The sequence below is a fragment of the Fibrobacter sp. UWB4 genome, assembly GCF_002210345.1.
In the GTDB taxonomy this organism is placed as follows: domain Bacteria; phylum Fibrobacterota; class Fibrobacteria; order Fibrobacterales; family Fibrobacteraceae; genus Fibrobacter.
Genome location: NZ_MWQI01000005.1, coordinates 1 through 57,671, shown reverse-complemented (window position 1 = coordinate 57,671; position 57,671 = coordinate 1). Strand labels below are relative to the sequence as shown.

At 47.7% G+C, this 57,671-nt stretch carries 42 protein-coding genes, 1 tRNA gene and 1 pseudogene (1 of these 44 running past the window's edge); 14 read left to right on the top strand and 30 right to left on the bottom strand.

Going from position 1 to position 57,671, the window contains the following annotated elements:
- The 7 genes and pseudogenes from B7990_RS09265 to B7990_RS09235 all read right to left on the bottom strand — a co-directional run.
- On the bottom strand, positions 1-1,260 hold the 5' portion of the coding sequence (locus B7990_RS09265; protein ID WP_088640695.1) for a DUF3732 domain-containing protein. It extends 657 nt beyond the left edge of the window; only the first 1,260 of its 1,917 coding nucleotides appear in the window; the start codon lies at positions 1,258-1,260; its stop codon lies off the left edge, out of view.
- On the bottom strand, positions 1,257-1,721 hold the full coding sequence (locus B7990_RS09260; RefSeq protein ID WP_088640694.1) for a three component ABC system middle component: 465 nt from the start codon (positions 1,719-1,721) through the stop codon (positions 1,257-1,259). The genes B7990_RS09265 and B7990_RS09260 overlap by 4 nt, the downstream gene beginning before the upstream one ends.
- A gap of 1 nt (position 1,722) precedes the next feature.
- Entirely contained in the window at positions 1,723-2,913 is a 1,191-nt protein-coding gene (locus tag B7990_RS09255) for an ABC-three component system protein (RefSeq protein WP_088640693.1), read from the bottom strand.
- Positions 2,906-4,258: a restriction endonuclease subunit S gene (locus B7990_RS09250; RefSeq protein WP_088640692.1), complete on the bottom strand. Its 1,353-nt coding sequence runs from the start codon at positions 4,256-4,258 to the stop codon at positions 2,906-2,908. The genes B7990_RS09255 and B7990_RS09250 overlap by 8 nt, the downstream gene beginning before the upstream one ends.
- 1 nt (position 4,259) lies before the next feature.
- Positions 4,260-5,213, bottom strand: a complete 954-nt coding sequence (locus B7990_RS09245; RefSeq protein WP_088640691.1) for a hypothetical protein — start codon at positions 5,211-5,213, stop codon at positions 4,260-4,262.
- Positions 5,214-5,228: 15 nt separating this feature from the next.
- Complete coding sequence (locus B7990_RS09240; protein WP_088640690.1) at positions 5,229-6,335, bottom strand: YhcG family protein; 1,107 nt, start codon at positions 6,333-6,335, stop codon at positions 5,229-5,231.
- Positions 6,325-6,921, bottom strand: a pseudogene (locus B7990_RS09235) (N-6 DNA methylase); the annotation flags it as partial. The pseudogene B7990_RS09235 and the gene B7990_RS09240, both read right to left, overlap by 11 nt.
- An 828-nt stretch (positions 6,922-7,749) precedes the next feature.
- Here B7990_RS09235 and B7990_RS09225 point away from each other — a divergent pair.
- The 5 genes from B7990_RS09225 (at position 7,750) to B7990_RS09205 (ending at position 14,270) form a co-directional block, all read left to right on the top strand.
- Positions 7,750-8,052 (top strand): type II toxin-antitoxin system RelE/ParE family toxin, encoded by a 303-nt coding sequence (locus B7990_RS09225; RefSeq protein ID WP_088640687.1) that lies wholly within the window; start codon positions 7,750-7,752, stop codon positions 8,050-8,052.
- Positions 8,039-8,395 (top strand): addiction module antidote protein, encoded by a 357-nt coding sequence (locus tag B7990_RS09220; RefSeq protein ID WP_088640686.1) that lies wholly within the window; start codon positions 8,039-8,041, stop codon positions 8,393-8,395. The genes B7990_RS09225 and B7990_RS09220 overlap by 14 nt, the downstream gene beginning before the upstream one ends.
- A gap of 92 nt (positions 8,396-8,487) precedes the next feature.
- A complete protein-coding gene (locus B7990_RS09215; RefSeq protein WP_088640685.1) occupies positions 8,488-9,018 on the top strand; it encodes a nitroreductase in 531 nt (176 codons plus the stop codon).
- Between the two features lie 508 nt (positions 9,019-9,526).
- Positions 9,527-12,283: a valine--tRNA ligase gene (locus tag B7990_RS09210; RefSeq protein ID WP_254917433.1), complete on the top strand. Its 2,757-nt coding sequence runs from the start codon at positions 9,527-9,529 to the stop codon at positions 12,281-12,283.
- A gap of 403 nt (positions 12,284-12,686) precedes the next feature.
- Positions 12,687-14,270 carry a hypothetical protein gene (locus B7990_RS09205; RefSeq protein ID WP_088640683.1) on the top strand — a complete coding sequence of 528 codons (1,584 nt, stop codon included), beginning with the start codon at positions 12,687-12,689 and terminating at the stop codon, positions 14,268-14,270.
- Positions 14,271-14,468: 198 nt separating this feature from the next.
- On the opposite strand, the gene B7990_RS09200 is transcribed toward B7990_RS09205, so the two are convergent.
- A complete protein-coding gene (locus B7990_RS09200; protein ID WP_088640682.1) occupies positions 14,469-15,944 on the bottom strand; it encodes an amidophosphoribosyltransferase in 1,476 nt (491 codons plus the stop codon).
- Between the two features lie 223 nt (positions 15,945-16,167).
- Between B7990_RS09200 and B7990_RS09195 the strand changes: the two genes are divergently transcribed.
- Positions 16,168-16,917, top strand: a complete 750-nt coding sequence (locus B7990_RS09195; protein ID WP_088640681.1) for an MBL fold metallo-hydrolase — start codon at positions 16,168-16,170, stop codon at positions 16,915-16,917.
- Positions 16,918-17,028: 111 nt separating this feature from the next.
- On the opposite strand, the gene B7990_RS09190 is transcribed toward B7990_RS09195, so the two are convergent.
- From B7990_RS09190 to B7990_RS09170, 5 genes are all read right to left on the bottom strand, one after another.
- Positions 17,029-17,952 (bottom strand): hypothetical protein, encoded by a 924-nt coding sequence (locus B7990_RS09190; RefSeq protein ID WP_141099251.1) that lies wholly within the window; start codon positions 17,950-17,952, stop codon positions 17,029-17,031.
- A gap of 99 nt (positions 17,953-18,051) precedes the next feature.
- Positions 18,052-19,215: a glycosyltransferase gene (locus B7990_RS09185; protein WP_088640679.1), complete on the bottom strand. Its 1,164-nt coding sequence runs from the start codon at positions 19,213-19,215 to the stop codon at positions 18,052-18,054.
- Between the two features lie 10 nt (positions 19,216-19,225).
- On the bottom strand, positions 19,226-20,242 hold the full coding sequence (locus tag B7990_RS09180; protein ID WP_088640678.1) for a hypothetical protein: 1,017 nt from the start codon (positions 20,240-20,242) through the stop codon (positions 19,226-19,228).
- A 12-nt stretch (positions 20,243-20,254) separates the two neighbouring features.
- A complete protein-coding gene (locus B7990_RS09175) occupies positions 20,255-21,064 on the bottom strand; it encodes a phosphorylcholine transferase LicD (protein ID WP_088640677.1) in 810 nt (269 codons plus the stop codon).
- Positions 21,061-22,506, bottom strand: coding sequence for an oligosaccharide flippase family protein (locus B7990_RS09170; RefSeq protein ID WP_088640676.1), 1,446 nt, complete (start codon positions 22,504-22,506; stop codon positions 21,061-21,063). The genes B7990_RS09175 and B7990_RS09170 overlap by 4 nt, the downstream gene beginning before the upstream one ends.
- 200 nt (positions 22,507-22,706) lie before the next feature.
- Between B7990_RS09170 and B7990_RS09165 the strand changes: the two genes are divergently transcribed.
- Genes B7990_RS09165 through B7990_RS09155 form a run of 3 tightly spaced genes read left to right on the top strand, consistent with a single transcriptional unit; the run spans position 22,707 to position 26,762 of the window.
- Positions 22,707-23,219, top strand: a complete 513-nt coding sequence (locus tag B7990_RS09165) for a hypothetical protein (protein ID WP_141099250.1) — start codon at positions 22,707-22,709, stop codon at positions 23,217-23,219.
- 4 nt (positions 23,220-23,223) lie between these two features.
- On the top strand, positions 23,224-25,128 hold the full coding sequence (locus tag B7990_RS09160) for a UbiD family decarboxylase (RefSeq protein WP_088640674.1): 1,905 nt from the start codon (positions 23,224-23,226) through the stop codon (positions 25,126-25,128).
- A 2-nt stretch (positions 25,129-25,130) separates the two neighbouring features.
- Complete coding sequence (locus tag B7990_RS09155) at positions 25,131-26,762, top strand: hypothetical protein (protein WP_088640673.1); 1,632 nt, start codon at positions 25,131-25,133, stop codon at positions 26,760-26,762.
- Positions 26,763-26,980: 218 nt separating this feature from the next.
- Here B7990_RS09155 and B7990_RS09150 read toward each other — a convergent pair whose 3' ends face one another.
- From B7990_RS09150 to B7990_RS09135, 4 genes are read right to left on the bottom strand one after another with little or no spacing between them, the layout of a single operon-like run.
- The gene (locus B7990_RS09150) at positions 26,981-28,585 is read right to left on the bottom strand and encodes a glycoside hydrolase family 57 protein (protein WP_088640672.1); all 1,605 of its coding nucleotides are present in this window, start codon (positions 28,583-28,585) and stop codon (positions 26,981-26,983) included.
- Positions 28,585-29,835: a DUF4912 domain-containing protein gene (locus tag B7990_RS09145; RefSeq protein WP_088640810.1), complete on the bottom strand. Its 1,251-nt coding sequence runs from the start codon at positions 29,833-29,835 to the stop codon at positions 28,585-28,587. Before B7990_RS09145 ends, B7990_RS09150 begins: the two co-directional genes overlap by 1 nt.
- A 22-nt stretch (positions 29,836-29,857) precedes the next feature.
- The gene (locus tag B7990_RS09140; RefSeq protein WP_088640671.1) at positions 29,858-31,102 is read right to left on the bottom strand and encodes a hypothetical protein; all 1,245 of its coding nucleotides are present in this window, start codon (positions 31,100-31,102) and stop codon (positions 29,858-29,860) included.
- The gene (locus tag B7990_RS09135) at positions 31,102-32,541 is read right to left on the bottom strand and encodes a hypothetical protein (RefSeq protein WP_088640670.1); all 1,440 of its coding nucleotides are present in this window, start codon (positions 32,539-32,541) and stop codon (positions 31,102-31,104) included. Before B7990_RS09135 ends, B7990_RS09140 begins: the two co-directional genes overlap by 1 nt.
- Positions 32,542-32,952: 411 nt before the next feature.
- On the opposite strand from B7990_RS09135, the gene thrC reads away from it, so the two are divergent.
- On the top strand, positions 32,953-34,293 hold the full coding sequence (gene thrC / locus B7990_RS09130; protein WP_073423410.1) for a threonine synthase: 1,341 nt from the start codon (positions 32,953-32,955) through the stop codon (positions 34,291-34,293).
- A 530-nt stretch (positions 34,294-34,823) separates the two neighbouring features.
- On the opposite strand, the gene B7990_RS09125 is transcribed toward thrC, so the two are convergent.
- Complete coding sequence (locus B7990_RS09125) at positions 34,824-36,122, bottom strand: hypothetical protein (RefSeq protein ID WP_088640669.1); 1,299 nt, start codon at positions 36,120-36,122, stop codon at positions 34,824-34,826.
- Positions 36,123-36,222: 100 nt separating this feature from the next.
- Here B7990_RS09125 and mutL point away from each other — a divergent pair, with 100 nt between their 5' ends.
- Positions 36,223-38,160 carry a DNA mismatch repair endonuclease MutL gene (gene mutL / locus B7990_RS09120; RefSeq protein WP_088640668.1) on the top strand — a complete coding sequence of 646 codons (1,938 nt, stop codon included), beginning with the start codon at positions 36,223-36,225 and terminating at the stop codon, positions 38,158-38,160.
- Here mutL and B7990_RS09115 read toward each other — a convergent pair.
- From B7990_RS09115 to B7990_RS09105, 3 genes are all read right to left on the bottom strand, one after another.
- Positions 38,122-39,288: a lipid-A-disaccharide synthase gene (locus B7990_RS09115; protein WP_088640667.1), complete on the bottom strand. Its 1,167-nt coding sequence runs from the start codon at positions 39,286-39,288 to the stop codon at positions 38,122-38,124. The two genes, mutL and B7990_RS09115, sit on opposite strands and share 39 nt — an antisense overlap.
- Entirely contained in the window at positions 39,275-43,132 is a 3,858-nt protein-coding gene (locus B7990_RS09110) for a DNA polymerase III subunit alpha (RefSeq protein WP_088640666.1), read from the bottom strand. Before B7990_RS09110 ends, B7990_RS09115 begins: the two co-directional genes overlap by 14 nt.
- Before the next feature lie 142 nt (positions 43,133-43,274).
- The gene (locus tag B7990_RS09105; protein WP_088640665.1) at positions 43,275-44,894 is read right to left on the bottom strand and encodes a LamG-like jellyroll fold domain-containing protein; all 1,620 of its coding nucleotides are present in this window, start codon (positions 44,892-44,894) and stop codon (positions 43,275-43,277) included.
- 213 nt (positions 44,895-45,107) lie between these two features.
- Here B7990_RS09105 and B7990_RS09100 point away from each other — a divergent pair, with 213 nt between their 5' ends.
- Positions 45,108-46,217: a glycosyltransferase family 1 protein gene (locus tag B7990_RS09100; RefSeq protein WP_176407269.1), complete on the top strand. Its 1,110-nt coding sequence runs from the start codon at positions 45,108-45,110 to the stop codon at positions 46,215-46,217.
- Positions 46,218-46,219: 2 nt separating this feature from the next.
- On the opposite strand, the gene B7990_RS09095 is transcribed toward B7990_RS09100, so the two are convergent.
- The gene (locus tag B7990_RS09095; RefSeq protein ID WP_073423417.1) at positions 46,220-46,843 is read right to left on the bottom strand and encodes a bifunctional 2-polyprenyl-6-hydroxyphenol methylase/3-demethylubiquinol 3-O-methyltransferase UbiG; all 624 of its coding nucleotides are present in this window, start codon (positions 46,841-46,843) and stop codon (positions 46,220-46,222) included.
- Positions 46,844-46,902: 59 nt separating this feature from the next.
- Here B7990_RS09095 and B7990_RS09090 point away from each other — a divergent pair, with 59 nt between their 5' ends.
- A complete protein-coding gene (locus tag B7990_RS09090) occupies positions 46,903-47,844 on the top strand; it encodes a lysylphosphatidylglycerol synthase transmembrane domain-containing protein (protein WP_088640663.1) in 942 nt (313 codons plus the stop codon).
- A 123-nt stretch (positions 47,845-47,967) separates the two neighbouring features.
- On the opposite strand, the gene B7990_RS09085 is transcribed toward B7990_RS09090, so the two are convergent.
- From B7990_RS09085 to B7990_RS09060, 6 genes are all read right to left on the bottom strand, one after another.
- Entirely contained in the window at positions 47,968-48,606 is a 639-nt protein-coding gene (locus tag B7990_RS09085; RefSeq protein WP_073423419.1) for a hypothetical protein, read from the bottom strand.
- 102 nt (positions 48,607-48,708) lie between these two features.
- Positions 48,709-49,518, bottom strand: a complete 810-nt coding sequence (gene murI, locus B7990_RS09080) for a glutamate racemase (RefSeq protein WP_088640662.1) — start codon at positions 49,516-49,518, stop codon at positions 48,709-48,711.
- Positions 49,502-51,703 carry a UvrD-helicase domain-containing protein gene (locus B7990_RS09075; protein ID WP_088640661.1) on the bottom strand — a complete coding sequence of 734 codons (2,202 nt, stop codon included), beginning with the start codon at positions 51,701-51,703 and terminating at the stop codon, positions 49,502-49,504. Before B7990_RS09075 ends, murI begins: the two co-directional genes overlap by 17 nt.
- Positions 51,704-51,818: 115 nt before the next feature.
- Complete coding sequence (locus B7990_RS09070) at positions 51,819-52,829, bottom strand: lysylphosphatidylglycerol synthase transmembrane domain-containing protein (RefSeq protein WP_088640660.1); 1,011 nt, start codon at positions 52,827-52,829, stop codon at positions 51,819-51,821.
- Positions 52,826-53,938 carry a glycosyltransferase family 4 protein gene (locus B7990_RS09065; RefSeq protein WP_254917428.1) on the bottom strand — a complete coding sequence of 371 codons (1,113 nt, stop codon included), beginning with the start codon at positions 53,936-53,938 and terminating at the stop codon, positions 52,826-52,828. The genes B7990_RS09070 and B7990_RS09065 overlap by 4 nt, the downstream gene beginning before the upstream one ends.
- A 53-nt stretch (positions 53,939-53,991) precedes the next feature.
- Complete coding sequence (locus B7990_RS09060) at positions 53,992-54,768, bottom strand: class I SAM-dependent methyltransferase (protein ID WP_088640658.1); 777 nt, start codon at positions 54,766-54,768, stop codon at positions 53,992-53,994.
- Between the two features lie 351 nt (positions 54,769-55,119).
- Between B7990_RS09060 and B7990_RS09055 the strand changes: the two genes are divergently transcribed.
- Positions 55,120-55,932: an RNA polymerase sigma factor RpoD/SigA gene (locus B7990_RS09055; protein ID WP_014545470.1), complete on the top strand. Its 813-nt coding sequence runs from the start codon at positions 55,120-55,122 to the stop codon at positions 55,930-55,932.
- A 67-nt stretch (positions 55,933-55,999) separates the two neighbouring features.
- On the opposite strand, the gene B7990_RS09050 is transcribed toward B7990_RS09055, so the two are convergent.
- Both B7990_RS09050 and B7990_RS09045 read right to left on the bottom strand, forming a co-directional pair.
- A complete protein-coding gene (locus tag B7990_RS09050) occupies positions 56,000-57,160 on the bottom strand; it encodes a coproporphyrinogen-III oxidase family protein (protein ID WP_088640657.1) in 1,161 nt (386 codons plus the stop codon).
- Positions 57,161-57,264: 104 nt separating this feature from the next.
- A tRNA-Gly gene (locus B7990_RS09045) sits at positions 57,265-57,337 on the bottom strand.
- Between the last annotated feature and the right edge of the window lie 334 nt (positions 57,338-57,671).

Below are 57,671 nucleotides of genomic sequence, written 5' to 3'. Positions count from 1 at the left end.
TTTTTCAGCATCAGCTATTGAATTTTGTATTGCTTCTATTTCATTTTTCTTTTTGGCAATCTCTTCCTTTAAATTTCTTTTTTCTTCATTTAGTTGAACCAAATATGCTCTTAACGAAGATGTATTAGTATTTAGATTATCTAAATTTCTAGACAATTCTTCCAAAGATTTTTTTAGTTTTTCAAAAGCGGGGAAAGGTTCTGGAGTCTTTTGAGAACAGAACGGGCATGTATTTTCTGCAAAAGTTAGTTTTTGGAACAACCCAATTGATTCTAGCCTTTCTTTTTGTTCCGTCCGAGCATCTTTATAATCGTCTGAAACTTTCAACACACGCTTTACATCATCAATTTTATGTTTCAGTTCATTTAACCTATCTCGTTGTTGTTCTAAGGTAACTTGAAGATGCGTCAAGTTGTCTTCTCCAGACAAAAAAGTCTCTAGAGGAGTGATGTCAGAACTTTCTATTTTTCTTAATACATTGATTAAATGAGCGATATCAGCATCAGAATCATACGCAGAGGAATCGATAAGACCAACTTGTATGGCTTCTTCTAACAGTTGCAGAGCTCTTTTCTTCCCGCCTTGTATGGTTATTTTTTCTCTTTCTTTACGTTCTAGTAAAAGAAGCTTTCTCTTTAATTCTTGCAGTTCTTGCTTTATATCTATTTGTTTTTTGTCAACAGCACCAAAGAAATAAGGTATCGTATCTTTGATGGCTTGTTTTACAAATTCTTCTGATTCTTTATGAAATAAATTTATTGGACTAGCTATTTCATATTGACATTGAAAGCAATAAAACAAGGAATGCTTTATATTTGCAACAAGATCATTACGAGTTTGATTAGACGGAGTAAAATGGATGTTTTCTTCTATACCCAATCTTGTTGTTATTAGTTTGGCAAAAATTTCATTATCAATATTTGAAACCCAATCTACTTTAAGTGGAATTTCAGCATTTTTTGAAAATTCACAATACATTGTATTGCAATATTTTTTATCTAAATCGGGATTTTTTCGTGCGACAAAGCATTTTTCCTCATCGAGCTTTAACAGCATTCCAAACCAATCAGAATATTTTCTTACAACTCCAGCGGAGATTTCACATTGTCGGCTTCCGAAGCAATACTCAATTATCTGACCAACAGTTGATTTCCCTGTTTTGGAGACTCCTGATATAATATTATTTTTACCTGGATTAAAAGGAAGAATTCGTCTCTCCCCATTCTTACCATAAATGACAATAGCTTCTATCTGCATCATGGTTTTACTCCTAGCATCAAATAAATAACATTAGTTGATCCTGCCGTTGCAAGCATTTTTCCTAAAGCACTCGACTTTTTTATCAAATCATCGTTTGGTATTTTTAAAGATTCAAAACAACTCAATGTTGCATCATCATTAAAAACAATCAATTTCCCAGACATTAAAAATTCTATAGCTTCATTTGTTATTGTTGTAAGACTGCTCGCCCTTTTCCCAAAATTGATAAAAAGTTCAGGATTGTCTGTCACGAATTTAGAAAAACGTGACTTTGCATTAATTTTTTCAGGCACTTGTGGATAAAGCATCAAAGGCAAAATTAAATAGATTAACGCAAATGGGAAATTGCCTCTTTGAGAAGTCTCATTGTATTTTTTTATGGAAGAATACAAAATTTTTCCGCAATATGCAGGATTTAATAGATAAGCAATTTCTTTTGAACGATTTTCCCAAGACCGCATGTTACTCCTCGATACCCGATATTCTTTTTTTATAATCAGGATGCCAACCAATTTTTAATTCATTTGATAAGCCATTAAGACTGCCACGACTTATTGTGTTGTCATTCAGATTAGAACGTATAGGAATATCTTTGTCCATTAACTTTTTATACAATTCTTTTCCCGCTTCTACTTTTTGTTCTTCTGGACTATCATCCTCTAAGTCATCTGTAATTTCATTAAATTGAAATTCCCATTCTCTATTTAACCGTTCATCATATTCATCTAACTCGTCTGAATACAATAATGCATCCTTTAACCATTTAGACCGCTGTGCATATGCCCTGTAATAACTTTGAACGGCATTATTAATTTTTGATTTTTTTGCATTTATCAGCTGCATTTGTTTTAGGATGTTTTGAACATTACTTTCTGATGCCAAGGCGGTAATCTCCTTTTCTGTTACGTCGATTGGCAATGTATTTTCGCTCAAATCAGAAAGAATAGTACTTATTTTCAATCGTAAATCGTTAAAAGAAATAAATGTGGGCTGTGGATTCTGCAAGCATAAAATCATTTTGCCGTACCACCATCCTGTAAGGGTTTCAAAGACATGGTGTTCCGTTTTTGACAATGTAAAAGGTTTAATCCTTCTTAAAATACATGCATTTATTTCAGAAGGCTGGTAAAAATCTGGAATTATAACGATAGATTTAATTAATGATTTTGCTCGATTTTCTTGGAAATTGATAAAAGCAGAATAAAACTTATGATTTTGAGATTTTTGATCGCAATTTTTTAACCCATCATTTGCAATTTGCCTCAGTTCATTATATATTTCATCAACTTTATCTTCGCCATTCTTGTTGACTTTTTTGATTTTCTCAATCACAGAATCAGTTGCGATACTATTTGTTGTTATTATATAAAATCTTGTTGAATCTAATAAAGTCACGTCAGCATTAATCGCATCTATCCAAACTTTTAAAGTTCGCCAAAAATCAACACTTGAATTTGTAATATTCCCGTCTTTTGAATGATATTTTAATTGAAGTTGTTCAATGACATTTTGGTCTTTATGAAAACTGATGTCGTCAAATTTTTCAATACAAACCTTGATGTCTTCATCTTCAGAATTTAAAAGGAACAATAAAGCACATTGTACCTGATAAAGATATCCTAAAGCTTGAGGTGATGCATTATGGTTATCCATCTATGCCCTCCCCGAAGGCGTCTTTCAAGATGCTTTGCATGAGTTGTTTGGTGGTGGTTTCGCGGGTGGCGATTTGGGTTTCGAGTTGGGTGATGGTTTGTAGGTGTTGTTCTACTCGGGCGACGATTTCTTTTTGTTCTGCAGTTGGTGGAAGAGGAATTCTAAAATTTAGAATTTGCTCTCTTGTTAAATTGTTCATTGAAGTACTTTTATTCGTGCCTAAAGAAAGTCTGTAATTTTCTCCATATTGAGAATTATTGAGCATGTTTACTAGTGATTTGCTAATTCCTTGAGCTAATTCTATTCGTATACTTTTGTCACTCAATAATAAATTTGAAGAAATCTTTTCTACAACACAAGAACGACCTGCCAACCCTTTTGATCCACTTGCTCGACAAAACAAGAAATCTCCCATTTGAATTTTTGTTTGAACATCATTATTGCACTTTTTAGAATAGAACTTATTTTCACTTTCAACAAAGACTCCGGAAGTGATTGCGCTGGTTTTAATAATGCCCCATTCATCACCGATTGCTTCTCGACTTTCGCAATTAAAACTTTTTCCTGCGGAACTAAATAGCGATATATCTCCGAGTCTGACCCATTTCCAGCCGGCTGGGATTTCAAAGGGGATTTCGTCTTTTGTGATGGGAGCAACAGTCTTTTTGGAACTTTTGGTTTCCGATTTTTCCGCTTGGATTTTCTCAAATAATGCTTCGGCGTCGTAGTCGGGGTTGCCTTTTTGGACGGGGTGTTGTTTACGCCAATCTGCGGTGAGTTTTCCTTCTATTGCCTCTTGGAGGATGTTCTGGCGGAGTTGTTTTGCGTAGGATTTTTGTTTAGCGATTTCAATCGAGAGCTGTTCCGTTTTATCTAGTTGAGATGAAATTTCTTTGACAATTTTTTTCTGCGTTTGTAAATCAGGAATTGATATTTCAAGGGCGAGCAAATGTTTAGACTTTATTTCTGTCTTGATGCTTCCCTTAACTTGTTTTTGCATTGCAGCGATAAAAGCGGCACTTTTTACGAAAAACTTGAAATAACCTAAATCGACTTTAGAACTATCAAAGGTATAGGACGAATAATGAATCGTTGCACAAACGGGTTCTTCACCTTGATAAACCGTAATCGCGCCCTTGGCAACATTAATTCCTGAAATAACCAAATCGCCCGGCTGAACAAGAATCATATCTGTTTTTGTGGGTTTGTTTGATAAATGAATATTTCCAGAAAAGTCGATTTTATCCAATCGCTGATATTTGGAAATCCTTTTATCGTCAGGCTTAAAGCGACCTTCTCGTTCCGTAAGAAACTCACCAATCTTTACTTTCTTCCATTCGCTCATATCAATCCACACTCACATCAAAAGCCAAAGTCTGTTCGTTAAATTCCGATTTTAAATTAATCTTTAATTCGGGCATTTTGTATAATACATGGTCACAAATCTTATTATGGAAAGAGACCAACCACAAATATTTCTTCAGAATTTTCAGCCTTTTCGCTTCTTCGGTTCCATCATTTGATGATTGACTAAATTCAATTACCTTCTCTTCTACAAAATCTTTGTGTTTTTTCAAAATAACGAAAACTTCTCTAAGACATTCGGGGTTGTATATCGGTTTGAGTTGGCACCCTTCTCTGACATTTTGTTCTAGTTCTTCAAAACTCCCTACAGGCTCTAATTGCGAACTGTTTTTGGGGAATATTATCCAAGCGTCATAAGACATGATATAATTCAAAAAATATTTGCCATCAGTATCCTTCACAAGCAAATCTAAACACGATGCTTCCATAACGCTTTTAGAAAGCTCGTCTTTCATTTTAAATAAATTCAATTCATTAAGAATACAATCATCAACAACTATCCTTGGATAAACAGCATTATTTTCAAGTTCTACAGCTTCAATCAATGCTTTGCCGCCTACAAAATCCTTTGTCAAATATAGAGGTCCCTTTGTTATTCCTCCACGAACAATCAAATGAGGACGCTCAAAAAACACACGTTGTATGGTAGCCACCAATCGCAAAAAAGACACCAAAGACAATGCTGATAAATCGTCTTTCGTTTCCTTATAACAAATCAGAACATTATCTGAAAAAACTTTGTATTCTATTTCAGGTATTTTTTCGGTTGATTCGCCTAATATGGTGGTATTATGAATTGATACAATTTTTTTCATTATTTTAATTGAAAATTCAATTGCATCAATAAGCTTTGCAGAAAAATCCTTTGATTTTTTAAAGGCTTCTTTATACCCTAAAACATCAAAATAGGCCACATAATATTCAGAGAATTCCATCCAGTACCCACAACCCTATTTTCTTTTATTCCGTCTATTTCTGTGCAAAATGGGGCCAAGTTTATTTTCAATCTCGCTTGTTTCCGGGAAAATATTTTTTACTGCCGGAATAATATTTGTCAGTTCGTAAGTTGAAATACCAACAGGCTCACGGCTGTTTTCTACGGTCCACTGAGCGACTAAATCGTTTTTTTCGCTACAAATCAAAAGGCCTATAGTATCCTTGTCAACATCATCTTTTATAAGATGATTTACTGCATTACAGTAAAAATTGAGTTTACTTACAAGCTCCGGTTCAAACTTGACAACTTTCAGTTCAACAACAATATAACGACGTAATTTAAGATTATAGAACAGCATGTCGCATTCAAATTCGTCGCCATTGACAACAAATGGAACATGACTACCCACAAAAGCAAAACCAGTACCCAGTTCCAACAAAAATTTTATGAGGTTTTCTTCTAAAGCCTTGTGCAAGTCGTTTTCTTCATAATCCTCATACAAGGTCAGAAAATCAAGCTTGTATGTATCTTTTAGGATTTGCCTTGCACATTCACTATCATTTTTCGGCATCGTTAGCGAGAAATTATTTACCGTATTTCCTTGAGTCTCGAAAAACTTTGTTTTCATCATGTTTACGAGCATAGCCCGGCTCCATCCATTTTCTTTGGTTTTCTCTATAAAGAACAGAGCTTCTTCTATGCTTTTGGACCGCGTAAAGATTTCCACATGATGACGCCAAGGAATGACAAATAGCGTTTTTTCCAATTCGTCACCAAGCTGGTGACGAATTATAGAATCTGGAGCAAGCAACAACATCTTTTCAGTATAAAACTGATAAAAACGCTTCATATATTTTAAATTCGTTTCTGAAAATCCCTGAGCATCTGGAAAATCAGAGCGCAAATCTCGACTCAATTTTTCAAAAAAGCGGCTTCCATATTGCGCATCCATTTTTTTATTGGAGATATCTTTGCCAATATTCCAATACAATATGAGCATTTCTTCATTTACAGCAATGGAAGCTTTTATCTGAGCAGACCGAATATTCGCCTTTAATTGACGAAGCCAATCACGATATTCATCGTTCAAAACTTCAATAGGATTTCTTTTATTTGCCATAAGAAAGTCCCTTTCTTAAATCGTTCAGCAAATCTTCGCTAGCCTTGAAGGATTCGTGGAGTTTCTGCATAAGTTCGGCGGTGGTATATACGGTTTCTTCTTCGGGGACGGTGGGGTTCTTGATGTCGAGATTGTAGCCGTTCTCTTCGAGTTCCTTTATCGAGACTTTCCAGGCGACATCGGATTTTTTGCGTTTATTCCACCATTTTTTGAGCGGTTCGAATTCCGATTTCTGAATGGGCTTGGTCTTGGAATACGCCTTCATTCCTTCGGGCACCTTGTGCTCGTAATACCAGACATCCTTGGTCTTTTCGCCCTTGGTAAAGAAGAGCAGGTTGGTCGCGACGCTTGCGTAGGGCTGGAAAACGGAATTGGGCAGTCGCACGATGGTGTGTACATTGCACTGCGTCAAAAATTCTTTGCGGATGCGTTCCTTCACGCCGTCACCGGTAAGCGAGCCATCGGGCAATACGATTGCTGCGCGGCCACCGTCCTTGAGGTAACGCATCATCAGGAGTAAGAAAAGGTCTGCACTTTCTGTGGTGCGGAAAGAGGCGGGATAGTTCGTCTCTACGCCATCGCTAACGTAATGCTTGTTGTCCTTCGCCTCTACCACGGCAATCGGCATGTTCGGCTTGTAATAGAGAATGATATCCGCACGCTTCTTTTGCCCGCGCACGACGGTCTTGCCCTTCACAAAAATTCGACTGTCTGTGAACGAGACCTCTTCGCGAATTTGCGTATCAAGACTCCACCCAGCATTGATAATGCTGGGCGAAATGAACTTGCTGACAATGTCGCGTTCGGAGAGGTCTTTCTTATTCACTTCCATGGGAAACCTTGTTTGCAAATATATATCAAAAATGGAGCGGGAATATGCCGATTTAAGGTGAAAAAAGGCATATTTCAGAAAATTCTCTCCGGTCTATTGACAGCCGTAGTTTTTGAAATTACATTTAGTGCACAAACGTTCATACAAACAAAACGTAACTTATTATCTGTCTTTTTTGCATGTAGGCAGATGGAGGTAAAGATGACATCAAAGACAATCGTTGTTAAAGATAAGGATGTTCGCATCATAACGGGAGCTACGGGAGCAACTATACAATCCCGATTTTAAACCCATCGAATTCGAGGGGTTTAGGAAACAGATTGTTGAAATAATCGCAAATCAGAAGAAAAGATCCGCAATTTCAAGCGTGTTTGAGGGCCGGAGAGAAAGATGAAAAAGAAAAGGACCTAGATGTAATATGCAAATTTTGCATATTTCTCATACATTCTGGTTTCTATTATAAAAAATCCACGCATTTCAAAGACATGGCAGAATAACCTCACGTTCCCTTTTGGAACTTATGAGTTTTCTTATTCGCCTCTTGACATTTTGTATCCGATTAGATACATTTGGAGGAACAGAATGGTCGTAAATCAAACATCCGATTTTAGAAAATGGATGCTGAAATTACGAGATATTCGAGCAAAGGCGCATATTCTTTTGCGATTGACCCAAGTTGAAGGAGGAAATCTCGGCGACTTTAAATCAGTCGGGAACGGCGTTCTAGAAATACGCATCAATTATGGACCAGGTTACAGACTTTATTTTGCAAAAGATGGCAAAACAATCGTAATTCTTTTAATTGGCGGCGATAAATCCACACAAGATCAAGACATCGCAAGGGCAAAGAATATTTGGCAAGGAATCAAAAATGAAAGAAAATAAAATCAATCAATTGGATATTGCAGAATATCTTGACAGCGAAGAAATTGTCGCTGAGTATCTCAATCTCATTTGCCAAGAAAACGACCCAGCCCTGTTACTGAGGTCTATCGGTCATATAGCTCGTAGCAAGGGTATGGCGAAAATTGCGGAAACGTCCGGTCTCGGACGAGAGAGTCTCTATAAGGCACTTGATGAAAAAGCTCATCCGCGATTTGAAACGGTATTCAAAGTCCTTGCCGCCATGGGCATTCAAATGCGCCTAGTTCCCAAAGCCAAATTCAGGCGTAAGCGAGGTCCCATGCCATGCGCCGTAGCCGAAAAACAAAGAACATACAAGGCTTAAGAAGGAAATCCCCGGTCAAGTCACGGATTACAACGCCACTTCCCTACGTTTTTTATAGATTTAAATTTATCATCCCATTTCCCGGAGACTTTATGAATGAAACAATCAAGACTTTGCTCAACCGCAGGAGCATCCGCAAATTCAAATCTGACGCCGTGAGCAAGGAGCTCATCGCACAAGTCGCCGAAGCGGGCATCTACGCTGCAAGCGGCATGGGCAAGCAGGCCGCCACCGTGGTCGCCATTACGAACAAAGGGCTGCGCGATCGCATCTCCGAAATGAACCGCAAGATTGGCGGTTGGGACGAGGGTTTCGACCCGTTCTACGGAGCACCCGTGATTTTGCTAGTCCTTGCGAAAAAGGAAATCCCGACCCACCTGTACGATGGTTCGCTCGCCATGGGGAACCTCATGAACGCCGCTTACAGCCTCGGGCTCGGCAGCATCTGGATTCACCGCGCCAAGGAAGAAGTCGAAAGCGACGAGGGCAAGGAAATTCTCAAGTCACTGGGCCTGAACGCAGACGAATGGGTTGGTATCGCTCACTGCGCTTTGGGTTATGCCGACTGCGAACAGCCCGCAGCACACCCCCGCAAGGAAGGCCGCATCGTCTGGGCGGAGTAATTATCTGGCGGAGTAATTCAAGCAAATTAACTTTTAGAGCTGTTGCATTTTTGCGGCAGCTTTTTTAGCCGGGGCGTTGCGGGCCGGCGAATGAGGGCCCGCTCGAAGGGGTAGCGGAAGCCGAAAGGAGATTCCCGGTCATCCCCGTCAAGCGAGGACAGGCGCCGGGAATGACATTCGGCTGAAGCGAGGGGAAGGCTTTCCCCTCCCATCCTATTTTTCAAGACTTCACTGGATCCTTCGACTCCGTTACACTTCGCTCAGGATGACGCGATTAGCGCATTTCCCACTACATTTCACTTCCTACTTCCTACCTGCTACTTTTACTAAATTGACGCCCTTCGGGCGATTTAGTACGGCTCGGTCATGACAATTCGTGCAAGCACGATTGTCGCGACGCTCGCCTTTGACGCCTTCGGCGTCCGTGGCTACGGCTCAAAAATGCGAAATTGAATTTCGCGCTTTACTCGCCTTGCACACTATTTACTAAATTTGGCGCATTATGGAAATGGAAACTCGTTATAATCCGAAAATTGTAGAAGACCGTTGGCACGACCAATGGAACAAGAATAATGATTTTGCCCCGAGCGGAAAGGGCGAACCGTTCTCCGTCGTCATTCCGCCTCCGAACGTTACGGGTGCTTTGCATCTCGGCCACGCTCTGAACGACACACTGCAGGACATTCTCGTTCGCTATCGCCGTAAGACTGGCCGTGACACGCTCTGGATTCCGGGCACGGACCACGCCGGCATTGCCACGCAGGCAGTCGTCGAAAAGAGACTTTTCCAGGACGAACACAAGACACGCCACGACATTGGCCGCGACGCCCTCGTGGAGCGCATTTGGAAGTGGAAGGACGAATACGAAGCCCGCATCACGAAGCAGCTCAAGAGCCTCGGTGTCAGCTGCGACTGGAGCCGTCAGCGCTTCACGCTCGACCCGGTTTGCGCAAAGGCTGTCCGCCACGCATTCTTCAACCTTTTCAAGAAGGGTCTTATCTACCGCGGCAAGCGTCTCGTGAACTGGGACACCAAGCTCCAGACGGCTGTGGCAGACGATGAAATTTATTACGAAACTGTGAAGGGTCACTTCTGGACGTTCAAGTATCCTCTCGCCGACGGTTCGGGATTCATCCCGGTTTCGACGACTCGTCCGGAAACGATCATGGGCGATACGGCTCTCGCTGTGCACCCGAACGACGAACGCTACAAGCAGTTCATCGGCAAGATGCTCAAGGTTCCGTTCGTGAACCGCGAAATTCCGGTGATTGCAGACGCTATCCTCGTCGATATGGAATTCGGTACGGGTTCCGTGAAGGTGACTCCGGCACATGACCCGAACGACTACGCTACGGGCCTCCGCCACAAGCTCCCGATGATCAACATCATGAACGACGACGGCAGCTTGAACGAAAACGCCGGTCCGTTCCAGGGCATGAAGGGTCAGGCCGCACGCGACGCCGTGGTGAAGGGTCTCGAAGATCTCGGCCTCCTCATCAAGGTCGAAGACCACGAAATGCAGGTGGGCCATTCCGACCGTTCCAAGACTGTGATTGAACCGTACTTGAGCGACCAGTGGTTCGTGAAGATGGACGTCCTCGCCGACAACGCCATGAAGGCTGTCACGAGCGGCGAAATCAAGATCATTCCGGAACGCTATGCAAACAAGTACCTCGACTGGCTCAAGGAAAAGCGCGACTGGTGCATCAGCCGTCAGCTCTGGTGGGGCCACCGCATTCCTATTTGGCACGCCGACGAAACGACGACCGAAGAGGACTTGAACAAGGCATTCGCAGGCCGTAACGACATTTACTATTACAAGGCACAGAACGGCATCTGGCTCATCTGCTCCGAAGAAGAAAACCTCTCCGAAGACGCTGTTGCCGGTCACAAGATTGTGCAGGAAGAAGACGTGCTCGACACGTGGTTCTCCAGTGGTCTCTGGCCGCACTCCACGATGGGCTGGCCGGAACAGACGGACACGCTTAAGAAGTACTACCCGACTTCTGTGCTTGTGACGAGCCGCGACATCATTACGCTCTGGGTCGCCCGCATGGTGCTCTTCAGCCAAGAAAACATGGGCACGGTCCCGTTCCACACGGTGTACATCCACCCGAAGATTTTGGACGGCAATGGCATGACCATGAGCAAGTCCAAGGGCAATGGCGTGGACCCGATGGATATCGAAAAGAAGTACGGCACGGACGCTCTCCGTTTCGTGATGGCAAGCCTCTGCACCGACAACCAGGACGTTCGTCTCCCGGTGAAGAAGGAAAAGCAGGAAGATGGTTCTGTCATCAACACGAGCGAAAAGTTCGAAATTGGTCGTAATTTCTCGAACAAGCTCTGGAACGCTTGCCGCTTCTTGTTCCCGCACTTGGAACAGGCTGGCGCACTTTCCAAGGACATGCTCCCGATGGATTCTTCGATCTTCGCACTCGAAGACCGCTGGATTCTCTCTCGCTTGAACTCCACCATCCAGAACGCAACGAAGATGCTGGAAGAGTTCCACTTTGCTGAACTCGCCGGCTTCCTCTACCGCTTTGTCTGGGACGATGTCTGCTCCAGCTACTTGGAAATCAAGAAGGCCGTGATCAACAGCGAAACGCTCACCGCCGAAAAGAAGAACGCTATGGCAATCCTCAGCCACGTGCTCCGCGGCGTGATTGACCTGTTGCATCCGGTGATGCCGTTCATCACGGAAGAACTCAACGCAACGCTCTTCCCGGGTTCTGAACGCGTGATCAACAGCGCATGGCCGAAGGCTGACACGAGCCTCATCGACGATAAGATCGAAGCTGCATTCAACCAGGCATTCGCCGTGGTGGAAAGTGTGCGTGGCGTGCGCGGTCGCTACAACGTAAGCCCGGCTACCAAGCTCAAGGCTGTCGTGAGCGTCGATACCGCCGAAACCGAAGCAAGCGTGAAGGACTGCCAGGCCATCATCACCGAACTCGGTGGACTTGAATCGTTCTCTGTAGCCGTGAAGGCCGCAAAGCCGAAGTTCAGCGCAAGCTCCGTGGTGCCGGGTGGCGAACTCTACATCCCGCTGGAAGGCATCCTTGACCCGGCTACAGAAATCGCACGCCTCGAAAAGGAAATCGAAAAGGCAAAGGCTTTCGCTGCTTCTATCGAACGCAAGTTGTCGAATGAAAAGTTCGTCAATGGCGCACCTGAGGCTGTCGTGAACGCCGAACGCACCAAGCTCGCAACGCAGATGGATATCATTGCCAAGAGCACAAAGGCGCTCGAAGAACTCAAGTAAAATTCACGGTTGTCATTCCCGCCTTGAGTGGGAATCTCCCAAAAGTTTAAGAGGCACTCCCAACGGAGCGCCTCTTTTTGCGTTTAGAAGGCCGCATTCCGCAATGTTTTTCCACAAAAAATCAATTTTCTCCGACCTTTATGTAAAAAGATTTTTAACATATAAAAATAATTTTCGTACTTATCCGAAATCCAAGGTGTATCACAAATATAGCTCAAATAAACTTGCTGTATTATATAACGTAAAAAACACGTATCATAAAAACGAACGCTGTACTATCATAGTACGCATATTTACATACAAATTAATATTACAACTTTTATGTCCTAAAATGGCCTATTGTTTTGTTTTTTAATTTACATATATTTAAAACGTCAACCAGAACAAACAGGAGGACATTCTGATGAACAAAAGACAAAGAAAATATTTCGGGAAAGCCGCGATCCTCGCAATGGTCGCCGCATCAATCCCATTTACAGCTTGCAGCTACCTCGATTCTTTATTGCCGCATGACCCCTCGGATGACGATCCAATACAAATAAGCTCTTCCAGCAAGGCTAAATCGTCTTCTTCCGTTGCAACCCCTTCCGGAGAATTCCAGACATGGTACGGCTACAATGGAGAACCTCAAATTCAGACCGGCTTGGCGAACGACACTGAAACTGCTGGTTATTGGTATTCCTTCAGCGACGAGATGGACGGCGGTCTCTCAAAAATCCTTTGGCCTGTAGAACCCGGAAACGAATACAGCAACGAAGCAATGGATCCGATTATCAATCATTGCAGCGGTCTTTGCGGAACGTATGTTCTAGACAAGGGTTCTTTAATGTACAAACCATATGTCGGCGTAGGTTTCAATCTGGTCGGAGAAAAGAGTTTCGATGACTCGTCTGCAGAAGTCGGTGACGCATCAAGCATGGGCGGCGTTTGCGTGACTTACGCATCCGACATACCAATATCTGCAGAAATGCGCCTCGGTGAAGAAATGGATGCATCCATCGACTACGCAGTACCAGCCGTATTACTCCCCAAGAGTTCCGGCACGACAAAACGTATCGCATGGCAGGATTTCAAGCAGCCGGCCTGGTACAAAGGCCAACCGATATCTGGAGAAGAAGCTGCAGCACACCTCGCCGCTATCATCTTCAAGTTCCAAGGAGAAAGCGGCTCTACGGGCACATTCAACATCGCAGCAGTTGGCCCATACGATGGTTGCGAAGCTTCTCAATTCCCGATCTTCAGGCCGACAACCCAAGTAAATCCGCCAGACCCGATTGATCCGCCAAATCCGATCGATCCACCACCGACCACAAACGACTTTACAACCTGGTTTGGACTTGATGGCATCGAACAAATTCATACTGGATATGACGTCGGTACAGAAACATCCGGCTACTGGTTCTATTACGGCGACGATATCGACGGTGGAAAATCCAGAATCATTTGGCCAGAACTCCTCGGCAACGAATACAATCCAGAATCCCTGCTACCTGTCATTGAACATTGTGGCGGCGTTTGCGGTACGGCAATCCTTGACGAGGGAGATTTGTATTACCAACCGTTTGTCGGCATAGGCTTCAACTTGGCAGGCAATAACGACGACGGCAATGTTGCTACAGCTGACGCTGCCGGCATGGGTGGAATCTGCATTACTTACTCCTCGGATGCAGCACCAACACTTGAAATGAGCCTCGGTGATCATTTGGACGCAACCTTGGAATACGCATTACCGGCAGTAGCACTCCCGAAGAGTCCTTCCGGTACAACAAGGTTTATCCCATGGTCCTCTTTCAAGCAGCCGTCCTGGTACAAGGGCAAAACGTCATACACCGGTGAACAGGCTTCCAGAACACTCGCGGCCCTCAGATTCAAAATTCAAGCCTCTGCGGGCAAATACAATTTCAACATCCAGGAAATTGGTCCGTATAACGGCGGCGTTTGCGGTGTCACAGCTGCGGCCATCACCAACAAGGTGAAGAATCGTTAAAACAAAGTCCCATACATCTCCTTATGTAGAAAGTCCCGCCAAATGTGCGGGACTTTTCCTATGAAAAAATCCGGCCTCGCATGAGGTCGGATTTTTAATTTCTAGCGTCATTCTGAAAGGCGAAGCCTTGAAGAATCCAGTTAAGTTCTGATGTAATAATGTCACTGGATGGGGCAAGCCCCATGACGAAACGAAGGTTTATTCCTTGTCTTCCTTTTCCTTATCGTGGCAATGGCACGGGCAATGATAGCAGTCACCCGTTTCGGCGTAGTCCTTGCCAGTCCAGCAGTAAGTACAAAGGTCTTCTTCCGGGAGGCCGATAGCCTGGATCAAGTCGTCAATGCGCTGGAACGCAAGCGACGTGAGGTTCAGCTTCTTGCGGATGTATTCGACCATGTCCTTGTACGGCTGGCCATTCGGATCGGTGTACTTGTCCAAATCAGCATTTTCGCCTTCCTGGTCGCGAATGTAACGGCGCGTGATGAGGTCGTATTCATTCTTGGAGCGAGAGAAGTTGATGAACTTGCACGGATAAACGAGCGGCGGGCAAGCGATACGCATGTGCGTTTCCTTGCAGCCCATCGAATAAAGCTTTGCAGCCTGCTTACCAAGCTGTGTTCCGCGAACGATGGAGTCATCGCAGAAAACGAGGCGACGGTCCTTGATGAGTCCCGGAATCGGGATGAGCTTCATCGAGGCGACGTGTTCGCGCTGGCGCTGGTCCTGCGGCATAAACGAACGTGCCCAAGTCGGCGTGTACTTCACGAACGGGCGTGCAAACTTGATGCCAGCTTCGTGAGCATAGCCCAATGCATGAGACGTACCGGAGTCCGGAATACCGCAAGCGGCATCGGCTTCGGTCGGGGTGCGCTTCGCAAGAGCGGAACCGCAACGATAACGGGTCATTTCCACATTACGACCTTCGTAACTGGAGGCCGGGTAACCGTAATACACCCAGAGGAACGAACAAATTGCCATTTTTTTGCGCGGCGGAACAAGCACCGTTTCGCCATCCGGCGTGAGCTCGACCACTTCACCTGGGCCAAGATCACGGACGTATTCGTAACCGAGGTTCGGAAGAGCGCAGCTTTCTTGCAGAGCGATCATGGCGCCATCCTTCTTACCAAGGATTACAGCCGTACGGCCCCACTTGTCACGGCACGCATAAAAACGCCCCGCGCTATCCATAATCAGCACGGAGCAACTTCCCTTCACCTTGTCCTGAACGTACTTGAGACCATCAATAATTGAATCCTGCGTAGCGATAAGCGCTGAAACAACTTCGGTCGGACCGACCATGCCACTCGTTGTCGAGAACTGGAGTTGCATGCAATTGTTGCGGAAAAGTTCGTTCTTAATATCTTCGATGTTCGTAATGAGACCAACCGTCACAATCGCGAACGTTCCCAGCTTGGAGGTCATGACGAGCGGCTGCGGGTCTGTGTCAGAAATGACGCCTAAGCCAACCTTGCCAGAAAAATGTGAAAGATCGTGCTCGAACTTGCTGCGGAACGGAGTGTTCTGGATGTTGTGAATCGAGCGATGGAAAACTCCATCTGATTTCAAAACAGCCATGCCGCCGCGATGAGTGCCGAGGTGAGAATGGTAGTCGGTTCCATAAAAGAGATCGCAAACGCAATCTTCTTTGGAAATAACACCACAAAAGCCGCCCATATAAGACTCCTGGATAGAAAAAGATTTTCCACGCACAAAAATAGAAATCTTGAGCCATATGCAAAGACTAAACCTGAAAAATTTTTATTTCAACCGCCGGGCAGCCCCCGCAAATAGCCATATTTTTTGCTTACGCCCCAAATTGGAATAACGCCTTATTTTGATTTGAGACCTTTTGAGTATATATTGGTATAAAAGCATACATTTTCAGAAGGGAAAGCATATGGAAATTAAAGCCGTACGCATGTTTGACCATGGTTTCATGAACCAGGCGTTTGCCTTTGGCGGTGAAGAAGGCAAAGACAAGTTCGACGAGCAGATTATCTACCGCAGCAGCCTGCAAAACTTTCTCATCGACACCGGGAGCGAAGTCATCCTCGTCGATACGGGATTCGTCAATGACTTTGCAGCACCCGAAAAAAAGCTCGGCGCACCGCTTTACATGGGCGAAAAGCTAAAAGACTACATGGAAGCGTTTGCAGAGTTTGGCTACAAGCCCGAGCAGGTCACTAAAATTCTCATCACGCACAAGCATCCGGACCATTCTGCGGCCATCCAGTACTTCCCGAATGCGAAGGTATTCGTTTCGCCCGAAGATGCCGACGCCATGAAGCTCGAAGGTCCAAACATCGTGCGCTGCACTTACAAGGACGGGCCTTACCACAACTTCCCGAAATGCGAAAAAAACGCAAACGGAATCTATTTCATTGAAGCGAAGGGACACACCAAAGGCAACAGCATCATCGTCGCCGAAAACGACGGACTCTTCTACATGATGCATGGCGATGTGACCTACTGCGATGCCGCCCTCAAGGCAAACAAATTAAGCATCGTTTTTGAAGACATTGCAGCCGCCCGCGAAACGCTCGACCGCGTCCGCGAATTTATCGCCAACAACCCGACCGTCTACCTCTCGACGCATTGTCCAGAAGGCTACGAGAATCTCGAGATGAAGCGCGTGATGAAACTATAGAAAGTTCCGCAGTTCATTAGCAACTCAAAAGCGACACGCTCGCAACATATAAAGCGTCATGCCCGCCACTCTACACTTGTCATCCCGGCCTCCGAGCCGGGATCTCTTTTTTTACATATCCCCTGATTTCGGGCCGTATTCGATTGTTCCGTCGTGATGGATGATAAGGTAGTCGCAATATTCAGTCTTATAGTATTTTGAACGCCATTCCGTGCAACGTTTTTCTGAGACTAGAGAATGATTGCACAAAAAATCTTCAACATATGATAAAATTCCTTTAGAAGATTTTTGAACCTTGCATTGTTTCAATCTAGTATCAGGAATAGCGTCTATTTCATTCTGAGAAACATCTAATATCTTTTCTTTTTTAGAATTCCACAACCATATTTCTGGAACGAAAACGTCCCCATTATCACCCAACAAAAAATCTGGAGTTCCACAGCTTTCAACAACTTCGCAAAAATCTGGAGCTTCACAAAAAGATAACGTACCAACATATTTACCAGACATTCCTATTTTATTCCAAACATTTTCTATAGGCTCGTTCCACCAAGATTTACCCTTAACATATATCTCTTTTTGATTGTATATCTTTGCAATATTTTCATAAACTAATAATTGATGGGGCATTTTTTTCTCTACTCGTTCCCTAGCATTTCTTTCCAACCATTTTTCGAAAGATGGATTTTTATGGATAGCAGCCGCCATTGTCTTAAAAGACTCTACAACATCTAATGGAGATTTTTTAAACGAACTATCTGCAAACGCCATATTGAATTTAAAAATTATATTTTCAAACGGTATTTTAACTTTAGGCGTTACATAAAAAGTAAAATTTTCTCCGCATAAATGGCGAACTTTTTTAACATCAAAAAAATTTTCAAAATCCTTAAATTTCGGATCGAGTCGTGCACAACCCATATCGCCAAAGCCCGGACATCTAATGAGCAAACAAGGAGGACTAGGCATGGATTTACATGCAAAAGCATCCCCAAAAAGTAACAAGCAAACAACAAAACTAATTTTCTTAATCATATGAATAAATTACAAAAAAAGGAGATGCTCGCATCCTTCGACTTCGCTCAGGACAGGCTCTAGCGGGCATGACAGAATCGGAGCTATCGCTCCTAATAATTATTCGCCGAGAACAAACTCGACTGCTTTTTCGAGGTCTTCTTTTTGGCGTTTATGCACTTCGCCGTAACGTACAACACCACGAGAAGCGTACATCGCATAAATGTTCGAATCTAGCAATTGAATCATGCGGTTCTTGATTTCGCTCACGGAATATGGGTCAAAGTAGAGCACAGCATTTTCGCAGACTTCTGGCACAGACGTCGTGCCGCTCGCGGCCACGGGCACGCCATAACGCATCGACTGCACCGGCGGATAGCCAAAGCCTTCGTTCAAGCTCGGGAAAATAAACGCATACGCGTTCTTGTGCAAGAATTCAAGTTCCTTCGATTCCACGTAGCCGAGGAATACAAACGCATCCTTGTTGCGGACATGTTTGCGGTAAACTTTCACGTTTGTAGCCCCCGTAATCACGAGCTTCATGTCGAACTCATGATTTGTCGAACGCATCATTGTTACAAGTTCATCGAACGCCTTGACCGCACGCAAATTGTTCTTTTCCCAGCGGGCTCCGCTCGTGAGCAAAAAGAATTTTTTTGACTTTACGCCCGGCGGCAAGAATCCTTCGGGTTCGTAATCCAGCATCGGGCTATAGAAAACGGGGATTTCTTTGTCCAGAAGTTCCGGGAAGAAGGACTTGATAGAAGCACGGCTATGTTCGCTCACCGTAATGCATTCGGCACGGCCGTCGGCAATGCGGGCCGCCAAATCGCGGTACTTAGGCGCATAATAAAGTTTTTTCCAGCTTTCGCGGTAACGCACAAGCGCTTCGAGCTTCTGCGAAAGCTTTTTCGCAAAGCCAACGCCTTGCCAGCTGTACTGCATTTCAAGAGCGCGTACGCCATGCCACGTGAACACAAAACGTTTCACCTGAATTTGCCATTTCTTTTCGAGCGAATAAAGCGGCGTGTAGAACGCATCAATCGCATTTTCGTCGATAATCTGCTGCGGCATCTTTTCGGCAATGTCAAAGAGCGGAATGCTGCACTTTTCGCATGCTTCGAGAATATCCGGCGACAAGTATTTGCGGCTATCGTAAACGCAACTGAACTTTGCGCCACGTTTCACAAGCGCCCAGAAAATCACTTCGCCATAGCTGCCGCCACCGTGAAACTTTGCACTGTGAATCGGCTGCACCGCAACAAGATTAAAAAGCAAATTCATAAAACGCCCCCTAGAAAAGCTTGCCCAGGATTTCCAAAGGCTTCACGAGGAACGGCATTTTCTTGTACAGCCAGGCGAGCGACTTTGCAAACGCGTAAGAGCGGATGATGTAGGCACCCGCAGCGCCGACCTTGTTCGTCTGGTACATGAACGCATCCTTCGCATGCGCAATCACGTCATCGTAATATTCGTTGATGTGAATGGACTTGTCCGCATTCACCGTCACGGGGATGTTCTTCAAATTCGTATAAAAGTCCTTGCGCAAAATCTTCGGCAAAAAGATGTTCATCGATTCCGGCACCTTGCGGCCACGCGTATCGATAATGCGCGAACCAAAGAAGTGCAACACCTTCGCCGTCGGCAAGAAACGGTTGCCATAAGCAAGCTGGCAGTTCCAGCCGCCATCCATCTTTTTCGTGATATAACCGAACTTGTAATTGGTTTCAGCAAGGCTTGCCATGTCATACGGGAAGTTCTTGGAAACGCAGTAAAGCCAAAGTTCATGCCAAGTCTTGAAGAACTCGCGGGCTTCCGGCGTATCGGCGGCAAACATCACGCCCCCGTTGAAAATCTCGTCGTTGAGAATTGGCGAAAAGCCCATCATCTTCGCGTTGTTCAAGACCTTCTTGCGGTTAATCGCCTTCGACAGATTCGTGTGGAAGTCGAGTACGGCATAAATGCCACCGCGCCATTCGTCCGGAATCGAGAGGTCATCGACAATTGCGATATCCGAATCCATGTACAAGAAGTCGCCATCGACCACATTGCGCATCACCGTCTTGAGGTAACGAGAACGAAGCATCGGCGTGAACTTTTCATCAAGCGTCAACACCTTGAGTTCATCGACTGCGTCCTTCAAGACCGCACGTGGACCCGTCAGAGTTTCAGCCGTCTTGTCGTCCGTCAAAAGCGTCACGAACGCATTCGGGTTATGGACGCGCAGCGAAGCAATCGCCACAAGCGTCTGCTCGCAAAAGAAGTCCTTCGGGGAACTCGTCAACACAAAAAGATATTTCACAGAAGGCATGCAAGAACCTCGCTATTCTTTCCACCAAACATCGAAATCATGCGTAATACGCTTTTCTTCAGGTGGCAACTGCATATAGTTACCATAAGCACGGGACAAAACATAATCATAATTTGCAAATCCCGTGTACTTACGATTTTCAAACTGGAACTCCGCCTGCGGCAAAAGCATTTCCTTATCAAGAATCGTATCAACGCGCGTGTCAAAGAAAAGGCTTGTCACATATTTCGACTTTTTAATATCAAAACGACGATGGAACCATTCAACAAAACGGCAGAACCGCTTGCGGCCAATAACACAAGTAAAGGCGTTGAAGAAACGCTTATACAGCAAATTCCAAAAACTTAATGTTTTCGATGAAAAATCGGTATCCATCGCAAGGCAGATAACACGAATCAGAGCTGCAATACTGGTATAAATCTTAGCGAAGAACATCGAAGACGGAAGGCCATCATAAGGGAACACATCAACCCAGAGGCCCCCATTTTCCTTATGCCGATCCATCTTCACACGAGTACGGTTATCCGTCACTTTTGCAAACGGGCAGAAATAGTCCTCATTCGTATCATCAACAACGTCAAGCCACTCTGGTTTCTTTACGGATTTGTCTTTCAGCAAAGAAATCAACTTGTCGTAATCATCGCGCATGACAATGATATCCATGTCATCGTCCCAGGGAATATAACCCTTATGGCGGACAGCCCCCAGAAGCGTACCACAAGCGATGTAGTAATGCAATCCGTTTTCCTTACAGATTCTAGCAATCTCATCCAGAATGCACATCTGTATTTCTCTAGCTTCTTCTCGCGAGATTTTTTTCATTTCGATACCTTCTGTGCAGAATCCTTATCCGCTTCAATTTTTTTCTTCTGGACAATCCAATAAATACCAAGCATGGCAAGAACCACTGCATATACAAGGGCTTTTGTAATCAAGTCCAAATCTGTAAATTTTGCATTGATTACAATGTAGAATGCAATAAGCCCGACAATCCACACAATCTGGGAAATGAGCTTCGAGGAATACGGCCACAGTCCCATTTTGAAAAGGTATATGTTATTGCAAACAATCGCCACCAGATTATAGCAAAGCATAGAAAGCGCCGCACCGACAAGCCCAAAAGCGGGAATCAGGAAATATCCCGAAATAAGCGCTACGCCAAGTGAAAGGACATCCATTTTAAGGGAGTAGAGGCTTTTTCCCATGCCGTTCAAAACGACAATGGACATTCCTCCAAAACCAGCAACTAGATGAACCAAAAGCAATATGCCAAGAGTTTCAGGCTGCACAATGAAATCCTTGCCGGCAATGCCCAAAATTTCACCCGGGAACAGCACAATGAAGAACCCAATGAGCAGCTGGATAAACGTCACCATAAAAACGCAATAACTATACACCGGTTTCAAGTCCGTATGCAGACGATCCTTGTCCATGCCCGCAACGACAGGTGTAAGAATAGGAGTGAAGCCAACGCGAATTGTCTGAAGGGCATTTGAAATCGTAACCATAATGCCATAAGCACCCGCCTTTTCAGGCCCAAGGAACAACATGACAAGCCAAAGACTTGAACGAACCAGGAACGACGAAACAAATTCACCAAAACCAAGCGGAAGAGAATAAAGCAACAGGCTTCTAGAAACCAGCTTGCCAGGATTCATCGGCATATCCGGGAATTGCCGACGGACCAGGACAAAATGGACCATAAAACCTACGACCTGCCCCACAAGCAAGCCCAACGGAAGAGCATGCGGAATTCCACCGTAATAGAGAGCAATAGAAGTTGCTGGCGCAAGCGTGACCGTCAAGAAAGAATTAACAAACACGGCGTTTTGCGGGCGGCGGTTTCCCTCTGACGCGGTACTAAAGACATAGGTACCCACATAGAACAACAGGGAAAGCGCATACCAGGGCAATTCCGCTGAGATATAGGGCGTAAACGATCCAACAAAGATGACCGCCGTACAAAGCAACGCAATGGCAACCGAAATCCAGAATGATTCCATGATGCCATCGTGTAAAACGCGATTGTTCAGCTTGTTCTGCGGAAGATACCAATACAAGCCCTTGTCCAGCCCTAACGTTGCCGAATGAGCAATCGTCAAAATCAATGTTTGCGCAGAAACGAAAATACCAAATTCCGCTGCACCAAAAATGCGGGCCATCACAAATGTAAGAAGAGGACCACAAACTTTAAGAATCGTCCCCACAACATTTACAATCAAAGCTTTTTTTAGAAACTTGCTGTCTGCTTCTAGATTTTCCATAACGACATCAAATATAGTTTAAATCCCCATAAGGCCGTATGTCATTCATCAGCTCCAATTTGCAGATCATCTTTAATTTTTACGAGAACCTAAAGCACCGCTACTGCAAGAGCTACATACTTTATAGCAAGTTAAAAAAACACCTGAAATTTAGACCTTAGGACCCAATTTTGAATTCTTTTTTCTAAATTATCTGGCATATGGTTCAATTCAGTCAAACTTCTTGGCAATACGGCTCTCTTTCTGATACGCTTGATATTATGCGCTATGCGCCGATGTCCTTGTCCGTTGGGAAAAATGCCGTTCTTTACTACACATTGCCCAAGATGATTGAATCCGGCGAATTTATACGCTACACAATTGTGGCGGGTTTCAGAAAAATAAGTTGGACCGGCATCATTGGAGCGGTCACACCCGGCAAAACCAAAAATGTCATTGAAATCGCAGTGCGTCTTGGCGAAGGCCCGTTCCGCGGCTTTACAGCAAAGCACACGTTCGATTCCGTCAAGGGCATCACGACCTGCTTTGACGACATGACATTCCAGGGCTGCAAGGACTTTGCCGAAGACACGTTCTCAATTGTCATGGCAAGCGCAAGCATGGTTTATGCTATCCAAGCCCGTGAAATGGCCCGCGAACAAATTGCACTTGTAGAAGCAAAGAAAAAGACCCAAGCTTTCGAAGCTTTAGATCAGTCCGCAACCGCCGGATAACATCATGTACAAGTCCCTCGAACAGGCCCTGCTGGATTTGGAAAAAGCGGGAATGCTCAAACGTATTCACGCCGAAGTCGATCCGCACCTGGAAATGGCCGAAATCGCGAGGGAAAATTTTAGGCAGGGTGGCCCGGCACTCCTTTTCGAGCATGTCAAAGGGAGCAAGTTCCGCGCCGCCTGTAACATTTTTGGAAGCGACGAACGGTTCAATTTTCTGTTCCGAGACGGCTTCGAGCAGACGAAAATCGCCGTAAACTTCAAGGCAAACCCGATCGAATTTTTCAAGCAGGCGTTCAGGCACCCGCTACAACTGTTCCAGGCGGGATTTGCCGGGATAAAGTCTTTGCCGAGACGCTCCGGCTGCATCAAAGACTTCGAAGAATGCAGCCTCAGCGACTTGCCTCAGCTGGTCAGCTGGCCGCTAGACGGCGGAGCGTTTATCACGCTCCCGCAAGTCGCCACACGCCCGAGTGAAAACGCAAGCATCATGCAGACGAACGTGGGCATGTACCGCATCCAGATTTCAGGGAACGAATACATTCCGAACGAAGAATGCGGACTTCATTACCAGATCAAGCGCGACATAGCAAGGCACCACCAGAAGGCCATCGAAGAAGGGCGCCCGCTCAAGGTGAGCATTTTCATTGGCGGGCCTCCATCGCACACGTTTGCCGCCGTGATGCCCATGCCCGAGAACCTCTCGGAGCTTTTGTTTGCAGGCATGCTCGGCAACCGCCGTTTCCGTTACTTTGAACATGATGGTTACCTTGTCTCTAGCGATGCCGATTTTTGTATTTTAGGAGAACTCGAACCCGGATTAAAACCCGAAGGTCCATTTGGCGACCACATCGGCTATTATTCCGGCAAACACGATTTCCCTTGTATGAAAGTCACAAAAGTGCTTTGCAAAAAGAACGCCATTTTCCCATTCACGGTCGTTGGACGCCCGCCTCAAGAAGATACGCTGTTCGGGAAATACATTCACGCGATTACAAAGCCAATGGTTCCCGCCTCGCTCCCGGGCGTTTACGGGATTCACGCGGTCGATGACGCTGGCGTACACCCGCTTTGCCTCGCGCTCGGTTCAGAAGCGTTCCGACCGTACGCAAGCCCCGAAGAACGCGAACCGATGGAACTTTTAAAGACGGCAAACGCGCTTCTCGGATTCAACCAGGCGAGCCTAACAAAGTATTTGCTCATCGCCGCAAAAGAAGACGCTGCGAGCATTTCTACTGACGCGAAAGCCATCGCAAATGAAACAGCCGCGAATCTCGATGTAAACAACGTTCCCGCGTTCTTCGGACACATTCTCGAACGCGTCCATTTCGACCGCGATTTACATTTCCAGACCGCGACGACCATAGACACGCTCGACTACACCGGCACAAGCCTCAACCACGGTTCCAAAGTCGTGATTGCCGCTGCCGGCGCAAAGATTCGCAAGCTTCGCAACAACCCAGGCGATTTAGAAACGCTTGCGCTCCCGCAAATGTTCAAGAACGCGACCATCGTGATGCCCGGTGTGCTCATGATCGAAGGCCCGGTGATTCTTGAGAACAACGAGAAGTCCGCGACTTTCGAACAACTCAAAAACACCCTCGCCCATTGGGAATTCCGCGAGAACTACCCCTGGATTTCCATCATCGACGAAGGCGCCCTTATTGCAAACAAAGCTGCAAGCACAGACAACATTTTAAGCGATTTTCTCTGGATTACATTCACACGTTCTGATCCAGCACAAGATATTTACGGTCTCGAAGAAACCGTTGAAGAAAAGCACTGGAAATGCAAAGCGCCACTGATTATAGACGCCCGCATTAAACCACAGCACCAACAACAGCTGACCGTACCCGCCGAAATCTCGAAAAAGGCAGAACAAATCCTCAAAGACGCAGGAGTCCTGTAAAAATGCGCTTCATCGCACTATTGCTCATCGCATCATTCAGCTTTGTACACGCCTACGAAGGCGGATGCGGAACGATGCAAGTTCTTCAGAATATCATCAACAAAAGAAAACAGCCCCGTTTAACCTCTATAAAGTTCGATTACGAAAGATGTAGCTACGAGCAGTACTACGATTCCGTCTACACCATCGAAACACCACACATTCAAGTATTATACGTTTTAAACGGTCCTCACGCCACAACGAAAGCATTTGCCGAGAGCACCGCGAAAAGCATGGAAGAAGCCTGGAATTATTACGTCAACAAGCTTAAAATGCGAGCACCGAAAGGCCCAAGCGTAAGCCACCACTATCAGCATGAAGTCAAAGAAGGGCTATACCCAATCGAAATCATTGATGTTGATCAAATTCGAGATCCCGACGGTTCGTACACCTGCAACGCCTGTTTTGCACTCACCATTCCGCTAGACGATCCAACAACTTCTCAAATTTTTCTGGACAACGATTTCTATTACGGAGCACAGAACAACTACAACAAAGAAGAAATTACCGTAAACGGAACCACTTGTTCTTACGCCAAAGGCTATATTCCGCTGCGCAACAGCGCACACAACTTTTCCTATGCCGACGAATGGGCCAAGGGAATCCGCCTTACCGTATTTCATGAATTTTATCACGCCATACAGCTTCAATACCTCAATGTTATAATGGATAATCATTTATTCTGGTTTGAAGCATCCGCCACCGGATTCGAAGAAATCACAAACTCCGACATTGATGATTATTTTTCCTACATTCCATCTCTATTCCGCGATATGGGTGAGCCACTTTCAAAGATTAACCAAAACAACTCCCACAAAATATACGGAGTTTCAACATTTTTCCTTTATCTGTTCCACAGAGTTTCAAATGAATTCGACAGGTCCATTTGGGAGAGTTTCTCCAAAAATCCAACTAAGCCTTTTGAATATCAGTTTGAAACATCATTAAAGCCCTACCATCTAGATGCCGACAGCGTATTCCACGATTACACCGTACGGCTATCATTATCAGGTTCCAAAAGCAAATCCATTTCCAAAAAAGAATGGATTGTCGATGATCAACCAGAATGGCCGTCCGCACTATTTTACGATCAGGACTCCATTAAACCAGAACTCGAAAGTCTGGCATTCAAATTTTATCGTACAAGCAACAACTACATAGAACCAGACTTTACAGACTTTATCGGTAAAGCATCGGTCATCACATTTAACAACGGTACCGCAAGCATCTACACCATTCAAAACACCAAAACGCTCGATAGCCTTTCTTCCGTGTTAATAACTAGCGATTCTACTTTATGGATTTTCAGCAGATTTGGCGATTCAGAAAGCATTCCTTTGGTAAACAAGGATGCCGCACCGCATGCCTACCCCGTTCCCTGGAGACAAGGACCTCTTTGTTTTGCCCCACTTCCCCACGATAAAAAATTCATTGAAATCAGGACAAGACGTGGAGATCTGGTTTCTCAGGAAAAATATTTAAGCAACAAATACTGCCTGTCAGAAGACAAAGTAAAATCCATGATGGCACCTGGCGTCTACCGCTTCCGCGTCGGGAATAAAGGCAAAACCACAAGCTTTATGGTGATGTATTAGTAGGAAGTAAACAGTAGACGGTAGGAAGGAGTAATCCTCGAAGCCGTCATCTAGAAGCAGTCATCCTCAAACTCGTCATCCTGAGGAGCAAAGCGACGAAGACTACTCAGAAGGCGAGTGTTGCAAAAATGAGCTTGCTCATTTTTATAACCGAGCCAAAGAGTTGGGGCTTTAGCCCCATCTAGTTATTTCTCGTTATTAAGCAAACGTTAGAATTACTACAAACATTCCCCGATCCACGGGAACAAGTTATTCTTTTGTTCTAACTTCTTGAGCAATTTGGTATCAGGGTTCGCCTTCACCGCTTCTTTATAAAGCGCACAGACATTTTCATAATGTCCGTTCAAACGGGCGCGTGCGTAATCCGCCGCTGAATTGTTATGGATCATGAACGCCCAGTCCGAAGCCTGGAATAGCACAAGTTCGCGCGCCATCTGCGCCAAGAAACGCTTGGCAGCCTTTGAACCGCGCGCATTCCCAGAAGCCTTCCCTGCAACTTTAGAAATGCGCGACTTCAAATCGTCCATCATCTTACGCATTCTGAAGAACATCGGGTACTGGAAAGCGACTTCATCGTTCATCCAGACTTCACCAAAGCCGCCCTCGCCCCACGACGAGAAAATCGGCTTGTGAATGTCCTTATCCGCAGGCTCGCGAATCGAATCTTCAAGAGATGCCATATCGACCACGCTCGAGCTTGCCGCACGTTCAAACATTTTCTCGATAAACAGCGGACCTTCGAACCACCAATGTCCAAAAAGTTCGGCATCGTACGGGCAAAGAATCGAGACCTTATTGCCCTCCATATTCGGAAGCAAGCTCGACACAGTCGCTTCGCGATTGGCGACAAAAAGTCGCGCGTGGTCTTCAACCAAGCGGAGCGCATTCCACGGGCGATAAATCTTCTTGTCTTCGCTTCCCGTGATGCGGTAATACTTGAGGCCCGTTTCGATATGTGCGCCAGCCGCCAAGAAGTAATCGCCTAGATACTCGCTTTCACGTTCGTGCGCAATGTCCTTAAAGAACTCGCGGTATTCCGGATGCCCCGGGTAACCGGTCTTGCGGCTCCAGACTTCCATGGAACTGCTCTGTTCGCGGCCCATGCAATAAAGCCCTGCCGGAGTCTTGATTGGCGAGAACACGCCATACTTAGGCGCAGGCTTTGCTAAAAGTACGCCGTGCGTTTCCAGGAAGAAATACTTGAATCCATATTCTGCAAGAATCGCATCCAAGCCTTCAAAATAGCCACATTCCGGAAGCCACAGCCCACGAGGCTTTTTGCCAAACGCCTCTTCGAATGCACGGACCGTAATCTTCAGCTGCAAACGGATAGCTTCGACATCATTCTGGTACGCGGGCAAAAACGGATGCGTCCCCACGCAAGTAAGCAAGTTGATTTTTCCAATCTGCTCCAAGCGCTTGAGTGCAGGGACAATTTCGCAACCGCAATCGCGCTCCCACGTGTTGATGAGCGCAAGCTGCCTGCGGTAATAAAAATCCACCACTTCCATAAGCTCGGAATTGCCCTGGAAGCGGACCTTTTCGCGTTCAATCAGTTCAAGCTGTTTGTGCAAATGCGCCGAAAAACGGGTAAGCAAAAGCTTATCCGTAAGCATCGAGAGCAGCGCCGATGAAACGCTAAAGTTGAGAGTGCCCGGTACGCCCTTTTCTTCTAGACGGTTGAGCATCTGGATGATGGGCAAATACGTCTCCGCCATAGCCTCAAAAAACCAGTTCTCTTCCAAGAACCGGTCAAAAGAGGGTTCACGCACAAAAGGTAAATGTGCGTGAAGCAAAAGATGAACGCGACCAGGCTTCGCCATTATTCCGTGCGCTTCACCACGATCGGAACGATTGTCGTCGGGAAATCGCCATCCTTATCGGTAGCAAAGACAGGGATAATCTTCGTCACGTCCGGGAGGTCTTCTTCAAAGCTGAAGGTGCCATCCGGGTTCAGCGGGAACGGTTCGCCACGCACCTGCAAGTGCGCATCCGGACGCGTGCCACCGTAGACGATCAAGCGGGTCTTCACCCACAAGAAGAAGTCCTTGCCGTAGTTCACGGAATCCTTCGGGAGTTCAAGCTTATTGCTCTTGAGAGCGGCACTGGAAAGTGCGCCAGAGAACATAGAACCCGAAGAACTCGAAAGCGATTCAAGCCAGTTCTTTGCAGACATCGAAGAAAGTCCCGAGCTGCCAAAGCCACCGAGAGTAGCCCCGCCGAGGGATGCGCGAACAAATACGTTGTCCGTATTCACTTCGGAACCTTCAAGCGTGAACGTCTGCATCGGGCCAGCTTCGACGAGCGGTTCGAACTTGCCAGCGGCGACAACGCCAAGAGCAGCAGCGCAGTTCTGCGTTGCCTTGTTTTCCACGTACCAGCTACGGGCGTCTGCCGGAACTTCGATATCGTGGAACTTGAGCTTCTTGTTGCGCTTCACGGTCAAGTCGTTCGAGATGTCGAACAAGCGGAGCACGAGCTTGCCCTTGCCCTTCTTGGCAGCGTTGATACGTTCTTCAGAAACTTCCCAGAAGGCTTGCATCCAGTTCGGATCCTTCTGCATGAGCACGAGGTATTCGGCATCGAAGGATTGCGGCAAAGCTTCCGGAGCGGCGGCCTTTTTAACCGTACCGGTTGGTGAGCTTGTCGAACCATTCGGTGTTTCCACGACTTTAACTTCGACCTTCTTGGCCTTCGTTGCAGCCTTCACGACCTTCTTGGCGGCGGCAACAGACTTTTCGGTCTTTGCAGAAACCTTGGCAGTCTTCGTTGCAGTCTTTGCAGCCGGCTTTTCAGCCTTTTCGGCCTTAGCCTTTACAGTCTTCTTTGCCGGAGCAGCCTTAGCAGCCACCTTTTCAACTGTTGCGCTCGGTTTCTTGGCGACAACCTTCTTTTCGGCAGGAACTTTCTTTGCAGCAGTCTGCTTCTTTTCTGCAGCAACCTTCTTGGTTGCAGAAGTTGCAGCCGTTTCTGTAGCCTTTTTGGCTACAGTCTTCTTTTCAGAAACTTTCACAGAAGCCGTCTTCTTAGCGGCGGTCTTCTTAACATCCTCATCTTTTTTCTTAGTAGCCATTTCGATCTCCTTCTGTTGAATCTTATTGACCACGGGTTTTACCCCAACTTCCGACACCGAGCAAACCGAGACGTATACCAATATAGGATTCGCTCCAGTTGCGGTCATCGTCTGTCAGGCGAACGCCCCCCTGAATGGCAAAATCCAACATAGTTCCCTTTCTACCGAGCGGGAAACCAGCACCAATGGATCCACCAATTTCAGAAACATTTTCTACATACCAGCTTTTATACCAAACGCCGGCTCTGTAAGTTATGCGATCCCAATAGGCATCGTAAAAGATATCGCTTCCATCGCGTTGATACCCGACAGAAATATTAAAGTCACTTTGCGTTTTAGTCACCTTTGCCATGTCCCAGCTACCGGCAACATTTTCAACATCATGTTCCCAGGCGCGCCAGGCAATATCAGCCATTAAGTTATGGCGCTTGCTAAAGCGGTAATTGACACCCGTCGCAAGCATTGCAGGCACCTTAATTTCGCGGGTATAATGAGTCGGGGCAAGCGTATCCGTCTCGCTAAACCTGAAGTTGTACTCCAGTTCATTCCTAAGCGTAAAAGGCGTCGTAAACGAGAAGAAGTATGAAGCCATACGGCCACGATACTGGGCTGCAAAAGTGTAATATGCCGGATGATTCTTGATTTCCCAGTCACCCGTCACATAGTCCGATACAACAGCATTGTTTGTCGCCCAGGAATCCTTCTCGGCGATTTCGCTATTGTCCGGCCCAAGCATCAAGTTACGGGTAAAACTACCTATCACAAAATGTGCAGAAGCGCCCAACGAAACCGGACGGAGGAACGGAAGACGAATAGCGTATGTCGGCACAAGTTCATAAAGGCTGCTCTGGTACTCAATACGAGAATTCCAGTCCTCTTCTTCGTTTTCGACATCTTCGCGAATCGAAGAAGCATAGTGCTGCCACAGCGATACGCCAATCGTACCAAAATCCCCCATCGGGAACGAAAGGTTCATCGAAGGCATAGAGACGTTATTCGTCGTGTAATGGGAATTCGAACGATCAGCCGTCGAAACATCAAGCAAAAAATTCAAGTTCATTACAACTTTAGAATCAAAGCCCTGACGTGCCGGGTTCACCACGGAAACGCCTTCAGCCTCGCCCGTCTTGGCATTACCCGCAAAACCGCGACCAGCCATGGCCGCAGAACCGCCAGCAATCTGCTCTTCACCGAGAGCATCAATTCCAATCATCGACGCAAAGGAGAAACTCGAAACACAAAGCAAAGCACTAATAAACTTTTTCATTATTTACCCTCGCGTACAGTAGAGGTTGCGGCTTTTTCGTCCTTTTTGTCGCCGCGCTTCGAGGCCAGCCACAACTTAAGCGTCGCTGACTTTTCCTTAATAGAAGTAAAATCGTAACGTGCATAGTCGTAATGCGGGAAAAACACTTCTAGCGTGTCGCTATCTCCTACAACACGATCATAGAAAACCGTATCCTTATCCAACAGAACAGGATAGGCAAGACGCATCATCATCTTGAACGAACGACCATCGCTGGCCCTGTTAATAAAATCGCGCATGCCAGCAGTCACCTGCAATGACACAGAATCGCCTTTATAGAACACCATGTTCGGGTGTCCACTTTCAAGGATTCTCGGCTTGTCAATCTTGTAGCTTTCCAAACGGCGAACGACCGTATCAGCGCTGTCCGCATACGATCCCACATCAACACGAATCGGGTATCCAAGTTGGCTTTCGCCCTTAGAATCATCTCTATAGAACGTCATCTGGGCCATCACGACCGCCTGGCGCACATCGTTACCATCCCCTTGAGGATTAGGGAATTCATCGCCATAGAAATCAGACAGAGCCTTCATAATCGGCTTGGACGGGAACTCGACGACGAGAGAATCAAAGGTTCCTCCATGCAACACAAGGCAATCCGAGCACGTTTCATGGTTCGAAGAAATAACTGCAGCACGGTACACGTCAAACATTTTCGGGAACTTCTCTTTTTTCTCCGCCACCATAAAGAATTGCGGGTAATACTTTTCGTGACCAGGACCATAAAAGCGATAAATAGTCGAAGCTTCCGGAGCCGAAATGCGAACCTGCAAACGACGATTGCCAGAGTTCTTACGAACATCATTTACAAGAGCACTCGGCAAATCAAGCACTAAAAGGGAGTCCTTTTTGCTAATCGAAACAGAAATTGTCGTATCAGCCGTTTTCTTGGCTTTCCAGGACTCGAGATCCCGCAGCCATGTCGTATCATAGATCTCGCCCAAATCCTTGAATTCACTCTTACTCAGCTTTTCCGAAAGGATCCAGCTCACATTGATATTCAAATCTTCTTCGATCGGAAGAATACCCGAAGGCAAATATTCAGACTGATAATAAGAATCAATAAGACGCAAGTACAAAACCGAACTTGCAGAATCAGCCTTTTTCAAGGTATCGAGGAATGCACTGTCCAGCGCAAAATCCAAGGCGAGATCATAGGACATGCCGGACACGGCACCAATAACACCAACACCCCAAGCACTCTTGGGACGCGTATCCTGAAAAACTTCTGCAGACACCGGTTTCAAGCTGCCAACCGTTACAGTCTGCACCTTGTAGTTGCTAGGCATCCCTTGATCAGAAAGCCAGTTTGTCAAACCGTCGTCATCCGTATCAAACATGCACGATGACAGAAAAATCGCCAAAAGCGGCAACAGAATAAATTTTTTCTTTTTCACTCAGAACTCCGAGTATTTGCTTATAAATAAATTTCGCCCATAATATAGCAAATTACATAGAGTCGGAAGTAGGCGGTAGGAAGTAGGAAGTTAGATGTAGACAGTAGGCAGCGGGCTTTGAGGTCGTGCTAAAGCACTTTGGGGTCGCTTCGCTTTGAGATTGCCTAGCACTGCTAGGTATTTCGCCTTCGGCATTAGTAGCAACACTCGTCTTTCGCAAGCTTTCGAACTTTTCATATAATAATTGCCCATACTCCAAACCTCAAAGAGAGCCTAAGGCGAGCATGCCCATAGCCTAAGTCTACATTTATGTTTAAGCTGACATAGACTAGAACTACAGACCAATGACTAACAACCAATGACCACTGACTAAATTGCTATATTTGCCTCGTAAAATTCAAGAGGATTACTATGTCTCAGTTTAACGCTCATTTTAGAAACATCAACGGCGACGATACCTACCCGCTGACCGACGTCATTTACCGCAGCAAGGTGGACGGTAGCCTGCTCGAAGTCGAACACGACCGCGCAGCACTCGCAAGCCGCAGCCCGGAAGAATGGAAGAAGCTCTTTGCCGAACGCCGCATGAGCTTTAAGCCCGAAGACATGAGTGGTATTTGGAGCAAGCGCGAAATGGTGCTCCCGGATATTCCGGTCGAAGACATCGTCACCATGCGCGAAGGCTGGAGTCCGCTCTTTGACGCAGCCCCGCTCGCCAAGGAACTCGGCATCGGAAGCCTCAAGGTGAAACTCTGCGGCAACTCCCACACGGGTTCTTTCAAGGACCTCGGCATGACGGTTCTCGTAAGCCAGGTGAATCACATCATCAAGAAGGGAATCCACCCGATTGACGCCGTCGCTTGCGCCTCTACCGGTGACACTTCTGCAGCCCTCAGCGCCTACTGCGCTAAGGCCGGCATCCCTTCCATCGTGTTCCTCCCGGCCGGCAAGACCAGCACTGCACAGCTCATCCAGCCGATCTCTAACGGCAGCATCGTGCTCGCTCTCGACACCGACTTTGACGGTTGCATGAAGATCGTTCAGGAAGTCACGAAGGACAACCGCATTTATCTCGCCAACTCCATGAACAGCCTCCGCGTCGAAGGCCAGAAGACGATTTCTCCGGAAATCTGCCAGGAACTTGGCTGGACGGTGCCTGACACCGTAATCATCCCGGGCGGCAACCTCGGTAACGTAAGTGCACTCGCCAAGGGCTTCGAAGACTGCAAGGCTATGGGCCTCATCGACCGCATCCCGCGCATCATCGTCGCTCAGGCCGAAAACGCAAACCCGTTCTACCAGGCATACGAACGCGGCTTCGACAAGCTCGTGCCGGTTCAAGCCAAGAAAACTCTCGCATCTGCCATCCAGATCGGTAACCCGGTCAGCTACCCGAAGGCAGTCCGCGCTATCCAGAAGACAAACGGCATGGTCGTAAGCGTCTCTGAAGAAGAACTCGCCAACGCCGCCCACCGCGGCGACCGCATCGGTCTTTACTGCTGCCCGCATACGGGTGTCGCTCTCGGCGCTCTCGAAAAGCTCGTCGCTGCAGGCAAGATCGCAAAGGACGAAAACGTCGTTGTCATCAGCACGGCTCACGGCCTCAAGTTCACGGAATTCAAGGTCGGCTACCACGAACAGAAGCTCGAAAACATCGCAAGCAAGTACGCAAACCCGGTGTTCAAGGCTCCAGCCGAAATCGGTGCCGTCATGGACATCCTCACGAAGGAAATGGCAGCACGCCGTCGCTAATGCGCAAGCATTAGCCAATGGCCGCCCGCCGCCGCTAATACAAATCTGCAAAAGATTCAAAAAGACGATGTATTTACATCGTCTTTTTTATTTCATAAAATTCACAACAGCTTTAATCCATAAATAGCGAGAAAGATATCAAACCAATAATTTAAAGGTCTTACGTTGTGAGAATAGAGCGTCGGCCACAACCTTAAAAGGCGAGTGCCGCGACCATACTTGTATGGTCATGGCTGAGCCGTAAGGTTGGCGCTTGCGCCAGGATGAAAGTGCATAAAAAAAGAGAAAGGGCTCTAAAAGAACCCTTTCCTAAGAAGGAGAAAATATTGAGTGGTTTCCAGAACCTTGAACCTATCAGGAGGGGAGCAATGATAAAGTCGTTTCAGGATTTACCTTTCTAACCTTTCTCAACGCTCTAAATATACCAAAATGATCAGGGGTCGGTTCTTTCCTTTTTCTTATTTCTTCACTCAATAAAATTTACAGTCCTTACATTACGATTACATTCGTAAATTCAGAACAAAGTAAAATTATTCTTCCCTGAAGACAATCTTGCATTTCGGAACGAAACGGAATCCACCACGACGATGACGTTCAATTTCGAAATACTTCTTGACACCTTCACTCGGATGTTCCGGATCATCAGAGCCGTTGATATGGGCAATGACGCGGTTCAACCTGCTCTCGAAGTTCGGGCGAAGCGGGTCCATGCAAATAGCCGGATCGCGCTTGAATTCGCGGTTTTCGTATTCTTCACGACCGGTCACAGTGTACTCGCGGAGCAAGTTGCGAAGGATTCGAGCCGGGACATTGCGCATGAGATGCTTGCTGTTCACGGAGATCGAGTCATCACTCTTGTAGTACACGATCGTGACGGAATCGTTCATCGCATCAAGGAGCTGTTCGTGAGCCTTCTGGATCGGCGCCCAAGCCGCAAATTCCTGCTTCACGACAGAACTCATGAGCTTGAGGAACGGTTCTGTTGCATTTACGTTTGCCTTGAAATTAAACTCAAGAATGTAAGCCGGAGCACCGTAGTAGCAATCCTTTTCGATGAGGAGAGCACCGGTCTTCGGGTCGCGGATGTCCACCAGAGAACGCACACAACCGATGCTACGTTCCACGTCGTTCTTCCATTCGAGGTTGTGTTCCTTGATGCAATCATCGAATGTCACGTGGCGGCCCACGAGTTCGCCCTTAACATAAACACCACCGTCTTCCTTCATTTCGGCGGGAACTCTATTTTCAAGAGCTTCGATAAACGACGTCTGAGATGCGAGATAGCTAATGTGTTCGTATGCAGGCGTGTTCAAGAGGAGAGGTCCGATGTTGATCATGCTGCGGATCCAGCGCATCGGGTTTGCCGCAAGCACACCCGGAGTCTCGAACTGGAACGTGAAGTCCACCCTGCGATTACCTTCAATAACTTCGTTACGAAGGATGCTTGCCTTCGTAAGGAACGGATAGCGTTTTGGGATAATTTCCAAGCAGAGTTCGCGAGCATCTTCGGCAGAGTAGAACGAAGAGACGAACGGCAAGTAGGAGCGAAGAACGCTACGAGCAGGAACAGCTTCAAATGCAGCGCAACGCTTCACAATGCGTTCAATGAAATCATCAGGGTTTTCGCCGCGTTCATACAACCACGCAACGATGTTGTCCATTATGAAACGGTAAGCGCTTTCATCTACGTATGAATCTTCAAAGTACAAATCATTTAGGAGTTTTACATTGAACCTTGAATCCCGTTTGACCAAGGTCAAAATGTCCTTGACCGGGTAAGACATCAGTAATTCAATGTGTGCTAGCTGAAGGAATAGATTTGAAACCATTTCACTCACCTCACTTGTTCATAAAAATTCATTAGCTATATTTATAATATAGCAATCAAATAACAAAAAACATACGTAATAGCTACATATAAAAGCGAAAATGGCGGAAATTCACCTTTTATCCGATGAAATTATCAATAAAATTGCTGCTGGCGAGGTCATTGAACGCCCAGCATCGGCTGTCAAGGAACTTATAGAGAACGCAATCGACGCCGGAGCAACCCGAATTCAGATCCAGATCGAACAAGGTGGAAAGAAAAAAATCCTGGTCACAGACAACGGTAAGGGTATGGGTGCCGCCGATTTGGACCTGTGCTACCTTCGCCATACTACATCCAAACTAACAAACGCAGACGACTTATTCCACCTCCATACAAACGGTTTCCGAGGTGAAGCTGTAGCCTCCATCGCAGCCGTTTCCAAGCTGACCATCACTAGCGCCACGCAAGAAGGCGAAAGCGGTCGCATCGTCGTAAAAGGTGGAGAAGTCATCGAAAAAGAAGATATCCAGGCAAGCCGTGGCACGTCATTTCTCGTCGAAGACCTGTTCTACAACACGCCCGTACGCCGGACGTTCCTCGGCAGTGAAACGTCCGAATGTTCCCGCATTTTAGACATTGTACTAAAGACAGCCATTTCGCACCCGGAAATCCGCTTTGACTATAAAGTTGGCGATAGAACGGTCTTCACAGGCGTTCCTGGAGAACTCCGCAGCCGCATTGCCGAAGCGATCGGTTCCAAGGTTGCCAAAGGCTTGCTCCCCGTCGATTACACAGAAGCTGGCGTCCACGTGACTGGCTACATCTCGCCCACGACCGAAACGAACGGCAAGCGCAATCACCAGTTCCTTTTCATGAGGAACCGCCCCATCGAAAACAAGATGGTGAGCAAGGCAGTATCGCAAGCATACGAACCATATGGAGCACAATGCAAGCCCGTAACGGTACTGTTCCTGGACATGCCGGACATGGAATTTGACATCAACGTGCACCCGGCCAAGCGCGAAGTCCGATTCGCAAATGGGAACTTGGTGTTCCTCGTCGTCACACACGCCATCCGCGATACGTTTACCAAGGATTTGGAAGCGCACTCCCCCATCATCGACTTGAGCGATGAATTTATGGGAAGCCCGGCATCTGTTTCTCAGACGGCGCCAGCACAATCCACAATGCCCGAGATGCCGGGGACTATCGAGACGCCCACGCAGCCTTCGTTTGCAACGCCCGCACAGCCGCAAAACGACTTGCCATGGGAAAATCCGTTCCAGCAGGCAAAGCCATACGCGACATCAGCAAGCAAGCCTTACGCTCAACCGGTAAAACCGGCAACTACGCTTTCGGACAAGAAGTCCAAATACGACGTAAGCGATGACGTTCAGGACCTCTTTTCGCTCCCCGAATACGGCAAGATCATTTCGCTGGAACCCGATCACAGCAAGCCCGCACCGCCTCCCGAGACGCCGTGGGCGCCGCCCTCGTTCTTCCAAATTGCAAACACCTACATCGCCGGCGAAGATTCCAACGGACTCTTGATCATCGACCAGCATGCCGCCCACACGCGAGTGCTCTTTGAACAGGCCATGGAATCGCTCCAGAACAACATCATGCAAGATAGTCAGGAACTCCTGTTCCCGGAACTCATCGACCTTTCCAAGCAAGAGAAGGAAATCTTCCGAAACGTCGATGAGCAGCTGCGCAAGCTCGGATTCTTTGTCGAGCCGTTTGGTGGCGACACCTACCAGATCCGCTCGATTCCAAGCGCGCTCCCGCTTTCGCGTGCCGCCAAAGCGGTTCACGATTTCTTGAACGACGTCGATGAAGACGATACCAAGAATGACATGGTCAAGTTCCAGGAAGCCATTGCGAAATCCTGGGCAAAGACAAACGCATACCAGGCAGGCGACAAGCTCAAGCCCGAAGAAATCACGGCACTTGTCAGTCAGTTGATGATTACGCAGGATCCGCTCAAGTCCCCGTTCGGAAGCCCGACGCTCATGCGCTTAACGCTTGAGGAACTGAGCAAGAAATTCAGACATTAGTTCACTAGAAGTCTTACCGACATCCAGAGCCTTGCGGAGACGCAAGGCGATTTCATCAGCAGTCCCAATGTCCTGCTGGAACAGAGCATCGATAATCGCCTCTGCCATGCGGTCGTTCAGCTTATGGCGAATGATAAATTCCGGAGTCACGCCGCAGCCAAAAATCGCATTCGGGAGCGACAAGAACTCCGACTTGACCATGAACTTGCCCATCGCGTATGTGAGAAAGTCCGGCACAATGCATGCTGCAAACGGAATCCCGACGCAAGCCATTTCAAGAGTACTCGTACCAAACGATGTAATTGCCGCCGAATAGCATGAATAAAAGTTCAACCGGTCACTGATGCGCTTGGGCGCCACAACAACCTTCAGCCAGCTAGGCAAGCGGCCATCATAGAGCGATTCCAGGGCAACCAGAAGCGGGACTTCCAAATGCTCACGCGAAGCCACCACCACCACATCCGGCAGAGGTCCCAAATTGCGGTCCGCCCACACATTGCGGTATTTTTCCGCCACGGTCACAAATGAAGGCAAGTTGCGCAGCGCACTATCACGGCGGCTTCCCGGCAAGATCAGCATATCAGACCGGGGTTCGACCTGATCATAAATCCAGCCTGCAATCGGGTGCTTGACGCGAACCGTTTCAACGCCCATCTGCTTATACGCCTTCGCTTCGATATCGAAGAACACCGCCAAGCGGATATTGTTTGCCTGCTTAAAGAGGCTCGCCCGCTTGGATTTCCAGGCCCAGACTTGCGGAGGTGCCACATAGAGCATGGGTTTGCCCCACTTTTTGGCAAGGCGCGCAAGCTTCATGTTAAATCCAGGATAGTCAATCGCCACAATACCAAGGCACTTTCTCGATTCTGCGGCATCGCTCAAGACTTCAAAAACGTTCTTTAACGAAAAATACTTCGGCACTACATCGCCCACACCCGAAACCGGGAGATCATTGTAGTCCCACAAGGGCTGAAGCCCATTCTCCTGCATCAGCGGTCCACCGACACCAACGACTTTAAAGCCCTGCTGTACAGCAACAGCCACCATCTCGGCGCCAATCATGTCGCCGGAGTCCTCTCCTGCACAGAAGAGGATATAAGGAGAATTTTCTTCGTTAGCGTTTTGCACGATTCGATACCCAAACCTTCAGAGCGCCTAAATCCGTTTTAAGCCACTGCAACAATTCCTGAGTATATACAACTTTATATTTTTTTAGAACAACGACATGCTCAAATCCGGAATCTGCCTCCAAATGGAACACCATTTGGCACCCATGGCAGTATTCATCGGCCAAATTGGCCTTCATTTCGACTTCCAGCTTGTCCAGGAACTCGTCTGTAAGCATCCCGACGGTGAAGTTCGCATGGATGTAATCCACCATGTCGCAACGCACACGGTCAAGCTGTATGACTTCTTCGACGATAATCTGGTAGCCGTCGCGGTCGCGCTGCTGTTCCAAGACACCCTTCACAAGTACGCGGTCATCGACAGAAACCGTATCGCGCAAGCGTTCCCAGACGTCCTTCTTGAAGAACATTTCGATTTCACCCTGAAAATCCTGAATAGCGCCAGAGCCAATCGTATCGCCGCGCTTTGTTTCGATGGAGCGCATGCGGATAACGACACCGCCCACGACAACCGTATCGCCCACATAGCGGGTGATTTCGTCTTCCGAGAGCGAGCAGCTCGTAAAGCCCGTAAGTTCCGGGCGGAACTCATCAAGCGGATGCCCAGAGAGGAACAAACCAAGTACACTGCGTTCCTTGTTGAGCATTTCCATCGCCGTCCATTCTTCGGCTTCTTCCAAGACTTCAGCCGTATTCGGCATGGCGGCAGGGCCACCCAAGTCAAACAGAGAGACCTGGCCCTTGGCCTTGTCCTCCTGGCTGCGCATGGCGACTTCCAGAGCGCGGTCCACCGTTGCACATTGCACGGCACGGCTACCCGGCAAATCATCCAAGGCGCCCGCCATGATCAAGCATTCCAGGACCTTCTTGTTGAGCGGCGGGCGTTTTTCGGGCTGGGCCGCCTGGTATTCCGCCACGCGCTTGCAGAAATCAAAGATGTCCTTGTAGATGCCGCGGCGTTCGCGTTCCGCGACCACGTCTTCGACGACAGCGATACCCACGTTGCGGATACCCGCGAGGCCGTAAAGAATCTGGCCCTTCGTGTTCGCCGAGAATACCCCCAAAGACGTGTTGATATTCGGCGACAAGACCGGGATCCCCAGGCGCTTGCATTCCAGAATGATGGTCACCGTATCTTCGGTCTTACCCATCTTGGAAGTCATGGAGGCAGCCATGTATTCCGGGCCGTAATGCGTCTTGAGGTACGCCGTCTGGTAAGCCACGTAAGCGTAAGCAGCAGCATGACTCTTGTTAAATGCGTATCCGCAGAACGGAAGCACGGCGTCCCAGACCTTCTGGATCATCGCCTTGTCGTAGCCCTTGTCCAAGCACTTCTGGAAGAATTCCGGTTCGAGCTTCGCCATCTTTTCCGGCATCTTCTTAGCCATGATACGGCGGATGTTGTCAGCGCCACCCAGCGAGTAGCCACCCAGAATCTGGGCAAGCTTCATCACCTGTTCCTGGTACACGATAACGCCGTACGTTTCGCCAAGCACCTGTTCCAAGTCCGGATGGTAGCAGTCAATCTCTTCCTTGCCGTTCTTACGGGCAATGAAGTGCGGAATCTGGTCAATCGGCCCCGGTCGGTACAGGGCGTTCATAGCGATAAGGTCAAAAATTCGGGTCGGCTTCAGTTCGCGCAGGTACTTCTGCATACCCGGAGATTCGAACTGGAACACCGTCGTCGTAAGGCCCTTGCCCAAAAGTTCGAACGTCGCCTTGTCATCAATCGGAATTTTGTTCATCACAAGCTTGATGTTGCGGTTCTGTTCGACCATCTTCACCGTATCCTGAATGATGGACAAGTTGATAAGCCCAAGGAAGTCCATCTTCAAAAGTCCGATGTCTTCGGCGTAGTGCTTATCGTACATCACCACCGGCGTATCTTCCGGAGCGGCACGGTAAAGTGGAGCAAGGTTGTAAATCGGGGTCGGCGTAATCACCACGCCGCAAGCATGCACACCCGTCTGGCGCGGCAAATCTTCAAGTCGCTTCGCGACATCCCAAAGGTTCTGGTAGCTTGCGCGGCTGCCAATCATCGCCTGCAACGGTTCCGGGCTGTAACCATCTTCGAGGTTATTGCCCTTCTTGTCCTTACCCGTCCAGGCCTGCTTTAAGCTAAAGTTCAACGTGCGCTGCGGGAAGAGCTTCGTAATGGCCTTCGCTTCGGCAGGCGGAATCCCGAGCACGCGGGCCACGTCCGTAATCACCGCCTTCGACTTGAGCATGCCGTAGGTAATAATCTGGCCCACGCACTCCTTGCCGTACTTATCCGTCACGTACTGGATCACGCGGCCGCGGTCACGGTCAGCAAAGTCCGTATCGATATCCGGCATGGACACACGTTCCGGGTTCAGGAATCGTTCAAAAAGGAGGTCGAAAGTAAGCGGGTCAATGTCGGTAATACCGATGATGTAAGTGACCAAGGAACCTGCTGCAGAACCACGCCCCGGCCCCACGGGAATGCCATGTTCACGAGACCAGTTAATGAAGTCCCACACAATGAGCAAGTAACCCGCGACGTTCATGTTGCGGATACAGTTCAGCTCCTTGTACATGCGCTTGCCCACGTTCGTTTCGTGAGCAGGGAACTTGAAATCTTCGTCGGGGAATCGCCACTTTAAGCGTTCATTGCAAAGGTGCGTGATATAGATGTCGGCATCGCCACCCGGTTTGCACCAGCGGTGAACATTCTTGTCCCAAGCCTTGTTGTCGTCTGCATCAAAGAATTCCGGCTGCGAGAGGCGGTCGATTTCTGCATTGTCCGCATCGGTCAACGCATCTTCGGCAATGCCTTTTTCAGCACAGTAATTTGCCTTGACCTTCTTTTTGCGGTCCTTGATAACGCCCTTGAGTTCACGTTCACGGACGACCGGATATTCCGCATCGTATTCCGCCTTCATGATGGCCTTGATGTTCTGGTATTCCTCAGAAGCGAGGAATTCATCAGGAATCTTGAAACGCGGCCAGAACTCGTCACCGATACCGGTTTTCACAGTAAAGTTACAGCGCTCGGCAATCTTGACCGTATTCTCGATAGCGCCCGGAATATGCCCGAACAGTTCCACCATTTCCTTCTCGGTGCGGAAATAGAACTTTTCCGTCGGGAAGCGCTTGTCCTCAAAACCATTGAGCGTGACTTTGAGCGAGATGCAACGCAGAATCTTGTGCGAAGTGGCGTCTTCGGGCTTGATGTAATGGACATCGCCCACGGCAACGACTTCACGACCGTACTTTTTCGCAAGTTCCACGTTGAATTCGTTCACGTGCTTTTGCTGCGGAATCCCGTTATCGCAAACCGAGATGTACAGGTGGTCGTGGTCAAAAATCTCGTTCAGGCGGTCCATGTACTCGAGCGCAAGAGAATCCCTGCCCGAAGCCACATTCTGGCCGTAACGGCTAAAATAATCGCCCGCAATGGCGATAATGCCTTCCTTAAATTCGTTAATCGTCTCGAGCGGCACGGACGGAATTTCAGCCCAGCGTTCCCCGTCTTCGTAGCGGTAACTCACAATGCGAAGCAGGTTGTAATAGCCCTTTTCGTTCTCGACGAGGAGCGTCAATCGTTCAAAAGTAGTCGGATCTTTCTGGCTTGCGCTCGGCGTATCCACGTAAATGTGGCAGCCATAAACCGTCTTGACCGGCGGGAGGCCCTGTTCCTTGCGCTTTTTATTCAGTTCCTTGCCACGCGTCTGGATTTCAAGAATACCAAACATGGCACCATGGTCCGTCAAAGCAACAGCAGGTGCATTTTCTGCCGCAGCAGCCGCCAAAATATCATCAAGCCTAGCCGAAGCCTGCAAAATCGAAAATTCAGAATGAGTCTGTAAATGAACGAACGCCATGCTTGCAATTTAGTAATTAGTTGGCAGTAGGCAGTAGACTGTAGGAAGGGGGATGCTAGAAGTAATTGCAAAAAATCCCAGCTCGAAAGCTGGGACCTTTTCGCAAATAGCTCGTTACTTATTTCGCGCCTGTAAAACCAACCTAGAGAGAATCAACCACAGTCGTGTCAATCACGAATTCTGGCTTATCGGAATCAACCGGAGCTTCCTCAACCTTGACTTCGTAGCGCGTCACAGAGGAGATTCTAAGCTGGTCAAAATCACCAGAAGTCGTCAAGCGACTATACTGACCCGGACCTTCCATGCAGCAGCTAGACTTGCGACCAACCACGATGAGGTTTTCACCTTCAATACCACGCTGAGCAGGTTCGTAACCTTCTACATGCACCTTACTTGCAATCATTTCTCCATTGACCCAGATACTCAAGAAACCATCACCCCACTGACCCGCAATCAAATTCCAGTCATTATTGAACTGAACCGGAGCTTGTACATAGTAGTGAATATCAGCATGGTTCTTCTGGAAAATAAGCTTGCCGTCCTTCACAAAGAAGTGAACACGGGAACCATCATTACCAAGGAGCGTACGGGCAGACTTTTCATCGAAATCCTTGCCCGGACGGAACCAGAATTCCACCGTGCCAGCAGGCATTTCGTCGATCAGGTTAATCCCCGTCTGGATGCTTTCACCATCCTTGAGGGAAACTGCCTTACCGCAGACGCCATCCACCAGCGTACCTTCTTCGTATTCCGCATCCAGTTCATCAAAATAAAGAGTCTTCTCGTCCATAACAAGAGCAGAAGTCTTGCAAGTGATATCGCCCTTCTTTACGGTATCCGTTGCAACTGTATCTATTTTGAAAATCGTATCCTTTTCGTCAACCGGATTTGCCTTAGCCGTCACAGAATCCGGCAAGGTGTAACGATTGATATTCGAGATACGGAACTGGTCGAAAGAACCCGACGTGGTCATAGCCTCGTACTGCCCAGGACCTTCCATGCAGCAACGGGACTTATAACCGATCACGACGAGATTTTCAAACGGAATATCACGCTGAGCCGGCACATAGCCCTTGTCATGCTCCCAATAACCGACAAGTTCGCCATTGAGCCACAAGCTCATGTAGCCATTTCCCCATTGGCCAGCAATCAAGTTCCAGTCATTTTCCTTAAGCACGGCCTTGCCCTGCACAAAATAATGCTGGTTGTGATGGTTTTTCTGGAAGAAGAGTTCTCCCTTCTTGTAAAAGAAATGGATTCTAGCACCATCATTGCCAAGAAGCGTTCTTGCATTCTTGTCAAAGAAGTCTGCATTCGGGCGGAACCAGAATTCGACTGTTCCAACACTCATAGAATCAATCAAATTCACGCCAAGCGGAGCAACCTGACCGTCACTCAGCTTGAGAGCCTTTCCGCAAACGCCCTCGACCTGTTCACCTTCGTCAAAAAGGGATTCCAGTTCGTCGAGATAGCGGGTGTTATCATCCATTTTAAGGGCCGGGGCTTCGCAACGGATATTAGAACGAGTCGAAGTTCCAATAACAGGAGCACCTTCCTCCTTTGAAAGGGAATCGAAGTAGCTGGCAATACTGCCGCGTTCATCGATTCGAGCCCACATGTCCTTAGCATCATTCTTCAAATAAACGCCATCGTTTACGGTAGATGCAAACGGATCTGAAGAGTTGGTATCAGAGCATCCTGCAACGAACGCTCCCATTGCCATCAGGGATCCAGCCAGCCATTTTGTCATCTTTCCACTCATTACGTCCTCCTTACAAAGTTTTCCACCTCGTAACAAAAGGTAAATTATCTAATATTCCGTTTCCTGGCAATTTTTCATCCAGCTCTTTTTTGTATATTTCCGTTTACAAACAGTGTTTTTTATCATTATGATACATTAGCCCGCTAAAACACATAGAAAATAATGTATTTTGACACAATACAAATTATTTGTATCATGAAAGGATTCAAAAAAATGAACAATACCGGTAAAAAAGACCTAGAAAAAGCACCAAGAATCGCCATCGATGCGCGAATGGTCAACAAGTCCGGTATTGGCACATGCATCCAGCACTGGCTTAAAGATGTAGGTTACACAATAGCTCTTGGCGACCCTAAAGAACTGAATTCCTACAACAACATTCCCAAGCACATCCCCTTTATCAGCAGCATTTACGGCTACAAAGAGCAGTTCAAATTTCCATACCGAGCACTTTATCGAGAGAAGCCCGATATTTTGCACGTTCCACACTGCAATGTACCATTATTCTACCGCGGCAAGATGCTCGTCACCATCCACGACCTCACACACCTGGTCTATCCCGAGTTTTTACCGTTCAAGCTCGTCCACTATTATTTCAAGTTCATTTTCTGGTTTGTCAGCAAGCGTGCCGACAAGATTATCACCGTTTCCGAAAGCACCAAGCGCGACCTTTTGCGATTCTACAAAATGGACGAATCCAAAATTACGGTCATCCCGCTTGGTGTTGGCAAGGAATTTGTCAAAAAATCACCTATAGAAATCGATTATCTGTACGACAAATTCAACATCCCTCGCAACAAGAAGATCTTGCTCTACGTCGGGAACTTGCTCCCGCACAAGAACTTGAACAAGCTTTTAGAGGGCTTTTCTCAAATGCATGGGCGTGAAAATTGCCGTCTCGTGCTTGTCGGGAAAGCCTTTGACGGCCGTTCCAAAGCGACTTGCGAAAAAGAACTCGGCATTGAAGAATTCACAATCCACGCGGGAATGGTCTCACAAGAAGACCTCGTGAACTTCTACAACCTCGCTGACCTCTTTGTATTGCCATCACTGTACGAGGGCTTTGGCCTCCCCGTGCTCGAATCGCTCGCTTGCGGCACACCCGTAGTCTGTTCCAACACATCTTCACTCCCAGAAGTGGGCGGCAAAGTCGCCAAGTACTTCGACCCAGAAGACGCCTCCAGCATCGCCTGCGCACTCGAGAATTCCATCGACGACAAGGGCAAACATAACGATGAAATTGTGGAATGGGTCAGCCATTTCACATGGGAAGCTTGCGCTCAAAAAATAAAGGCGCAACTTTGCGCCTTGTATAAAGAATAAGGTTACTTCTTAAGTTTCGTCAAAAACCCGTACTGGAACGGGATAAAGTACGAATGGCTCAACAAGTTCGGCATGAACTTGAGCTGTTTGCGGATACCCACGATACGTTCCACTTCGAGACCGTTTTCTTTCGCAAAGCGCACAAAGCTCTTCTTTGTCCAGAATGTCTTGTGATTGATATCGAGAACACCAAGCGCATGTTCGCCCTCGTCCGGCTTAAAATAACGGAAATCTCTCGTGATAATAATCTTGAGGAGGTTTTCGATGCAAATAAAATTCGGCAACGACACAAGAATATGGCCATCTGGATTCAAATGTTTCTTGCAGAAATTGATTAAATCTACAGGATCGTTCACATGTTCCAAGACATCGCACATGACCACCAAGTCAAACTTGCGGTCCTCGGTATATTGCTCATAAAATCCATGATGGTATTCGTTGAAGCCCCCCGGAACCTTGTCAATCGTCTGCGCATCGGTACGTTCTTCTGGTTCGATAGCGACCTTATAAGAATCCTTGGGATAAATAACGTAATTCATTCCGGCGCCCGCCCCAATTTCAAGAACACTCTTAGCATCCTTCGGGACAAGCGTAGCAACATCATAACGAATCTTATTGCGATACATAAAAACCTTTTTTCTTAAATATAAATTTTTCAAAATCAAAAATGCTATTATTGCAGTCAATGGCAACCGATAAGACAGGCACAAAGCTCTTTGTCAAGCGAATAATCCAGCTTCTCGTAAGCATTGGTGGTTTTGCCTACATATTCTACAAAATTCCCATAAACGAGGTCATCGACAACTGGAACATCGGCATGACGCCATGGATTTTGGCAATGCTTGTCGCGGCAACGCTTGTCATGGCCATCCAGGCGAACCGCTGGAAAGGACTTTCAGTACAAGGTCCAGAGATTCCATTCAAGACTTACTACGCCTACACCGCCATGGGTTACTTCTTCAACAACCTGCTCCCGACCGGTTTTGGCGGCGACGCCGTGAAGTCCCTTGCATTTGGAAAGAAATTTAACCAGACAAGCCAATCTGTTTCGGCGGTATTGCTAGCCCGCATCCAAGGACTCCTGGCCATGTTCCTCTGCTTTTTTATTGCACTTCCTTTTGCGCTGAGCAAAGCCGAAATTCCATTAGTCTACACCTTAATCATGACGGCAGCAAGCCTTGCTTGCGTCATCTTTATTTTACTTTGCCTTTTCTCAGATAAATTGCCCATTCCACAATTTATCAGCAACAAATTCTCGTTCATAGGCAAATTGCAGAATAGCCTTTCTATATATAGAAAGCACAAAAAACAAATCCTGCTTTCATCCCTCGATTCGCTGTGGCTACAGCTATTGACATTGTTTATAGCTTACGCCTATTTTCGGGCTGTCAGAGTCGATATCGACATCAGCATTCTAGTTGTATTCACAAGCATCACAATTGTCATCTCGATGGTCCCGATTTCACTCAACGGCATTGGCGTCCGCGAAGGGACGCAAGTGGCGCTGTTCACGGGGATTCTCGGGATTCCGGCACCGGTCGTGTTATCCGCCGGGCTGCTGGGCTACATCCCGCTACTGTTCCAGGCAGCTCAAGGAGCAATCGTGCTCCTCGCTAAAAAGAAATAACCTCACACAAACGCCACATGTCATGCCCGTTTTCTTTGTCATGCCCGACTTGATCGGGTATCTCCTTTTTATACAAAAAAAGCCCCGCCGAGGCGGGGACTTTAGACATCGCTTTTCGAAGAATTATTCTTCGGCGAGGGCTTCCTTGTATTCATCGACGGTAGCGATATACTCGTCAATCATGTCCTGCTTGGAATCCAGGTGAGCGAGAATCTTTTCGAGGTGTTCCTTGGAGAACACGGTCTTGAGCTGGCGGGATGCATGGCCCTTGTAGCCCCATTCCTTGAGGATCTCGTCCGTCACAACGAAAGAATCGTCGAGGGAGACAAAGCGCATCGGACCGTAGACAGCCCAGTTGTGTTCCATCTGCATGCATTCCGGTTCTTCCATTTCCGGGTTTGCCATGTAGCGCTGCACGTGACGGGTGCGCACATCCTTGATCTTGTCGATGCGCATGTAACCCATGATGAGGTACTTGTTGCGCATTTCGGAATCGCTCAAGCCTTCGTAACGGGTGCCGAAAAGAATGTAACGGCTCTTGCTCTTCACGATCGTGTTGATAGCCTTCACATTGTAGCAGCTCATCAGACCATAGGTGCTGGTTTCGTAGTTCGGTTCGTAAAGAAAACCCTTTTCATTTTCATTCAGCTGGTCGCGGACAGGCATTTCGGACTGATGGCTAGTTTCGACATAAAGCAGGCTACCCGCCATGTTGCCACGGTAGTCTTGCCAACCTTCGAGATTGATCTGTGTTTTCGGCATTTTATAAATCCACTCAAATAGTTTAAAGTTCGAAAATTAAAACGAGTACAAGCGGACCGAGTACGGTTCGTCAGTAACAATTATCAAAATACAATTTACTTATTAAAAAGTCAACGACTCCGCCGAAATATCTTCCATTCCAAAGCGAAAAGCGCCTTTTTTGAAGAATTCTGCGGTATCAGTTGTCAAATAATGCACGGAACCGCCCTTCGAAAGGCGTTTTTCCATGTCCACATGGCGCTTGAGGTAGTCCAAAGTCTTGTCGGCGACGATGTCGCCCTGGACCACCAAGCGGACGTGCGGTGGAAGTGCGGCCCGAATTTCTTCTTCAAGAAGCGGGTAATGAGTGCAAGCCAAAAGTACCGTATCGATTTCAGGGTCAGCCGCGAGCAACTGGTCCACGTCCTTTTTCACGAAGAATCGAGCACCCTCGGTCCCGCGTTCGCCGTATTCCACGAGCGGCACCCACATCGGGCAGGCGTGCTGCGTCACCTTCAGGTCTGGGAAAAAGTGGCTGATTTCAAGGACGTAGCTGTTCGAAGAAACCGTCCCCGAGGTGGCGAAAATGCCGATGTGTCCCGTCTTCGAGAAGTTCCCGATTTCTTCGGCAGTCGGACGTACTATGCCCAAGACGCGACGGTCCGGGAATTCGACCGGGAGCACCTGTTGCTGGATGCTGCGGAGCGCCTTTGCCGATGCCGTGTTGCAAGCGAGAATCACCAGCGGGCAGCCACGGCGAAAAAGTTCACGCACGGACTGGAGCGTGTAGCGGTAAATCGTCTCGAAACTGCGGGAGCCATACGGTGCACGGGCGTTATCCCCCAAATACAGGTAATCGTACTGCGGGAGCGTGTGGCGGAGCTTCTGCAAGATCGTGAGCCCGCCAAAACCAGAATCAAAGACGCCGATCATAAGCTTCTTCCATCTTGCTGCGGACATACGGGAGCAGTTCATGGCGCGGGTCCATCGCATCGCCGCCGTGAGTTTTCTTGAACTCGACTGTATCTATCGGTTCGAGAATCTTGATGTTGACCGGATGGTGCTTGGAATCCTTGCGGTGTTCCCAAAGCAAGTCGGAACCTCTAGTGACCATAGGTAATATAATAGCATTAGCCTCGACGGCTAGTCTAAAGCAGCCGCTCTTGAAAGCGACCATGCCATCGCGCTTGCTGCGGGTGCCTTCCGGGAAAACAAAGAGTCTCGGCATCTTGCCCGTCTGGAGCGCCTTCTGGATAATCGCAGCGCCGCCGCCCTTTTCGCGGTCGATAAAGACGCAACCGAGCTTGTGCATCCAGAAGTTCAGAATCGGGATGCGCTGCAACTGCGTCTTGGCGATAAAGCCCACGGTACGCTGCAACGCGAGGAACGCAAGCGGGATATCCAGGTACGAACGGTGGTTGCCCATCACGAACACCGGGCGTGTCCAGTCCACTTTCGCCAGTTGCGCCTGATCCTCGATCGTCAAGTCCACGCGCAAGACCTTCATGCAGAAGCGTGAGAAAACCTGCACCTTTTCTTCAAGCCATGGATCCAGGTCTTTGCGACGGAAAATGTACATGAATGCAATCTTGAAAATATATTCGAGCATAAACGCAAAAATTCTTGCTGCTCCATAGATCCTAAATAACATAACTGGCATATTACACTCTGTTTTTGAATTTTCCCTGGGCAAAAAACGAGACCGTCTGAGTTTCGTAAGGCGCCCTTTCCAATATCTACGTTTGCAATATAGCAAAACCAAAAAAGATTCAGCCCGCGTGACCCCGACGTAAAACAATCGGCGTTCCTCATCGAGCTGTTTTTGGCGTTCTTTCCGTGTGCCCGTGCATGAACCCGGCGTAAGCCCCTCGGACATACCCGCATAATAGACCACCGCATACTGAAGCCCCTTGGATGCGTGGACCGTCTCGACATGGATCCCGTTTTCAAGGACCTCGCCCTCCCCCTCCACGTCACCCACTTCCGACACGACCGTCCCTGCAATCGGGAGGCGGGCATCGCGGAGCGCTTCTTCGTAGTATAGGCGCTGCCTATTATAGCGCACGAGGATTGCAAAGTTTTTCCATTGGAGGTCATAGCTTTCGCGGAGCAACTTGATACTCGTGATAATTTTCAGCATTTCCTCGACGGGGTCTTCGCACACCCAGATTTCGGGTTCACGGTTTTCCTTGAAAATCGGCGAGCCGCCCGAGCCATTCATGTTGCCAGCCCGCAAGACCTTCCGCAAGTGGATGGGCTTGTTTTCGAAAATGCGATTCGAAAAATGCAAGATATTCGCGACCGAGCGGTAATTCCATTCCAAGCGGATAAGCGAACTTTCTTTGAAGTCATCGCGGAAGCGATTGATGTTTCCTATATCCGCCCCACGGAATCCGTAAATGGCCTGGTCATCATCGCCCACAACAAACAACGACTTGCGATCGCCCAGCAACGCTTTCACAAGACGGTACTGCGACGGGTTGATGTCCTGGTATTCATCGACGAGAATCTCGGTCCATTGATTTTGGAAATATGCGCGCGCCTCTTCGTGATTTTCGAGCAGATTAATCGTCTGGTAAATGAGGTCTTCGAAAACAACTTGCCCGGATTCCAGGACGCGCTGACGTAAAGGTTCAAGCTTTTTAAGGAGTTTCGCGGGATGCGCATCTGAAAAAAGCTCTTCGCGTGAGAAGCGGAATTTTCGCCCGCCAACTTTCGCAAGTTCCTGTATAAAAGTCTTGTCTGCCAATTCCGTCGGGACCGGCATTTTCTTGAAACCAACAAGCTCGTACGCAGGGCAAGACGCCGCAGGAACTTTCGACTTGAGGATAAACAGCGCAAGCGAGTGGAATGTGCAGAGTCGCACACCCGCATTCGGGAAAAGCTTTTGCACACGTTCCCGCATTTCGGCAGCCGCTTTCGCCGTGAACGTGAGCGCCAAAATTTTTTCCGGCACAACGCCCGACATAATCCGGTACTGGATTCGCTTGGTCAAGACCGAAGTCTTTCCCGAACCCGCCCCAGCCAGAATTAAAAGTTGTCCGTTCGTTTCATGATCGTGGAGTACCGCTGCACGTTGGTCGGAGTTCAGTCCGACCAAAAGACTTTCTACATCCATATTTTCATATAAGCAGCTAAATCCTTCGACTACGCTCAGGATGACACTACTGTTTTAGCGTTCCTTTTTAACGCAGGTTCATATAGCAAAGGATATAAGCAACGGATATAGCAAACTATTGAGCGTTCTTCGCGGGTTCGGCCGGCACGGGCTTCTGCCCCACCAAAAATGCCACCGCCCCGAACAAGCTCAAAATCAAACTTACAAAATAAGCGAGCAACTGAATCACAACCGATTCAAGTCCAGGCACACCTGCACGCGCAAAAAGCGACTGTGCCAAAAATTCACGCGGACCAAAACCGCCAATCGAAATCGGGAGCGCACTCACAATGGCAACCAGCGGAATGTAATAGAAGTACCACGACATCGAGAGGTTCACGCCCACCGCAATCCCGCAGAAAAAGTGCACAAAGATGCGGAGCGACTGCGTGACCATCGAAAGGCAAATGATGTTGATCCAAAGTTTCTTGGAGCGGAACTTCTGGAAACGGTCAAACATGCGAAGGAGTCGCGTTTCAAATTTTTCGGGCAAAACCTTCCCTGCCATGCGGCAGAAGAACTTGCCAATGCGGCGGCTCAAAAGCCCAGCAAACATCACGCAGAAGCCGAGGAATATCCAGACAGACGGCCACATGAACGCACGCTGTTCTGGATCGTGAATAAAGAACAAGGCGCCCACACCGAGAGCAAATAACGTAATAAAGAAAAGTCCAAACAAGCGGTCAAACACCGTCGCCGTAAAACCTGCGCCAACCGTATCTTGCCCGCCCTGCATGCGGATATCGTAAACCTTCTTGACGTCACCGCCGACATTCCCCGGCATGAAGTTATTAAAGAACAGTCCCACGTGATAAAGCTTGAGGAGCTTGCCGTACTTGAGGCGAACACCCTGCTTTTCGAGCAAGAGCTTCCACTGGAGGCAAGCGGTAAAGTTCGAAACCGCAAGGCTGAGGAGTGCAATCACAAGCGGGAAAATGCTGTTCTTCTTGAACAAGTCATAGAGGTCACCAACGTCCCATTCCGGGTCGCTCACAATGTTCCGATAGACAAAGTAAGCAGGAACGAGCGTCACCACCAGCTTTAAGCAAAAAACGATTACCGACTTGAGCTTCGGATTCAACTTCATTTTCGTACGCTCCTTTCGATCGTACGTTCCAGCAATTCCAACGTTTCACAGGCAGACTTTTCCCAGCTAAACGTGAGTGCATAACGCTTAGCATTCTTGCCAAGATTCGCGCGGAGTTCTGCATCGCCATAAATTTTTTCCATGGCAGAAGCGCACGCGGCCGCATCTCCCGACGGGAACAGAATTCCCGTCTCGCCGTCACGGACGCTATCGCAGAGTCCCGGCACATCCGACGCAATCGTCGTCTTGCAGAGCTGTGCCGCTTCCATTACGGTAAGCCCCCAGCCTTCCTTGTAGCTCGTCTGCAACAGCGCAAGCGAAGACGAAAGCAGTTCATACTTGCGGGCAGCAGACACAAAACCCGTCAAAACCACCTTGCCTTCCAGGCCATGCGATTGAATCCAGGTCGGGAGCTTTTTCAAAAGCGGGCCATCGCCAACGACATAAAGATTGACTTCAGGGTGCGACTTTGAGAATTTTTCAAACGCTTCGAGCGCCGTCCAGATGCCCTTGTAACGATGTACACGCGAAAGCCAAATGAAATACGGAGTCGCCGCACTTGTCGCAGGATTCGTCGCACTCTCACAAGAATCCGCGCACTCCGCAACTTTGGGCATTTCCGACCCGTTATAAATCACGGAGATTCGACTTTCGTCCACGCCGATTTCGGCAAGTTCTTTCTTGGTGCTCGGGCTTACCACCACAAAATTCTGAGTGCGGTAAAAGAACGGGATAATCCGCTCAAAGAACCAGACACCAAACGCCACCGGGAAAACGGCCTCCGCAAAAATCGACTTCCGCCACAAGTGATGCATCTGCACCAGGAGCGGCTTGCGGACGAACCAGTGGGCAAAGACCGGTAACTTGTTCAAATCCTCAACAACAACGTCAAAGTTGAATTCGCGGTCAAGCTTTTTCAGATTCAATGCCACCGTGAGCTGGAACATCAAATCGCCACCCTTGCGGATGACCTGAATTCCATCAACAACTTCGCGTTCCTTGGCGCCAGGAAATGTCGTCGTAAACAGGACTACCGTGTGGCCCATTTCTACAATCTTTCCGAAAATGCGATGCAAGTGCTTTTCGGCGCCGCCGGCAGCCGGATGCATACGATCCCGATAATTTACGACGAGGATTTTCAAGCAACTACCTTAGCACAAACTTAGGGCTTGCGGCCAATAACACCGATGCAAAGCTGCGTGTAGTGCATTACCGGCACAGACTGGAGGCTATCCAGAATTTTGTCCTTAATTTTCTGGTAGGCCGTTCCATCGAGCGGATACTTCGGGAGTTCAATACCGAACTTGAAGCAGAGTTCACGCAGAATGCGGTAGTAAAGATTCGGGCGCATCCAGTCGCCATAGGCATAGACACATTCAAAACCAGCGTCACGCATAAGCGTCTTGAGCTGACCCATCGTGAACTGCTTTTCCCAACCGGCAAACCACTTATCGAGCGCAATCAAGATATGCTTGATAATCGTGTACGGGTGGACCGTCTGCGGGACATCGCAAAGGCAGCAACCGCCGTGCTTGACGATGCGGAAGTTTTCTTGCAAGAGCGGGAGCGAATCCTTGAAATGTTCAGCCAAGCCCTGATGGAACACCAAGTCAAAAGTGTTATCCGGGAACGGAGACTTGAAAGCATCGCCACGAACCAGGTGCAAATTCTTGAGACCTTCACTCTCGCGGAGCGAATTGACAATTTTCAAGCTATTGTCGGCAAAATCGAGAACATAGACATCGGCGCCCAAACGAGCAAGTTCAGCACTGTCGCGGCCGGTACCTGCACCGACCTCCAGCACCTTCAAGCCATCGAGCTTAAAATTCTTCTTAATAGCTTCTATAATAGACGGCGAAGACGGATAGACCTTGTCCATGTCGTTCTTGCGCTGCCAAAAACGGTTCCATACGGATTGATCAGGCTCTTTTATTGACATAACGGGGATAATATATGAAAAAATGAGAGTAGGAAGTAGGAAATAGGAAGTTAGAAGTGGGTTATTAGTCAGTAGTCATTGGTCAACGGTGTATTCCAAAATGAAACATACGACTTTACATTTTCTATTCGGCTAGAGCAGATTGCCGTGTTCAAATTGTCACGTTTTGAAAAATTTGTTATATTTTTACGACAATTTTACAAAATTACGACAAAAATATTGGGCATCCACGGCTCCGAAAACCGCGAAACCGACATTTAAAGGACTTTTTGTAAAAAATTTGGAAAATTTTACACAATTGGCACGCAACTTGCTTTAAAAAAGCGATATTATAAGGGCAAGGTTTTTAAAATGCATATTGATTCTACCGATACCACTCTCAAAAGATACCTAGAAGACATCCGTCGTACCGCACCCCTATCACGCGAAGAAGAACAGATTCTTTTCCAGAAAGCTAAAGAAGGCGACAAAATCGCCCGTAAAAAACTGATTTCTGCAAACATGCGTTTTGTGCTCAAAGTCGCCATCCAGTACCGTGGCTGCCCGATTCCGCTTCCGGACTTGGTCAGCGAAGGCGCTATGGGTCTCGTCCGCGCAATCGAATCCTTCGAACATACCCGTGGTCTTAAATTCATCAGTTACGGCGTTTGGTGGATCAAGGCATATATCACTCGTGCTATTAACGAACAGGGCAACCTTATCCGCTTGCCAGCAAACCAGCACCTCCGCGTGCGTAAGGCTTTGCACGAACAATCCCGCGGTAAAGAAATCAACGAAGAAATCCGTGAATTGATCCAGATCGGTCAGCGCGGCGTTTCGTTCGATAGCCCGCTCAAGGCTGATTCCAAGGCTACATACGCCGAAGTCCTCCCGGACAGTGGTGCATCGAACCCGGAAGCCGATTCCGAAATCCAGAGCGTCGAAGCTTTGGCTCGTGACCTCATGGAACAGCTCCCGGAACGCGAAGCTCGAGTCATTACCGGCATTTTCGGCATCAACCAGGAAGCTCCGCAGACTCTCCGCGAAGTGGGCGAATCCATGAACATCTCCCACGAACGTGTGCGTCAGTTGCGCGACCAGGCTCTCCGCCGTATCCGCAAGTACAACAGCAAGGACTTCTTGCAAGAAAAGAAAGACGCATTCTTGGCGGCGATTAATAAGTAGTTAAAAGCCAAAATTAAACTTGTCATGCCCCGCTCCGACGGGGCATCTCCTTTTTATGGAGAACGTGCTATCGGCAGGCGTTCAACACGTCCGTCACGACGCTGTCCATGAAAATCCAGCCACGGCCGACAAGTTTTAGGATTCCGCCATCGAGCGTTGCGAAACCTTTCTTGACCCATCGCTCATAGCCTGCCGGCGAAACAGAAATTCCGTCAGCAACAAGCGCATTTAGGTCGAGGCCAGAGCGCTGGCGAAGCGAAAGCCACACGCGCTCCGTCAGGACGTCATCTTTATCAAGATCATCGTATGTCAGCGATGCATCCGGCGAGCCAGCATTCACATAATCGCGCCAACGCGGATACATCTCTGGAGCGCAGAAACGGCGACCGTCAAAATAGCTATGCGCACCCGGCCCAAAGCCAATGTACTCGCCGCGATTCCAGTAGTTCATGTTGTGCAAGCTTTCGTCGCCAGGCTTTGCAAAATTCGAGACCTCATAACGCGCGAAGCCCTTTTTCTCAAGAATCTCGACGCCCCCGAGATACATCGGCTCGTACAAACTCTCGTCAATTTTTTCTTCGCCACGAGACACGCGACCGCCCAAAAGCGTCCTCTCGCCCACATTCAATCCATAAAAGCTCAAGTGCCCAAGCGGAAAATCCGACAAGCGGTCCACATCTTTCAAGAAAGAATCTACCGATTGCCCCGGCAAATCAAACATCAAATCCGCCGAGACTTTCGCCTGCGGAAGCGAAGTTAACAAACGCAAAGCTTCAAAGCCGCGTTCTACCGTGTGCCTGCGGCCAATGCGGTCCAAGAGCGTTTGCGAAAACGTTTGAAGTCCAAGGCTAAAGCGACGCACGCCGCACGAGAGCGCCGTTTGCACAGATTCTTCGGTACACGATTCCGGGTTGAATTCCATCGAGACTTCGTCAAGCGCATCTACGCGAACGCCACACGACGCAAGCACCGCAAAAATCCGTTCCAGGCATGCGCTTGGCAAAATTGAAGGAGTTCCACCGCCAAGATAAAGCGTTCGCGCCCGCGAAAGAGCGCTTTTGGAAGACGCCGAATGCGATACAGGATGCGCCATCGCAAACGCGCGAATTTCACGTTCCAGCAAGCCCACATATTCCTCGAACAGCCGAGCATTCGCAGGCATCACGCGAAAGTCGCAATAATCGCAAATTTTCGCGCAAAACGGAACGTGAATATAAATACCGAACATAACTTCAACTGGTTAAATATAAAAAAGAACTACTTGGCTCGGGTCCTCGTCTTATTCTGACCATAAAAAAAGAGCCTAGCTTGATGCTAGGCTTTTTGTTTTAGAGCGGGAAAAGGGACTCGGACCCTCGACCCCGACCTTGGCAAGGTCGTGCTCTACCAACTGAGCTATTCCCGCGAGGGTAGCCCATATATAGAAATAAAATTTGTAGTTATAAAGGGGTCTGGGATGAAAAAGTGAATTTTTTTGAGCGGGAAAAGGGATTGTCAAAGTCCAGTCCCCGCTACGCGGCTGGCCTTTGCCCCTTCGGGCTTGCACTCACTGCGTTCGTGTCAAGCGCAAAATTCGGTTTTTCGCACTTTGTGCATAAGCCGAATTTTGTCGCACCCTCTTCTCGGGGCCTCGTCTTATTCTGACCATAAAATAAAAGAAGACGCTCAACAGCGTCTTCTTTTATTTTAGAGCGGGAAAAGGGACTCGGACCCTCGACCCCGACCTTGGCAAGGTCGTG

Coding starts and splice junctions, on each gene's coding strand:
- B7990_RS09260 (WP_088640694.1), bottom strand. CDS start 1,721: ATGCGGTCTTGGGAAAATCGTTCAAAAGAAATTGCTTATCTATTAAAT.
- B7990_RS09255 (WP_088640693.1), bottom strand. CDS start 2,913: ATGGATAACCATAATGCATCACCTCAAGCTTTAGGATATCTTTATCAG.
- B7990_RS09250 (WP_088640692.1), bottom strand. CDS start 4,258: ATGAGCGAATGGAAGAAAGTAAAGATTGGTGAGTTTCTTACGGAACGA.
- B7990_RS09245 (WP_088640691.1), bottom strand. CDS start 5,213: ATGGAATTCTCTGAATATTATGTGGCCTATTTTGATGTTTTAGGGTAT.
- B7990_RS09240 (WP_088640690.1), bottom strand. CDS start 6,335: ATGGCAAATAAAAGAAATCCTATTGAAGTTTTGAACGATGAATATCGT.
- B7990_RS09225 (WP_088640687.1), top strand. CDS start 7,750: ATGGTCGTAAATCAAACATCCGATTTTAGAAAATGGATGCTGAAATTA.
- B7990_RS09220 (WP_088640686.1), top strand. CDS start 8,039: ATGAAAGAAAATAAAATCAATCAATTGGATATTGCAGAATATCTTGAC.
- B7990_RS09215 (WP_088640685.1), top strand. CDS start 8,488: ATGAATGAAACAATCAAGACTTTGCTCAACCGCAGGAGCATCCGCAAA.
- B7990_RS09210 (WP_254917433.1), top strand. CDS start 9,527: ATGGAAACTCGTTATAATCCGAAAATTGTAGAAGACCGTTGGCACGAC.
- B7990_RS09205 (WP_088640683.1), top strand. CDS start 12,687: ATGAACAAAAGACAAAGAAAATATTTCGGGAAAGCCGCGATCCTCGCA.
- B7990_RS09200 (WP_088640682.1), bottom strand. CDS start 15,944: ATGGGCGGCTTTTGTGGTGTTATTTCCAAAGAAGATTGCGTTTGCGAT.
- B7990_RS09195 (WP_088640681.1), top strand. CDS start 16,168: ATGGAAATTAAAGCCGTACGCATGTTTGACCATGGTTTCATGAACCAG.
- B7990_RS09190 (WP_141099251.1), bottom strand. CDS start 17,952: ATGATTAAGAAAATTAGTTTTGTTGTTTGCTTGTTACTTTTTGGGGAT.
- B7990_RS09185 (WP_088640679.1), bottom strand. CDS start 19,215: ATGAATTTGCTTTTTAATCTTGTTGCGGTGCAGCCGATTCACAGTGCA.
- B7990_RS09180 (WP_088640678.1), bottom strand. CDS start 20,242: ATGCCTTCTGTGAAATATCTTTTTGTGTTGACGAGTTCCCCGAAGGAC.
- B7990_RS09175 (WP_088640677.1), bottom strand. CDS start 21,064: ATGAAAAAAATCTCGCGAGAAGAAGCTAGAGAAATACAGATGTGCATT.
- B7990_RS09170 (WP_088640676.1), bottom strand. CDS start 22,506: ATGGAAAATCTAGAAGCAGACAGCAAGTTTCTAAAAAAAGCTTTGATT.
- B7990_RS09165 (WP_141099250.1), top strand. CDS start 22,707: ATGGTTCAATTCAGTCAAACTTCTTGGCAATACGGCTCTCTTTCTGAT.
- B7990_RS09160 (WP_088640674.1), top strand. CDS start 23,224: ATGTACAAGTCCCTCGAACAGGCCCTGCTGGATTTGGAAAAAGCGGGA.
- B7990_RS09155 (WP_088640673.1), top strand. CDS start 25,131: ATGCGCTTCATCGCACTATTGCTCATCGCATCATTCAGCTTTGTACAC.
- B7990_RS09150 (WP_088640672.1), bottom strand. CDS start 28,585: ATGGCGAAGCCTGGTCGCGTTCATCTTTTGCTTCACGCACATTTACCT.
- B7990_RS09145 (WP_088640810.1), bottom strand. CDS start 29,835: ATGGCTACTAAGAAAAAAGATGAGGATGTTAAGAAGACCGCCGCTAAG.
- B7990_RS09140 (WP_088640671.1), bottom strand. CDS start 31,102: ATGAAAAAGTTTATTAGTGCTTTGCTTTGTGTTTCGAGTTTCTCCTTT.
- thrC (WP_073423410.1), top strand. CDS start 32,953: ATGTCTCAGTTTAACGCTCATTTTAGAAACATCAACGGCGACGATACC.
- B7990_RS09125 (WP_088640669.1), bottom strand. CDS start 36,122: ATGGTTTCAAATCTATTCCTTCAGCTAGCACACATTGAATTACTGATG.
- mutL (WP_088640668.1), top strand. CDS start 36,223: ATGGCGGAAATTCACCTTTTATCCGATGAAATTATCAATAAAATTGCT.
- B7990_RS09110 (WP_088640666.1), bottom strand. CDS start 43,132: ATGGCGTTCGTTCATTTACAGACTCATTCTGAATTTTCGATTTTGCAG.
- B7990_RS09105 (WP_088640665.1), bottom strand. CDS start 44,894: ATGAGTGGAAAGATGACAAAATGGCTGGCTGGATCCCTGATGGCAATG.
- B7990_RS09100 (WP_176407269.1), top strand. CDS start 45,108: ATGAACAATACCGGTAAAAAAGACCTAGAAAAAGCACCAAGAATCGCC.
- B7990_RS09095 (WP_073423417.1), bottom strand. CDS start 46,843: ATGTATCGCAATAAGATTCGTTATGATGTTGCTACGCTTGTCCCGAAG.
- B7990_RS09090 (WP_088640663.1), top strand. CDS start 46,903: ATGGCAACCGATAAGACAGGCACAAAGCTCTTTGTCAAGCGAATAATC.
- B7990_RS09085 (WP_073423419.1), bottom strand. CDS start 48,606: ATGCCGAAAACACAGATCAATCTCGAAGGTTGGCAAGACTACCGTGGC.
- murI (WP_088640662.1), bottom strand. CDS start 49,518: ATGATCGGCGTCTTTGATTCTGGTTTTGGCGGGCTCACGATCTTGCAG.
- B7990_RS09075 (WP_088640661.1), bottom strand. CDS start 51,703: ATGGATGTAGAAAGTCTTTTGGTCGGACTGAACTCCGACCAACGTGCA.
- B7990_RS09070 (WP_088640660.1), bottom strand. CDS start 52,829: ATGAAGTTGAATCCGAAGCTCAAGTCGGTAATCGTTTTTTGCTTAAAG.
- B7990_RS09065 (WP_254917428.1), bottom strand. CDS start 53,938: ATGCATCCGGCTGCCGGCGGCGCCGAAAAGCACTTGCATCGCATTTTC.
- B7990_RS09060 (WP_088640658.1), bottom strand. CDS start 54,768: ATGTCAATAAAAGAGCCTGATCAATCCGTATGGAACCGTTTTTGGCAG.
- B7990_RS09055 (WP_014545470.1), top strand. CDS start 55,120: ATGCATATTGATTCTACCGATACCACTCTCAAAAGATACCTAGAAGAC.
- B7990_RS09050 (WP_088640657.1), bottom strand. CDS start 57,160: ATGTTCGGTATTTATATTCACGTTCCGTTTTGCGCGAAAATTTGCGAT.